Origin of the sequence: Megasphaera sp. An286, assembly GCF_002163455.1 — a bacterium.
GTDB classification, from domain to species: Bacteria; Bacillota; Negativicutes; order Veillonellales; family Megasphaeraceae; genus Megasphaera; species Megasphaera stantonii.
In genome coordinates, this window is the sequence record NZ_NFIY01000001.1 from 1 (window position 1) to 57,671 (window position 57,671).

The window sequence follows — 57,671 nt, forward strand, 5'->3', positions numbered from 1 at the left end:
CATAGCTGGCAAAAGCAGGCGAAAATCCTGTCTGTACTTGACATGTTCAGCATGTGTTGTTATATATAAACCATGAGCTGAAAGTTCTCAAATTCGCTTTCAGCTTACCGAGTATCATAGAAGATCTATGTTTACAGAGATTTTTTCACAGGCTCGGTTGTTCTGATTAAAGACACAACAAAAAAGTAACCGCCCCTAGTCTAGCCCACTATTTGCGATTACTTTTTTGTAACTGATATGTAGGGGCTATAACCGTTTGTCGGTGTAATGCCTCATTTTTATTTCATCTTCATTATACTGAGTATCGAAATTGCCGTCAAGTGAAAGCGAAGGCTGTTGATATGTATGTGAAAAGGTTTAGCCCTACATGTCCTATTGACATATCATCAATACGTCGTGTATTATTTTGCCGTAGGCATTGCACACGCAACGGCAGGCGGTTATATCGCCCCTATCCATTTCGAATGAATGGGGGTGATGCCCATGAACGAGACAAACGTAACACTATTCTATTACTTTTGATTCCCTTAGTGGTACTTTTACAAAAGAAATAACCGCCCATAGCGTCCAAACTTTAGGCGATTAAATCTTGCTTAATGTAGGGGCTGTAACCGTTTGTCGGTGTAATGCCTCGTTTTTTATTTCACCTTCATTATACTGAGTATTGAAAGAGCCGTCAAGAAAAAAACGAAGGCTGTTGATACATGCGGAAATGTTTATGTATTCAATTACTTGACAAGTCCTATGGAATCGGGTACAATAATGTCTGTTAACGGGACGTGGCGCAGCTTGGTAGCGCGCTTCCTTGGGGTGGAAGAGGTCGCGAGTTCAAATCTCGCCGTTCCGACCAGCATAAAAGCCTTTGTTCAGAGCGTTGGACGAAGGCTTTTCTTGTTTTTGCAATACGCATCGTTTGGCGAAAGGGGAAACTGTCATGCAGGTAAAACGCGTATTAGCTGCCGTATGCTGCTGTTGTTGCCTGGCTGGCGGAGCAGTTCAGGCCAGCGAGGAATTTCATGATGTGAAGACTCCCGTCGTAGGAGCGGAATTTCCTGTCGAAGAGCCCGCAGTAAAACCGAATATTCAAGAACGGACGAAGGCTATATTAGATGAGTACAACGACCCGAAACGGCCGAAAACCCATCACGGCGTCGAACTGGGCCACGTGTATATTCCTAAGGGCACGCCGCTCATGCTGGCCCTGCAGGAGCCGATCAGCTCGAAGACCAGCAAGGAAGGCAAGGCCTTTAAGCTGAAGAGCCTGGAAGACGTAGTCATCAACGACGTCGTCGTCATTCCGGCCGGCACGACCTGCGTCGGCAAGGTGCTGAAGGGCCGGGGAAACCGCGGCTTCGGCAGAGGCGGCAAGCTGGAGCTGTCCATTGCGGCGATTAAAACGCTGAACGGCGTGACGGTTCCCTTGAACGGCTATATCAAGGGCCGGGGAAAGAAAAGCTCGACGTGGTTTGCTCCGTGGTGGATTTCGGCATTTTTGAAAGGGAAAGAGCTGAACTATAAGGAAGGGCAGCTGTTCCGCGTGACTGTGAGCCGCAATACGGACCTGAAGGTGACGGGCGACGAGCTGGGCGATGCCATGGGCTACCCTGCCGACGGCAAACCGTCTATCTACGTCAAACCGATGGAATAAATACAGGGGATAGAAAGGGGATTGTATGGATATAGTAATTCGGCCTGCGGCGCCGACAGATTTAAAGGCCGTGACGGCCATTGAAGCGGCATGCTTTCCTGCGGCAGAAGCTGCGACGGAAGAGAGCTTCCGCCAGCGGTTGGCAGCCTTTACCTATTCCTTTCTCATTGCGGAAAAGGATGGAAGGCCTATTGGATTTATCAACGGCTGCGTGACGAATAAGGACGAGCTGACCGACGATTTGTATGAATCGACGGCGCTGCACGACGACGACGCGCCGAACGTCATGGTGTTCGGTCTGGACGTGATTCCCCAGGAGCAGCATCAGGGCTTTGCCGCGGCGCTGATGAAGGCCTATATCGAAAAGGCGGAGTCGCGCCGTAAAAAGCAGATTATCCTGACCTGCAAGGAACGGCTTATCCCGTTTTACGAGCAGTTCGGCTATGAATGCCATGGGAAATCCCAGTCTACGCACGGCGGCGCCGTGTGGTACGATATGGTATTGCCCTTGCCCCGGTGAGCGGGACGTCCTATGAAACCTTAGCGATATTTCACCCTATCTCCTGTCGCATAGCGCAGATCCTATTTCTGCTGCTCATGCGGCAGGAGTTTTTTTGCGCTTGTGTTCCGTCCGGCTTATGCTGCTGGGGCAGGTATGCTATAATAAAAGATACGCAGCATTGCAGTATGTAACTTATCGATAAGGAGCGTTGTCATGAGGCCATTTGTCCATTTGCATGTCCATACGCAGTACAGCTTGTTCGACGGGCTGTGCCGCATTCCCGACATGGTTCAGAAGGCAAAAGAATTGAATATGCCCGCCGTGGCGATTACGGATCACGGCAATATGTACGGCGTCATCTATTTGTATAAAGAAGCGGTAAAGCAGGGCGTCAAGCCGATTTTAGGTTGCGAGGTCTATATGACCAAGGGCAGCCGCTTCGAGAAGAAGACGAAGGAACGGTTATGCCATCTGATCCTGCTGGCGAAGGATTTGAAGGGCTATCATAATCTGGTCAAAATCGTGTCGAAGGGCTTTGTTGACGGGGAAAACAATTACCACAAGCCCCGCGTCGACTACGACCTGCTGGAGCAGTACCATGAGGGGCTTATCGCCATGAGCGCCTGCATCGAGGGCCATATCCAGCAGAATATCCTCAACCGCGACGAAGAAGGAGCCCGGCAGACGCTGGAGCGGCTGGTGCGCATTTTCGGCAAGGACGATTTCTATCTGGAAGTGCAGAATCACGGGCTGGCGGAGGAAAAGATCGTCCGCGAGGTGTTTAAGCGCTGGTCGAAGGAATATGGATTGAAGGTCGTGGCGACGAACGATTTCCATTACATTGAAAAGTCAGATGCCGGGGCGCAGGAAGTCAAATTATGCATTTCGACGGGCAGTACCCTCGAAGACCCGGACCATTTCCGCTTTGCCAACGACGAGTTTTACATGAAGAGCGGTGACGAAATGGCCGAGCTGTTTCCCGATATGCCGGAAGCGCTGGATACGACGCTGGAAATCGCCGATAAGTGCAATGTGGAGATATCCTTTGACGAGCGCCATTTGCCGAAATTCCCCGTTCCCGAAGGGGAGACGGACGAGTCGTACCTGCGCAAGCTCTGCGAAGAGGCCCTGCCGACGCGGTACGACCCGGTGACGCCGGAAGTGCGGGAACGCATGAATTACGAGCTGGACGTCATCAACAAGATGGGCTTTCCGTCGTACTTCCTCATCGTATGGGACTATGTCAAGTTTGCCCGCGACCACGATATCCCCGTCGGCCCGGGCCGCGGCTCGGCGGCGGGCTCCGTCGTAGCGTATCTGCTGGGGATTACGGGGCTGGACCCGCTGAAATACGACCTCCTCTTTGAACGGTTCCTCAATCCGGAACGGGTGACGATGCCCGATATCGACATGGATTTCTGCTATGAAAACCGCGGCCGCATCATCGACTACGTAACGCGCAAGTACGGCAAGGAACACGTGGCGCTGATCATCACTTTCGGAACGCTGGCTGCCCGGGCAGTCATGCGCGACGTCAGCCGGGCCTTGGCGATTCCTCTCGGCGAAGTCAACCGCTTTATGAAGCTCGTGCCGATGGAATTGGGCCTGACTATCGACCGGGCTCTGCAGATCAGCAAGGAATTCCGCCAGGAATACGAGACGAACAGCACGATTCATCACATGGTCGAAGTGAGCCGCGCCCTTGAAGGAATGGTACGCCATTCGTCGACTCATGCGGCCGGCGTCGTAATTTCCGCTGCTCCGGTAGACGATTACGTGCCCATGCAGTATTCAAAGGAAGGATATTTGACGACCCAGTATGACAAGGATCTGGTTGAAGAGCTGGGCCTGCTCAAGATGGACTTTCTGGGCCTGCGGACGCTGACCGTCATCGGCGATGCCGTCAAGCTCATACGGCAACAGCACGGCGTCGACATCGATATCGACGCCATTCCCCTGGACGACCAGGAGACGTGCAAACTCCTGACGGAGGGCGATACGGCCGGCGTGTTCCAGATGGAATCGTCGGGCATTACGACGCTGGTTAAGGAACTGGCGCCAAAGCATTTCGAAGACATGATTCCCCTCGTCGCCCTGTACCGTCCGGGGCCTTTGGGCAGCGGCATGGTAGAGGATTTCATTAAGGGCAGTCACGGCGAAAAGGAAATCACCTATCTTCATCCCTTGCTGGAGCCGATTTTGAAGGACACGTACGGCGTTATCCTGTATCAGGAACAGGTCATGCAGATCGCTTCCGTCATGGGCGGCTTCTCGTTGGGACAGGCAGATTTGCTGCGTCGGGCCATGGGCAAGAAGAAGGAATCGATCCTGAAAGCCCAACGGGAGAGCTTTTTGGCCGGGACGCAGAAAAATGGCATTTCCGACGACATTGCCAACAAGGTCTTTGATCTCATGGTATACTTCGCCGGCTACGGCTTCAATAAATCCCACTCGGCGGCCTACGCCTACATCGCCTGGCAGACGGCGTATTTGAAGACGCACTACCGGGCGGAATTCATGGCGGCGACGATGACCAGCTTTATCAACGATATCCGCAAGATCAGCTATTACATTTCGGAATGCCGCCGTCACGGCGTCGAGGTGCTGGCACCGGACGTCAACGCCAGTGTATCCATGTTTTCCGTCGAAAACGGCGCCATACGCTTCGGCCTTTCGGCAGTCAAAAGCATCAGCGACGTCGTCATCGAGGCTATCGTCACGAGCCGGGAAAAAGACGGGCCCTTTACGTCGCTCAGCGATTTCTGCAGCCGCGTCGATTACCATATTCTAAACCGCAAGATGCTGGAAAGCCTTATCAAAGGCGGATCTATGGATTCCTTCGGCCGGCCGCGGTCGCAGCTCATCGCCGTACTGGAAGAGGCCATGAGCGTCGGGGCGCAGAAGCAAAAGGACGATGCATCGGGGCAGATGGGCTTGTTCGACGACGGAAACGACACTGCGGCGATGGAATTGGCCTATCCCAATGCTCCCGAATATCCCATGGACATGCTGCTGGCTATGGAAAAGGAATACGACGGCTTCTATTTCAGCGGGCATCCCCTGGAAAAATACGAAGACGTGCTGAAGTCCATGACGCCTCTTTCGGTCCTCTTCGGCGAGGATAACCGGCAGTATGACGGAAAAATGCTGTGCATCGGCGGCCTGGTGACGGGACGGCGGCAGGTGACGACGAAGCGGAACGAGCAGATGGTTATCCTGACGATTGAAGATTACACCGGCTCTATCCCCGTCGTCGTCTTTCCCAAGGCTTTCAGCCAGTATATGAATCTTTGCGTCGTCGATATGGCTGTTTCCGTTCAAGGCCGGGCCGATATTAACGACGACGATATCCAACTCATTGCCGAAACGTTAGCACCCTTAGGAGACCAGCCGGCAGAGGGGCACGCCGTGAGCATGGCCGCAGCCGCCCGCCGGGCCGGCGCACTCTGGCAGCCGGGAAAGGGGACGAAGCTGTTTATCAAGATACCGGCCCATCTGGAACGAAGCGACTTGAGCACGCGCCTGGGCGGCGTATTGGAAAAGCATCACGGCGAAGTCAAGGTATACTTTCACCTCATGGGCAGCCGCCGCACGATTTTGACCGACCCGCGGTATTGGGTAGAAACGGAGGATTCCCTGCGGCAGGAGCTGGAAGCCATGCTGGAGCCGGGCTCTGTCGTGTTGAAGTGAGGCTATGCAGAATTGATATAAATAATATAAAATATTTACAGATAATTATTTTAAATTAAGAAAAAATATGATATACTGTAACCATAGCCTTAGCTTATAAACATAAAAGGAGGGTCTCCCATGACAATAGAACGGTTGAAACAAGTAAAAAACGTGATTTCCGACGTGTACCAAGGCTTTGCCGGATGTTCGACCGGCGGTTGCTGCGGCGTCTCTCTCCCGAAAGAGGACCAGGATAAGCTGAAACAATGGAAGCAGGATATGCAGCAAAAATAAAATAGAGAAGGGCAAAGCCCGTATGACAGAGTATAGTATCTGTCATACGGGCTTTTTTTTGCGCAAGAGATAACATATGCCGGCAGGCGTATCATTCCTGCCGGCATGAAATTCAGATATCATTTTTCTGCGTTCAGCGTGCTGTTGATGCGGACGCCGTTTAAGAAGGGGATTACTGGTTTGGCCGTCGTGCTGACCGTTTCGCGGATGCCTTCGAAGGTCGTCGTCAGCATGAGTTTCAGGCGGTTTGTCTGATTGACCGAGCTGGCGCTGGGGTCGTAGTCGATGGCGACGATATTCGTGTCGGGGAAGGCCGCTTTCAGGGCTTTGATCATGCCCTTGCCCGTTACGTGGTTCGGCAGGCAGGCCCAGGGCTGGAGGCAGACGATGTTCTTCGCGCCCCGCTTGATGAGGTCGATCATATCGCCGGTCAGGAACCAGCCTTCGCCGGCGACGTGGCCGAGGGATAAGTATTCCTTCGCCTCGTCGGCAATGTCGTAAATCGACGTGACCGGGTCGAAATGGCGGCTCTTGGCGACGGCTTCGCAATAGGGCTTGCGGTACCATTCGAGGAGCTTCACCATCGATTTGCTGGCCAGGGCCGACATCCAGCTTCCCGACAGGTATTTCTGGCGGAACTGGGTGTCGAGGAGGCCGTACAGGAAGAAATCCGTCAGGCCGGAGACGATGATTTCCCCGCCTTCTTCTTCGATCATGCGCACGATGTGGTTGTTTGCGATGGGATGGAATTTGACGTAGATTTCGCCGACCAGGCCGATGCGCGGCTTCATCTCTTCGCTCATGTCGATGTTGTCGAATTCGTCGATCATGGCCCGGATGTTTTTCTTAAAGGTCTTGACGTCGGCTTTTATCAGGTCGACCTTGCATTTTTCCTGCCATTTTTTGAACAGGCTTTCGGCCGTGCCCTTTACCTTTTCATAGGGCCGCGTGCGGTATAATACCTGCTGCAGCGCGTCGCCGTATACCATGGCCATGACCAGGCGGTGCCAGAAGCCGATATGAGGCTTGAAGCCCGGCTGGGGATTCAGTCCTTTGGTGTTCAGGGAGATAATAGCTACGTCGCTCATATTGGCGTCGGCCAAGGCTTTGCGGATCATGCCGATGTAATTCGTCGCCCGGCAGCAGCCGCCTGTCTGGGAAATGATGACCGACGTGTGCTTCAGATCGTATTTTCCCGATTTCAGGGCCGTAATGATTTGTCCCAGGGACATGATGGCCGGATAGCAGGCGTCGTTGTGGATATAGGCCAGGCCCGTGTCGATGGCTTCCTGGCCCTGATGGGGCAGGAGCTCGATGTGGTAGCCTTCGTGGGCGAAGGCCGCTTCGAACATGGGAAAGTGAATCGGCGTCATAGACGGAGCCAAAATGACGTTCGTCTTCTTGTCGGCCTCCGTGAACAAGGCCTTGTGGTACGAATAGGGTTCCGTCGCTTCCGTGCTTGGTTTCCGGTGATTCATGACGAATAAGAGGGAGCGCAGGCGGATGCGGATGGCGCCGAGGTTGGACCCTTCGTCGATTTTCAGCAATGTATGGATTTTATGACCCTGAGCCAGGATTTCCTGTACCTGGTCGGCGACGATGGCGTCGAGGCCGCAGCCGAAGGAGTTGAGTTCGACTAATTCCAGATTGGGCTGCGTAACGATGTACTGCGCTGCCCGATACAGGCGGGAATGGTAGGACCACTGGTCGACGACGCGCAGTTCCTCCGGCAGGTGTCCTAGGGGAGCGACGCCGTCTTCTGTCAGGACGGCCAGGCCCAGGCTGTTGATGAGCTCGGGGATGCCGTGATTGATTTCCGGGTCGATGTGATAGGGACGGCCGCAGAGGACGATGGCCCTGTCGCCGTCTTTTGCCAGCCGTTCCAGCGTGGCCTTGGTCAGGTCGCGGTATTTCTGTTTATACGCTTCTTCCTCGTCCCAGGCGGCCAGGGCGGCTTCCTTGATTTCCTTCTTGCCGATATTCCATACGCGCAGCTCTTCCTGCAGGCGCGGTACGATGCGTTTTTTATCGTGAAGCGGCAGGAAGGGGCAGAGGTAGAGGGTGTTCGTGTCAGACAGGCGTTCCACCATATTGTGGCGGATGACTTCGGGATAGCTCATGACCATGGGGCAGTTGAAGCTGTTGTCCCGGCTGCCTTCCTGGGGGCCGTTTTGGATGCAGGGATAGAAAATGCGGTCTACGCCCTTTTCCAGCAGGTTTTCGATGTGGCCGTGGACGAGCTTGGCCGGATAGCAGGCCGAATCGGAGGGGACCGTGTCCATGGCCTTTTCAAACAGTTCCTTGGAGGATGGGTCGGACAAGACGACAGTGTAGCCCAGCTTGGTGAAGAAAGTAAACCAGAAGGGATAGTCTTCGTACATGTTCAGCACGCGGGGAATGCCGACGGTGCCGCGGGGGCCCTGCTCCAGCGGTTTGTACTGGTTGAACAGCAAATTGTACTTGACCTTGTACATGTTGGGCAGCGCTTCCTTGCGGGCTGTCGTCGAGCCGGCGGCGCCCCGTTCGCAGCGGTTGCCCGTAATGAAGGAACGGCCGTCGTTGAAGGTGTTGACCGTCAGCAGGCAGTTATTCGTGCACAGGCCGCAGTGGCGGATCGACGTGGCGACGGATAGGCCGGCCAGATCCTGCCGGCTGAGCAGCGTCGTCTTGGCGTGGTCGCTATGGTAGGACGAGCGGCAGATAAGCCCCATGCCGAAGGCTCCCATGAGGCCGGCGATGGCCGGCCGGATGACCTGGCGGCCCAGGAGCTTTTCAAAAGCCCGCAGCACGGCGTCGTTGTAGAAGGTGCCGCCCTGGACGACGATGTATTTGCCCAGCTTTTCCGGGTCTTTTACTTTTATTACTTTATATAAGGCGTTCTTGATGACCGAGTAGGACAGGCCGGCGGAAATATCCGCGAGGGTCGCTCCTTCCTTCTGGGCCTGCTTGACCTTGGAATTCATGAAAACGGTGCAGCGCGAGCCCAGGTCGATAGGGCTTTTGGCCATCAGGGCTGCCTTGGAAAACTCTTCGATAGACAGGTTCAGCGACTTGGCGAAGGTGTCGAGGAATGAGCCGCAGCCTGACGAGCAGGCTTCGTTGAGGAGGATGTCCTCGATGTGGCCGTCCTTTAAGCGGCTGCATTTCATGTCCTGCCCGCCGATGTCGAGGATGAAATCGACGTCAGGGCAGAAATGGGCTGCCGCCTGATAGTGGGCGATGGTTTCGACTTCGCCGATATCGAGGTGCAGCGCTTCTTTCAGCAGGGCTTCGCCGTAGCCCGTAATGCCGGTCTTGGCGATAAACGCGCCGTCGGGCAGGCGGCTGTACACTTCTTCGATGATCTTTTTGGCGGCCATGAGCGGGCTGCCTTCGTTATTCTGATAGTGCGTATAGAGGATTTTCAGGTCTTCGCTCAGCAGGACGGCCTTGATCGTCGTCGAGCCGGCGTCGAGGCCCAGGTAGCACGGCCCGCTGTAGGCGGCCAGGTCGCCGTAGGGGACGGTATGCTGCGAGTGGCGCTGCTGAAATTCGCGCAGCTCTTCTTCGCTGTCGAAGAGGGGATCGATGCGGTCCGATTTTGCCAGAGACGATTCGTCGACGTTTTTCAGCTGTCCCATGAGGTTCATGAAGGATACAGGCGTTTCGTCGAAGCTGCCCAGAGCCGCGCCGATGGCTACGTATACCTGGGCGTTTTCCGGCGCGACGACGTGGTCGTCGTCTAAATGAAGGGTCTTGGCGAACTGACGGCGCAGCTGCGGCAAATAGGTCAGCGGGCCGCCGAGGAAGCAGACCGTGCCCTTGATGGGACGGCCGCAGGCCAGGCCTGTAATCGTCTGGAAGACGATGGACTGGAAGACCGACGCGGCGACGTTTTCCTTGCTGGCCCCTTCGTTGAGGAGGGCCTGGATATCCGTTTTGGCGAATACGCCGCAGCGGGCGGCGATGGGATACAGGGTATCCGATTTTTCGGCCAGATCGTTTAAGCCGCTGGCGTCGGTGTGGAGCAGCGTGGCCATCTGGTCGATGAACGCGCCCGTGCCGCCGGCGCAGTTGCCGTTCATGCGGTGTTCGTTGCCGCCGGTCAGATAGGTAATCTTCGCGTCTTCGCCGCCCAGCTCGATAATGACGTCCGACTGGGGGTAATAGGTGCGGACGGCCTTCGTGCCGGCGATGACTTCCTGAACGAAGGCGATGCCCAGGTAGTCTGCCAGGGCGATGCCGCCGGAGCCTGTAATGGCAATGGTGATTTGTTGGTCACCGAAAATCTCATAGGCATTTTGCAGCAAATCCCACACCTTTTGGCGAATGTCCGTGTAGTGGCGGACATAGCACGCGTGCAGGCATTGCTTGGCGTCGTTGAGGACGGCGATCTTTACCGTCGTCGAACCAATGTCAATGCCTATATGTAATATGTTTTTCATGTGAGTCACCTTATCGGCTGCAAAGCCGATCTTTCTGATAATCTATAGATGCAGGCGCCGCGTTTAAAGGAATACGGCGCATATAAGTCTACTCTATATTGTACCATATGGAGTCAAAACTGTAAGGTGCCGGAATGAGAATTCATATGAAAATTTTACCTCCACCTATGAGCGATACGTATACAATTACTTCCTTTTGTTTACTCTTTTGTGTTACAATAACATATAGTTAAGAGACAATATAGGAGGTACTCATGAAAAAATTTGTGACAGAACATCAGTCTCCGTACTTGGACCTGAGCGCAGAAGTATCGGAAATTTTATATGAAGGCAAATCTGATTTTCAGGATATTATCGTAGCCGATTCGAAGGAATTCGGCCGTATGCTCGTGCTGGACGGCGTGTTCCAGACGTCTGACAAGGACGAGTTTATTTATCACGAATGCATTACCCATATCCCGCTGTTTTTGCATCCCAATCCGAAAAACGTCCTCATCATCGGCGGCGGCGACGGCGGCGCAGCTCGTGAAGCCGTGCGCCATCCCGAAGTAGAACACGTCACGATGGTCGACATCGACGGCAAGGTCATTGAGCTGTCGAAGCAGTTTTTCCCGGCGATTTCCAAAGCCATGCGGGAAAACAATCCGAAGCTGACCGTCAAGGTCGGCGACGGCATTGCCTTCATGCGCGAAGCGAAGGATTTCTACGACGTCATCATCGTCGACTGCTCCGATCCGGTCGGCCCCGGCGAAGGCTTGTTTACGTATGAATTCTATAAAGACACCTTTAAGGCATTGAAGGAAGACGGCTTGTTTGTACAGCAGACGGAATCTCCCTTTATGCACAGCAAGCTCGTGCGGGAAATCAAGGACTGCGTGTCCGATATCTTCCCCATTACGCGCCTGTACACGGCCTTCATTCCCCTGTATCCGACGGGCATGCACTGCTTTACTATGGGCTCGAAGAAGTACGATCCCCTGACATGGGAACCGAACCGCAAGCGCACCTTCCCGACGAAATACTACAACGAAGGCATCCAGCGCAGCGCTTTCGTACTGCCGAACTTCGTAAAAGACGTCCTGTATGGGGAAAAAGATCGCTAAGCGAAAAAAGTACATAAAAAATATAATTTTGCTATTGACATTGCATCTGTGAAATGATATTATAATCTACGTTGACGGCGCTTATAGCGCAGCTAAGGGCGCTGTCGCGCAGATTACAATATGGCGGGTATGGTGAAGCGGTCAACACGGCGGATTGTGGCTCCGTTACGCAAGGGTTCGAATCCCTTTACTCGCCCCATAGGGGTATAGCCAAGTGGTAAGGCACCGGACTTTGACTCCGCTATGCGCTGGTTCGAATCCAGCTACCCCTGCCAGCCATGATTCACTAGCTCAGTCGGTAGAGCACCTGACTTTTAATCAGGGTGTCCCGAGTTCGAATCTCGGGTGAATCACCAGTTGGAAAACCGTCTCTCAAGAGGCGGTTTTTTTGTTATTTTTGTTTGCGCGTACTGCAAATTCATTTATAAAGAAGAGCAAGGATATATCTTTATCAGGGGTATATCCTTGCTCTTTTTTGTGTAATTCCCATATGCATGTATGAAGAATAGGAATATCAATAAAAAATATTTTCAATGTAATAAATATATGTTATACTTAATAAAAATAATTATATATGGTAAAAATAGGTTTCCTGTAATTGAAAAGTTTTGAAGCGCGTAGAAAAAATGTTCAATTAAATTTTAAATTGTGTCAAATGTTTTTTTTGCATTTTATGTCATGGATTTTATTTTTTTTTGAAATTTAACGTTATTCTGAACATGCCTGAGCCTGCCGAGGTATAGACGCAGGCAGGAAAACGTCCATGTTCAAATTTAAAATTGGAGGGTGCAATGAATAGGTTATTCAAAGTCATATTTAATAGAAATAAATGCTGTTATGAAGTTGTTTCTGAACTGGCGCGCAGCTGCGGAAGATGTAAAAGCAGTGTAATAAAAGGGGCTGAAAAAGGCAGTCTTGCGGCTGCGGTGCTGCTGATGCTGTCTTATCCCCTAGGGCCAGTCAACGCAGCATATGAGACGCTGTTCGATTCGGACGGTGTTAGTGTCTCCTATGATGAAGGGACGAAGAAACTGCTTATACGCCATGACGGCAGAGATACGGAAGTGGACGGCCGTTTTATTATAAGCGGCGGCACATATGACAGCTATCTTATGACGATTACCTATAATCCAGATACACAGAACTTTACAGTTGTAAAAAAGGGAACAGCTGAACCGCGTCCGGCGCTAGCCTCCATGGCAGCTGCTGTTTCAAACATCGGCATTTCTGCTGCTCCGACGGCTGCTGATGATGCATCGGCAGCATCGAATGTTGTCTATGATAGTAATTCTAATAGTGTCGTCATTCTTAATTCAGATGGCAGTATCCCTTCAGACTCCGGTAATGGCCCAGTTAAAGACAGTATATTGCTGAATCCGAGCAGCACTACGCATACTGTGAATACATCTAATTCTCAAAAATCTATTTTAATCGGTACAGATGCCCGTGTAGGACATGACGATGCCTTTGATGAAGTAACGACTAGAGCCGGGTACAGCGCTAAAAATGAAAAAAATGGGGAAAGCAATATAGTAATCGGCAATGATGCCCGTGTTATTACCAATTACTATGAAGGCCCGAAATCCAGCCATGAATACAAAAAGAGCGTAATTGGGACGGCTAAGAATCGTGATAACAATACTGTAATTGGTAATGGAGCAATGTCATCTGGCCGGGAAACTGTTGTTCTTGGATTTGGCGCATCTACAGTCGTCGATCCCGATGATACCAACGCATATAATGACTACGCTGTAGCCATTGGCTCAAAGGCTCGTTCCCAAGGATATGGGTCTGTCGCTATTGGCTATGCTGCGCAGGTCACAGGATATGACTCTATTGTTATCGGGAGCAGTGTTCCAACAAACAAATCCATGTATACATTGGGATTAGCGCGAGACAGCGTTGTTATTGGCTCAAATTCAATTGGCTTTGAAAATACCAGCATATCTGTGGGACGGAGAAATTTGGTTGGGGTTCCTAATCCTGATTTAATTACGCAAGACGCTAAGGGGTATTGGATTTTAAAAGCCACGGCAATTCACGATATGAAGACTGCAGACAGCGTGGCTGTCGGCACCTCGCTTGTCGTACCCAGCCAGGGAAGCGTGGCTTTGGGGAAGATGAACTATGCGAAAGGAACGGCGAGTACTGCTGTCGGGAAAGGCGTGCAAGCTCTAAGCAATGGTGCGATTGCTATTGGTCAAGGGGCGCCGATTGATGGCGTACTGCCGGACGAATATTGGAAGCTTGACTTGGTAGATAAGACAAACATTGCGGGGGATGTCCTGGCAGGATCTAGGAGCAGACCTTTAAAAAAATACAGAGAGTATTTATCTGCAGATGACCCCGGAGGATTTCGCGTTATCGGTGAGAATGCCGTCGGTATAGGCTCATACGGACAGGTACGCGGCGATGGCGCAGTTATGATTGCTTCTGGAGCAGCTCCTTTTGATGCTTCCAATCAGAAAGCATATGAAGCAGAAAACATGGCAGTACAGCAGGCAAAATTAGATATTGCTGCCAAAGAGGGAGTATTAGAAGCCATAGAGAAGCAGAAAGATAAGAACAGCCCGATTACTGATAAGAATACAAAGGATCTTGCAATCTATCTTGAAAAGACGTATGGGATTGGTTATGACGCAGAGCATGATTTTGCTGGAACTATTGCGGACACTTTGAGTCGTAATATAGTTGAATCTAAACTGAGTGCAGCAAAACTAGCGTCTGATTTCCGCAAAAAATGGCTTGAAGGCAAATATTCTTTCGTCGAAGGCGAGGCTGCTGTCGGCTTAGGCCGTTTCGTACAGGTCCATGGTGACCGCGCACTGGCTATTGGGGATCATGCTATTGTAGGCGACGGAGCCGACAAGACTGCAGACGACGCCATTGCTATGGGCGGGTATGCAAAAGTTACTGGAAAGAACTCATTAGTCTTCGGTTTTGGCGGAATGGAAAGAATTCATATGGATGGGACGGCAGAGACGCTAACGGAGCCGCAGTTTAATCTTGTTTCCGGGGCACGTTCTATCTTATTGGGCAGCTACAGCAAGGTGCTTGGAGATAATGCCTTTGGAATCGGCAATAACCTCAGCGTAGACGTAGATTACGGTATTTCTTTGGGAGACTATTCGTCTGTTTCTGGAGCGTACGGCTTGAATTTTGGCTACAATGGAACGGTAGACGGCAAAAATGGGATCAATATAGGTTCAATGGGGAAGGCTGCAGCAGAAAACGCCTTGAATTTTGGGACAGAAGGGATGTCCAGCGGTACCGATTCTATCAATATCGGCACGGAAGGCAGGGCGACGATGAATAACGCCATATCCATTGGCTATCGGGGACAGGCGACGGGCGACAGTACGATTGCGCTTGGCGGCTTCAGTATTGCCGATCATGATAACTCTATTGCGATTGGCGCCAATGGAACGGTACATGCTGTAAATTCTGCATCTGTCGGAGTGGGATCTGCCGTGATGGCGCGGAATTCTTTGTCTCTTGGAAATTCGAATGCCATTGCGATTAACCGCAGCATTCCCTTGGGAGTTTTGGCTGATGATGATATTGCGCATGCCCTGACAACGGCCAAAGCTACACTGGATAATGGAGGCGTAATTGCTTCCAATATTGCGGAGGCTCAAAAGGAAAATGATGCTGCAAAACTGCAGGTGTGGACCGCTTACAAGCAGGAGGCTTTTGAGGCTATCGGAAAAGACGGAATAGCCGCGCAAATTGATAAGTATCAGAAGGCGTATGACGAGTCCAATGCCGTATCCGGAGCGCAGCGCGATGAAGATGCTATTGCTGCTGCCAAAAAGAATTTGGATTTATGGATGGCTTATCAACAAGAGGTTCAGCCCCTTTCCAATGTGACGGCAATCGGGACGGCGGCAGAATTTAAAGCTCTTCGAGATAAGTTGTTGGGCGACAATTTTATCGCCGATGAACGCCGGTTAACGCCAGAGGAATCGGCGCGATACCGAATCTTGGCGGCAAAGCGGTATGATGTTCCGCTCCATGACGTCGTGGCATTAGGGAATAACATTACGGAAACAACGCTGAATTCAGTTTTCCTGGGAAATAAGGCTGCGTATGTGTCCTTTAACCCTGAAAATGTTACGCCGGCTCAGCCACTTTTGAATGCTGACGGAAAGAACATCATACAGGCCGACGGCACGATTGCTTATACTCCTGTTGCTGATGAAGGGAATACGACTAGAGGAATAGATACTTCATATACTAATGAAGTGGTGTATACGTATCGGAGAAATAAAGACGGACAAATTGAAATCATTCGCGTGTCTCACGATTTTGCCGGAGCCAGGAATGTTGTCGGAGTAGTCAGTGTCGGCGGTGAAGTTGCCGGATACGATCAAAAAACGATTAAGGTGACGGATCCTGAGACGGGACAGATTGTCGATAAAACCGTGAAAATTCCGATTGTCGCTACGAGACGTATTCAGAATGTCGCGCCGGGACTACTGTCGCCTACATCGTCAGATGCCGTTAACGGCAGTCAGTTGTATGCGTTAGGTCATGTTGTCGGTAATTTGGCAACCAGCGTGGCCGATCAAATTGGATCCAATACGACGATTACAGAGGACGGAAAAGTTGTGTTTGACGATGGAGCATATGGAATCGGCGGCACAAAAGAGGCACCGACTCATGCATATAATCTCGTTGATTTTATTAATATGCGTCGCATAGAGCTCCGGGGCGATACCGATTGGCATCGGGGCAAAGACGGGCAATGGCAGATGATAAGCAATAGTCCGGGGATGGCTGAAATTCATGCGAAAACGACGGCAGACGGGCATACGGTATATGAAGTACATGTAGATCAGTTTATGGATACACAGGCCCGAAACGGCAATACCGTTGTCAAAGCCGAGGATAACTACTGGTATGAAACAGCTGAGTTAGAGGATAAAACGTATATTCCCGAAGAAAACAAGTGGTATGCAAAAGCCGATGCCGCTGTCAATGAAAGGCAAGCTGACGGGAAATGGTATGCGAAAGCTGATATTCAGGATAAGGCTTATGTCAATGGCAAATGGTACAACAACAGCGATTTGGGAAAGGATGGAAAAACCTTTTATGAAAGCGATCAGAACTGGTATAATACATCCGATATGGTCAACGGCAAGCCTGCTGCTAATGCACGCCCTGTAGCGGCTCCTGATGAAGCAGCTGTTTCTGAAGCGGCAGTTGATCCTGTTTCGAATCCGAATAAAGCTGTGTTAGAAAATGTGCTTATTGATCCGAATAACCATACTCCGACGCTGCTGAACGGCATAGAAAGCCTGTTTGAGACGACGGTGACGGGAAACGGCGTCAAGGAGAACACGGAATTGGGGGATATAGGCCTCGGTACCAATACGTTTATTGCGGCGCTGAATGACTCTCCTGCTGAAAAAAGCCATTATGCGGCGACAGTCGGCGACTTGAAAAAAATGTCAGACACGCCTCTGTTTTTCTCTGGCAATGCCGGAACTGCTGACGAATCAGAGAATGGAGCGAATACCTTCCCTAGAAAATTGAGTCAAAATATCAACATAGTAGGCGATATAGAGCTGTCGAAAACCGATGCAGCCGGGAAAGCGAAAGAATTAGCTGCTATGGTAACAAACGGCAATATCGGCGTTGTATCTGACGGCAAAGAAACGCTGACGATAAAAATGGCTTCTGATTTGAAGGGGCTTCATTCTATTACGACGACGGAAACGTCAGACGACGGTACGACACGGACAACTGTCGTAAATGGATCTGGCGTGGAAACGAATGGACATGTCGTCATGACAGGCGGCAGCACAGGGGACAATACCGCTCCTAAGGCGGATATGATTGTCGTGCAGGGGATGCCTGGCGCAGACTCTGCAAAGGATACAGGAACAGGATCTGGCAGTGAAAGCTCTCTATCGTATATGGATCGGATTCAATATACGGATAGTGCCAGCAAGGCGCATCAAGTGGCGACGCTTGATGATGGATGGTTCTTGCAGGCCAATGGAAATAGTCCGGTTTCTGTCAAGCTGAATGATACGGTTCAGCTGAAAGACGGAATCAATGCAAAGGTTTCTCCTATTGCGTCAAAGGGCGGAATTCATACGTTTCAAATTAATGTAACTGGTCTGCCGCTGGTATTTTCGGACAACGAGGGCAGCATACTGACGAAGATAGGCGATGTCTATTACCGGGAGGAAGATATCGAAAACGGCTCTCCGAAGCCGGGTGCTGACGCTATCTCACCGAATCAGATACGAGCTGCCATTTCCTTAGTCGGTGCTGACGGGAGCAGGACGAATCCGCTGCAGCTTGAAAATCTGGGCAGCGGACTTATGGCGAAAGACGGCAGTTCTGTATTGCTGTCTGAAGTGACAGACGATAACCCCGTTTGGAATAATGCCGTCAATGTAGGCGATTTGAAGAATGCTGTTGCTTCGCTGACGACAGGCAGCGCTGGCGGAGGATTCGGCTTGACCGGCAATGACTGGAGTAAGGCGGTAATGCAGGATTTGGGAAATACGATAGCTGTTCAGGGCGGTATGACGGACAGTGAAGCGCGTACAGATGTGAATACCTATGTCAGCGTTCAGGAACGTCAGGGAAAAAACATTTTGGTCGTGGAAATGGCTAAAAATCTGCAGGATTTAACATCTCTGTCGGCTAGCCAGGACGTATCTGGCAGTGACGGACAGTCTGTGCGTCAGACGACGATTCTTGACGGAAATGGCGTTGTAATCCGGACAGAAACGCAGGGAGACAATCCGACGACGACAGTCCATACGAAGTTGACTGAACAAGGATTGGAAACAACAGAATCCATAGCTATTGCCGGAGGCGGTAAAGACGGTCCGGCCGCTGTATTGAATAAAGACGAGGACGGCGCCGGGCATATTATTCTCCAAAGCAGCGGCAATGGTGGAGAAGTTCCCAAGGCCGATATTTTGGTTAGCCGCGGAGATGGTGCGCTGGATAACAATACTGGAATATATGAAGACAAGCCGTATATGGATCGCCTGCAATATACAGACAGTGCGCTGAAGGTTCACCGTGTAGCCACCCTTGATGATGGCTTTATATTGGATACGAACGGCAATAATAAGAAAAAGGTTTTCTTAAATCAAACCGTTAATGTCGTAGACGGCGTCAATACAGCTGTATCAGAGATTAACGATAATGAGGGAATATACTCGTTTCATGTCGACGTGACTGGCTTGCCTATGGAATATGTCGATGCAGACGGACAGGTACTCGTACGCATTGGCGATACCTTCTATACGAAAAACAGCATAAAGGATGGCTCTGCTTCCGGAGCAACAGAAGGTACCCCTGTCAATATTCGCCTGACAGAAGCAGCTGGCCGCGGAGAAGGTGATGTACCGACGCTGACTCAGGTAGGCAGCGGTCGCCGGAGCGGTGCGAGAACAGATAGTACCCCGTGGGAGGCTTTCTTTGACTCGGCTTCCGAAAAGACGGTTGCACCGATGCTGACTAATGGCGCCAACATCGGCGATGTAAAAGCAGCTATTGAATATATTGCAAAAGCTGGAACCGGAACTGGTGAAACAGGCGGGTTTGGTCTGAAGGGCAACAACGGTACTGTACGGCAGGATCTGGGGAGTGTCATTGCGGTGAGAGGCGGTATGGATGATACTGCCAAGCGCACGGATGAAAATACATATGTCAGCGTTCAGGGCGAGACCAAAGAACTCGTTGTAGAACTGGCTAAAGACCTGAAAGGGCTGACATCGGTAACGACGACTGGTGAAAATGGAACGAAGACCGTTCTCAGCGGTACAGGAGTAGAGGCGTTGCGGACGACTAAAGACGAGCAGGGCAGCGAAATTGTTGAGAAAACTGCTCTTACTGCAGGCGGAGTATCCCTTGAAGACGGAAAAGGAGGTTCGTACACGGCTTCTGCAGACGGAAGCATTATTCGGGATGCTGAAGGCAACCAGACCGAAACAAACAGCGGCGGCATTGTAATTACTGCTGCCGGTCGTGAGTCCGTATCGCTGACAGAAACTGGTTTGAATAATGGTGGAAACCAGATTCAGCATGTTGCCAGTGGTCTGACAGATGAGAACGGAAAAGCAATTGATGATTTATCGAAGGCCGTCGATACTAACGCTGTAAATGTCGGTGACTTAAAGAGCGTGTATAATGCATTGACGACCAATTTGTCCAACACCGTAAATACGCAGCCTTTAACCTTTAAAGGTGACAGCGGTGCGCCTATTACCCGCAAACTTGGAGATACGCTGGCCATTAAAGGCGGGGCCGGCGGTACGCTGACTTCGGGAAATATCGGCGTTGTGTCTGATGGCAGCGATACGCTGAATATCGAACTGGCTGACACGCTTACAGGGCTGAAAGGCATTACTTCTGATACAATTACTGCCAATAGTTCGCTGACTGTCGGCAAGGAAAAAGATCAGACTACAATACTCGGTTCGGAAATGATTTCCGATAAGAATGGCAGCAAAACGACTATAAGCGGCAACCAGATTCATACATCTGATGCATCGGGAAATCATACGATGCATATTGATGGTGACCGCATCATTGTACAAAATAACGAAAATGGGCCTGGTGGCGGCAGCAAGAGTATCTTTGGTTCGGATCAGATTTATCACGTTGACGGCAGCGGAAACGAGGTAGCTATTCAAGGCGATACGATTACGGCCCGCGGCAAAGACAATCAGGGCAATATGCATGAGACGGAAATAAATCAGAGCGGCGTTGCTTCTTCCGCAACGGATCAGGACGGCACTGTCGTTCGTGCCGCCGTCATTGATGACGGCGGCCTGACGGTTCGGGCTAATCCGCTGAAGCGTCAGGACGGCACTGTGTTACAGGACAGTGACGGCAATCCTGTTTATGGGACGGAGACGCATGTAGCTGAAACGGGTGTTGTCATTGTCGGTGCTTCGGAGTCTGGGCGAGTATCTGCTGTTTCCCTGACAGCAGACGGACTCAATAACGGTGGGAATCGCATTACAAACGTTGCCCCTGGCGTAGATGCGACCGATGCTGTCAACGTGTCGCAGCTTCATGGCATGGAATCCAATCTTCGCAATGAAATCGGCGATGTAGGTGCCGCATCGGCAGCATTAGCCGGCTTGAAGCCTATTCAGTATGATCCGCTGGAACCGACACAGCTCATGGCTGCTGCCGGTACCTATCGAGGCAAGCAGTCGGTGGCTCTGGGGATTGCTCATTACAAAAATGAAGATCTGATGTTCCATTTCGGCGCGACCATCGGTTCTGCTCATACGATGGCCAATATCGGCGTTACCTATAAATTCGGAAGTCATGATGAAAAGAAGGTGATTCCGGAACGGTACAAAGCAGGCCCTATTAGTTCGGCATATGTCATGCAGGATGAAATTACGGCTCTTAAGGCAGAGAATGCACGCATGCAGGCTGATGGAGAAAAGCTCAGTGCGGCATACAGCGAATTGAATGAAATGTATAAGCAGGTACAGAAGGACAATGAGGAAATGAAACGCCAGCTTGCCTATTTGATGGAGCGCGTAAAGGGATAAGAGAGAAACATATTCTATATAAAAAAGAGAATCTGTCCGCACGGACAGATTCTCTTTTTGCATGAGTACATCTGCATTTACCAGAAGAAAATGATCATATCGAGGATAAAGGTCGGAATAAGAATGGCACAGGACCAACCCATATATCCAAAGAAACTGGGCATTTTGATCTTGTTTTCTTCGGCGATGGATTTGACCATGAAGTTCGGCGCGTTGCCGATATAGGTGTTTGCCCCCATGAATACGGCGCCGGCCGAAATGGCTTCCAGCATGAGCTGGGACACCGTGCCGACGGAGGTTGCGATGCCCTGCGTCGCGCCGAGGGCTCCCGCCGTCTGGAGGAAGACGAGATATGTCGGCGTGTTGTCCAGGAAGGACGACAGGGCCCCCGTTGCCCAGAACATCTGCCACGGTTCGGACAAGCCCAGTTCCGCGCCGTGGGTCTTCAGGAAGATCAGGGCCGGAATCATGGTGATGAAGATGCCGATGAACAGCTTCGCCACTTCAGCGATGGGCGCGTAGGTAAATTCGTTGAGCTGACGCGTTTCCGTCTTCGTCGTCTTGAGGGATAAGTACGCTGCCAGCAGTATGAGGATGATTTCGACTACCGTCGCATAGGGAAAGACGATTTCATCGTATACGGGAATGCCCGCCCCGTTGGCGAAGAAGGCGAATTCCTTAGGAAGGACGCCGTTGGCGACGACGCCGACGATGATCAGGGCGATGAAGACGATGTTGTGCGCGCCTTCAACGCGGATCGGTTCTTTTTCAGCAGGCTGGTTATCCTGGGGCGAACGGCCGGCGGCCAGCTCCTTTTTGTACAAATGGGAATCGAGGAAGAAAAAGACGAGGAACAGGATGACCATATTAAACAATAAAATAGGCAGGAGATGGAAGGTCCAGGTAAAGGGGACGCCGCGCTGGAAGCCCATGAACAGGGGCGGGTCGCCGAGGGGCGTCAGGCAGCCGCCGATGTTGGCGACGAGGAAGATGAAGAATACGATGACGTGGACCTTTTTCTGCCGCCAGGCGTTGGCCTTGATGACCGGCCGGATCATGAGCATGGCTGCGCCGGTCGTGCCGACCCAGCTGGCCAGGACGGTGCCGATGAGCAGGAGGAGGGCGTTGATCTTGGGCGTACCTGCTAAGGTCCCCTTGACGGCGATGCCGCCGGCGACGACGAACAGGCCGAAGAGGAGGACGATAAAGGGAACGTAATCGATCAATACCGATTCCAGGAGCCGGAACAGGGCTTCGCCCATGCCGTACGCCGCGGCGAAGGGAACGAGGAAGACCAGCGACCAGCCGATAGCCACGGCAAGCATGTTTTTTTCCCACCAGTGGGGCTTGACGAGGGGGCAGATAGCGATGGACAAGAGCATGCCGACGAAGGGGATAATGCTCCAGGCCGGCAGGGTGGCGCTGACGATAGCGTGAGCGCCGCCTTCGCTGGCGAACGCTGCCGGAACAGACGTCAGGCAGAGCAGCAGCGCAAGGCATAAGGGACGGAATAAGGTTTTCATTTCGGTAACAACCGCCTTTCTTTTGGAAATACAAGCCGTTTCCATGTATTACTTACAATTATAACATAAGTTGGAGAATGAATGTACTAAATTTTAGAAAAGATGAGTATAACGTATAACATGCCGCAATGAGCAGGGATACTTGCCGATGTTATATGCCGAAATGACATGGCGCGACAGATTTTTTCGCAGAAATCTGTTTTTTCGTAAAGAAAAAGAAGGATTTTGGCGACGTATAGAGAAATTATCTATATAGAAAGGGTAAGACAGGAGGGATTCATATGAAACAATATAACAACATCATCGTTCCGACGGACGGCTCGGTTAACTCCAAGCGGGCGCTGGAACATGCCGTCGTCATCGCTTCGGCCTTGGGAGCTACGATTACGTTGGTATATGTGGCGAATATCGTATCGGTAATCTCTAACTTCGACCAAATTCCGAATGCCAGCGGATACGTGACGGAACAAGTCGCTCTGGATATGGAAGAGGAAGGCAAGAGCATTCTCGACGACTATGCGAAGGTCATTCCGCAGAATATCGAAGTCAAGAGCGTTTTTGAAGTCGGCTCTCCGGGACCGGCCGTATTGTCTGTCGCTAAAAAGTACAACGCCGACCTCATCGTCATGGGAAGCCGCGGCTTAGGGCCTTTGAAAGGTCTGTTCATGGGATCTGTCAGCAGCTACGTCGTCACGCATTCCGTTTGCCCCGTATTGATTGTCAAATAAGCGGGGAACTGGGCGGATACAAGGGTATTTTGCATTCCGTAATTTCATAAGATGAAAGACGATAAAAAAGAAGGAATTTCCCAACGTATATAGAAGTTATTTAATATAAAGACCTGCTAGACCTAATCGACAGGAGGGATTCATATGACAAAGTACAACTCGATCCTCGTTCCGATTGATGGTTCTGACAACGCCAAACGGGCATTGGAACAAGCCGTTGACCTCGCGACGACTTACGGCGCTTCTATTACGTTGGCCTATGTGGCTCATGATATCGCCCCGCTGGCAAATTTCGACCAAATTTCCACGGCGACGGAATACGTAAAAGAGCACCTGCCTCAGGATATGGAAAAAGAGGGCCAGGTATTTCTCGACGGTATTGCGAAGACCGTACCGGAGTCGATTCCCGTCAAAAGCGTATTTGCTGTCGGTTCTCCGGGACCGGCTATCGTAAAAGCGGCGAAGGACGGCGATTTCGATTTAATCGTCATGGGAAGCCGGGGCTTAGGACCGCTGAAAGGGCTGTTCCTCGGGTCTGTCAGCAGTTATGTCGTTACTCGTGCGGGATGCTCCGTGCTGATTGTAAAATAATGGTATAAGAGAAGGCTTTGTCCCTCGCAAGGCGGGACAAAGTCTTTTTTTCATGTATGGGATTTGCCTATTTTGTGATATACTGATGATGCGCAGGAATACGACTGCGCGATACTATGACTACTACATGCCTGGGAGGCAGCACATATGATATGGAAAAATAATACAGAGTGGCTGAATCGGCAAATCAGCGATTGGGCCGCTAAAGGCTGGATTTCTGCGGAGGCAGAACAGAACATACGGCAGTCCTGCCGGAGACAGGGCGTTACGGGCTGGCCGGCCCTGGTGTATACGGCCTTAGCCATCGTGACCTGTTCTATTCTCGGCGTCGCCTTGATCTGGGGCGCCGCTTACGTGTGGTATCACATTTCCGTCGCCCTGCGGATGGCTCTGGCTGTCGTCCTGCTGGTCCTTTCGCAAAGCGGCGTGGCTCTGGCCTTGTTTCAAAATCGTCAGGGGACGCTGCTGGGAGAAGGCGTCGCCTTAGCCCAGTGCATAGCCGTATTTGTGACGATGGCCATGGCGGGACAGACCTTTTATCTGGGTTGGGATACGCCGGCCTATATTTTCACCTGCGCTGTCCTGAGCCTGCCGGCGGCGTACCTGCTGCGAGCTGTGGGGGCCGTCGTGGTGTATTGCCTTGCCGTGCTGGTTTGGGCGGCTCTGGGCGGGTATATCAACGCGCCGGGAGGAGCGGCCTTTTTCTGGCTCTTCGTCGTCCTGCCGCTTCCGATGTACCGCCTGCTGGTGCAGCAGAAGGACGAGGTCCGATTATCTGTTTTCTCCTGGACGGTCACTGTCACAGTGTTCGCCGCCTTCGGACTGGCTACGCGCAATGCGGCGTACATTCCCTTTTTGCTGCTGTCGGCTTTGGCGGCGGTCATTATGCTGACGGGGTATTCCATCGATATCCGCAAGTCCTGGGGCGTTCCGTTCCGCTGGTTCGGGCGCTTTGCCGCGGCGGCGTCGCTGCTTATTTCCTGTATGCCCGTCTCCTGGTACGGCGTCGCCGATATTCAGGGCTTTCATTGGACGACGATGACCATCTTGTTCCTCCTGTTTCTGCTGATCATCGCCCTGCTGGCCCGGGGCGTCAAGACGCGCCTTTGGGGGCCGGTGATATATTCCTTTATCCCCTTCATCTTATTAGGGGAAACGCTGATCGTGCGCAGCGGGCTCTATTCGTCCGTACCGCTCATCATTTCGGCGGCCTACATGATCTTCCTGGGCTTTTATGAAATCATGCAGGGCGTCAAGGGCGGCCATGTCAATCATACGCGCTTCGGCACGGTGATGCTGGCCTGCCTCATGCTGGTCTTTGTCTTCGCCACGACCTTTTCGCCTGTCGTGCCCCTGGTCGTCATGGCGATTTTGGGATTGGTGTTCTTCCAGCGCCGCCGCACGGCGTCCAGCCGGAAAAACGCAGAACTGCGGGCCGCCCGCCGCTCCCGCGTAAAGCATACGGCGGCGACGGTGCGCCGGGAGACGGAAGCAGCGAAAACCGACGAAGGGGAATCAGCACCGGTATTCGAGTCCCCCCAGGAGGCGAAGGACGCGGCGGCCGACGCCGACACGCTGGCTGAATGGATGAAGGATATTCATCTTCCGCCGTTGGAAGACCTGACGCCGGAACCGGAAGATACGGGATATCGCCCGGCCGGAACGGTGACGCCGAAGGAAACGCCGCGGTCGCAGTTTGTGCCGCCCGTGTTCCGCAGTCCCGATGCAATCGCCCTGCCGACGATGAAGGAAGAAGGGCGCACGCGGAAGAAAGCAGACGAGCCGCGGCCGGCAGAGCGGATAACCTCTTCGCCGTGGCAGTCAATGGCCGGTCCGGCTAAGCGGGAAAAACATTTTTCGCGGTCGCCGTGGTCGCAGGAAGGAGACACGAAGAAATGAAAGGAATAGGAACCTTTTCTCCTGACGGAAAGCATAAATGGATGGTCTTCCTCCTCGTCGTCCTCGTCCAGCTGGGAGTATTGTCTTATATAGGATGGCGCTGGCATAACATCAGCGTAGACGGCATCCCGTACCAGTGGCGATGCCTGCCGAGGCTGGAAGAATCATCCTTCGGCACGGATTACGTGCGCGTCGTATTCCCGGAAGACACGACTACGTGGATGGACGAGTCGGCTCCGGAAGAAGGCGAAAAAATATACGTCCATATTTCCCATGACGCCAGCGGCCTGATGAAGGTAGAAGGAGCGTCGGCGGAAAAGCCGGGAATCGGCGGGGATTATATGGACGCTGTCGTCGTATCGTTTCAGGACGGCATCGTCCAGTTTAAGGTCGCCTTCGACCGATACCGCATTGCGCCGGAGCTGGCCGACGGGATCTACAATATCAGCGAAAAAGATAACGTCGTCGCCAGCGTCCGCATGAAGAAGGGCCAGGGCGTTATCGAGGGCGTGTTCGTCAACGGCATTCCCTTGGAAGAGTGCGGCAACGGCGCGGCTATGGCCGAAGCCCGGGCGAAGAAGGAAGACGAGCAGAAACAAAAGACGGCTTCCGTATTCAATAAGCCGAGCATCGTAGAGTCCGGCATGGTGCCGCCGACAGAAGAATAACCGCTTGGACAGAAGGAGAGGCTATTATGAAATCGTATGTGAAATTGGGCGCGACGCTGCTGCTGGCCCTTTCGTTCGTATTGCTGACGGGCTTCCGCGCCCAGACTATTATCCATGACGACGGCAGCGAGACGCAGGACGTTCTGAAGGTGTCGGAAACGGCGGAAGGGCAGAAGGCCCTGCGCAGCGACGCCGACGAATTCCAGAAGCGGAATTATACGATCATGGATTACAACAACAGCAACGGCGAGGGCTTCCGGGCCATGAAGACCGTAACGAAAGAAGGAGCGAATAAAAGCTCTGTCGACCGCATCATCCATAAGACCCACGACGGGCTGATTTGCTCGACGTACTACATTGATTACACCTTCGATGAAAACAGCCTGGAACACCTGCGGCTGGGCATGGCGATGGAAGAAAACGGCGCAGACCTGGAATACATCGTGTCCTTCCCGTCGGGCACGGAGGTAGAGGGCAACAGCACGACGGCTGACGAGCAGGGCAGCACGTATATGTGGAGCCTCAACGCGTCGGAGCCCTTTCAAATACAGCTGCAGGCGACGGTCTGGCATAAATTATTCATCTATATAGCGTTGTTCCTGATCGTCGTCATCGTCGGCGTCGTCCTCATTATCGAGCATCGCCGCCGCAACGTCATCAGCTGGAAGCAGGCAGCCCACCTGCGGCGTATCGAAATGATGCTGCTGTGCCTTCCCATCGCGATCCTGGCTTATATGGGGTACGAGTATTACGTCGGCACCCATGTGACGGCGGCGTCATTGGAACGCGTATCGGAACAGCAGCAGGAAGAACTGCTGGAAAGCCGCGAAGAAGACAAGAAGATTCACGACGCCGACGCGCAGAAACAGCGCAGCGGCGAATTGGCCGCCGCCCGCATCCGCACGAAGACTGCCGAAATTTCCAGTGCCCTCCGCGAGCTGAACCGCAACTATCATTCGGGCCGTATCAGCCAGCGCGAAGCACGGTCCCAGGCGTCGGCCCTGGCTGAACAGGCACAGGAAATGCTGTTCAGCAGCAAAGAGCTGTCTCAGGCCGATCAGGACGTGCTGCAGCAGCTTGTAGACCGCCTCGTATCGGAAGCGAACTCCATCGGCGACGAACCGGCCGTTTCCCAGACGGAACGCCGCGGCGTATCGGAGGAACAGCAGCGAGCCGACGCTATGGCTTCTAAAGACAAGGATTCGCCGTCCGACGAAAGGGCAAAGAACGAAGAAAGCGAACGGCAGGAAGAAGCGTCTTCTGACAGCGGCGCGCCGCAGGAACGAAAGGGCGGGTCCGATGCGGAGAAATCGGAATCGGAAAAGAAACCTAAATAATCAATATTTTTTCTTTAAAGATATTTTCTATTAGTGTAAAACGTGATATGATACATATGTAACAAGATTTTTATATCAGCGATTTACAAGTGTTTTACTATGTACATAAGGAGGTAGTCTGCTATGCATTGCGTAGAAGAAATTAAAAATGGCATTTATTGGATGGGGTGCAACGATTTCCGCACTGAAATTTTTGAACGGATTTTCCCGATTCCCGAAGGCGTTACGTACAACTCCTATTTCATCGACGACGAAATGACCTGCGTTGTCGACGCGATGGACAAGAGCTGCCGCGACGAATTCATTGAAGACGTAGAATATTTGCTCAAAGGCCGCAAATTGGATTATTTCATTTTGCAGCATATGGAACCGGACCATGCCAGCTCTGCCGTCGCGCTGCTGGAAAAACATCCGGAAGCAAAAATTGTCGCTCAGGCTCAGACCTTTAAGCTGTTCGAACAGTTCTTCCGCAAACCCATGCCGAGCCGCTATGTAGAAGTCAAGGAAGGAGACCAGCTCAAACTGGGCAAGCACGTCCTCACGTTTGTCAAAGCGCCGATGGTTCACTGGCCGGAAGTTATCATGTCCTACGATATTACGGATAAGGTATTGTTCAGCGCCGACGCTTTCGGTATGTTCGGCACTGTAGGCAATGTATACGCCGACCAGGTCGATTTTGAAGAAAATTACCTCGATTCGGCCCGCCGTTACTACGTCAACATCGTCGGCAAATTCGGCCCGCAGGTCGTAAAAGTCCTGCAGAAAGCCGCCGGCATTCCTATCGAAGTCATCTGCCCGCTTCACGGCGTCGTATTCCGCACTCCGGAAACGATTCAGTACATCATTGAAAAATATCTCCACTGGGCAAAATACGTACCGGAAAAGAAGGGCGTCGTCATCGCGTTCTCGTCCATTTACGGCAACACCGAACGGGCTGCCTGCGTATTGGCTCATAAGCTGAGCATGCTCGGCATCCGCGACGTCCGCCTGTACGACGTAGCCAAGATTCACCCGTCCTACGTTACGGCGAAGGCCTGGGAATACAGCCACTTGGTTCTGGCTGCTCCTACGTACAACCTGAACCTCTTCCTGCCGATGGAAAACTTCCTCCACGACTTGAAGACCCTCATGTTCCAGAACCGCAAGATCGCCGTTATCGGCAATCACAGCTGGGCATCCGCCGCGTACAACACGATGGTCGACTACGTACAGAACCGCTTCAAGAACTGCGAACTTCTCGAACCGACCCTCGACATGAAATCGTCTCTCCGCGACGACCAGGAAGGCATCATCGACGAAATTGCCAAAGCTGTCGCCGACGATATCAAAGCGTATCCGGAACCGAAATCCTTGCTTTAAGATAGATGCAAACGTTGCGTCTTTCGTTGTGGAGTAAGAACGCATAAGGTTAAAGGGCTAAATCATATACGGTTTAGCCCTTTTTTTCTAAAGACGCGCAGGAGGTGAATACGGTGATTATCCGAGACAACAGCGTCAAGAGCGGCGACCCTCATGAGCAGGAAAAGGCTAAAAACAAGGGCGAAGAGCTGCACATTGATTTAGGTCGTTCACTGACAGAAGAAGAGGAAAAGATTTTTGCCCAATTAAAAGAAGGGCTCCATTTATAATCGCCGCAAACCGGCGCGTTTCGCAACAGAGCGGACGCGCTGGTTTTATATTAGGAACATATGTTTGAAACGTCGCCTGTCTTGTGGTATGATATAACGTAAACAGGGAGGAATGCTTATGAAATGGGACGTTATGCAGAAAAAGCTGACGATTTTGAGCGACGCTGCAAAATACGACGTGTCGTGTTCATCCAGCGGCAGCCGGCGGGAAAATAAAGCCGGCGGAATCGGCAACGGCGCGTACGGCGGCATCTGCCATACCTGGTCGGCCGACGGGCGATGCGTGTCTCTGCTGAAAATTCTCATGACGAATTACTGCATCTACGACTGCGCCTACTGCGTAAACCGCTGCAGTCATGAAACGGAGCGGGCCATGCTGTCGCCTGAGGAAATTGCTGAGCTGGCTATCGAGTTTTATCGGCGCAATTATATTGAAGGATTATTTCTCAGCTCCGGCGTGTACCGCTCGCCTGACGAAACGACGGAGCTGCTGATTCGGACGGCGAAAATTCTGCGGGAAGAAAAGAACTTCAATGGATATATTCATATGAAAGGCATTCCGGGAACGGATCCGCGCCTCATCCGCGAATTGGGGAAATACGTAGACCGCATGAGCGTCAATATCGAGCTGCCTTCTTCGGCGGGCTTAAAATTGCTGGCGCCGCAGAAGACGAAGGAAAACATCCTCCTTCCCATGCGGGAAATCCGCAGCGGCATTGCCGAGCGGAAAGAAAATCGAAAAACGAGCAGAAAAGCGCCGGCTTTTGTACCGGCGGGACAGACGACGCAGCTCATCATCGGTGCGACGCCGGACAGTGACCGGACGATTCTGCGGCTCAGCGAAGCGCTGTACAAGCAGGTTGCATTAAAGCGGGTTTACTATTCCGCCTATGTGCCGGCTATGACCGGCCCGAACCTGCCGGCCCTGACCCAGCCTCCCCTGCTGCGGGAGCATCGCTTGTATCAGGCCGACTGGCTCCTGAGGTACTATCAGTTTTCTGCCGACGAAATCCTGACCGACGCCGAGCCGGATTTTGATCTCCATCTGGACCCGAAAGCCTGCTGGGCCCTGCGCCATCCCGAAGTATTTCCCGTAGAAATCAATAAGGCGTCGTATCACATGCTGCTCCGCGTGCCCGGTATCGGCGTAACGTCGGCCCGGCGCATCTGCGCGGCCCGCCGGTCGGCGTGGCTGTCCTACGATACGCTGCGCCGCTTAGGCATCGTCCTGAAACGGGCCAAATACTTCATTACCTGCCGGGGACGGTTTTACGGAGAGTCGGACCGGCCGGACTACATCCGCAGCCGCCTCTTAGGCGCAGGACAGGATGCCCGATATGAGCCGATGGATTTATTTGCAGGAGTCAACTCATGATCTATGGATACGACGGGTCTTTTTTCGGCTATCTGTCCGCCGTGTTCGACGCCTGGCACGACGGGCTGCAGCATACGGAGGACATACGCTGCGACGGGGCAGGCGATTTATTTGGCCGTCAGCAGTATGTGCCGGCAGACGCCGGGAAAGCGAAGCGCATCCTGGATGGATTGCAGGCCCAGTGCGGCGGAAAGACGTGCCATTTCCTGTACTACGCCTTTTTGGCGGAACAACCGCAGCGGGAAATGAAGCTGCTGCAGTATATCCGGCTGGCCTTCCGGCTGAAGGGGGAGTTTCTGCAGCATCTGAGCGAGCCCGCTGTGTGGGAAGTCCGCCAGTGGGCCCGCAGGACGGGAAACGAGCGGCATAAGCTGCTGGGATTGGCGCGGTTTCAGGAATTGAAGGGCGGCATGCTGTACTGCCCTCTGGCGCCGACGTGCTGCGTCGTGCCGGTCATGGCTCCTCACTTTGTGAAGCGCCTTGGCGGCGAAGAATGGGTTATCCACGACAGGCGGCGTCGCATAGGCGTGTATTATGACCGCCAGGAAGCGGTTTTAGTGGAAATTCCCAAGGTACTGCAGCGCGTCGGCGTGTCGGCGCAGGAAGAAGAGTTCGCCGCCTTGTGGAAGCAGTATTACCGCACTATCGCCATCGCCGAACGGCGGAACGACCCGCTGCGCCGGCAGTTCATGCCGAAAAAATACTGGCCCTATATCATCGAAGTCAGGGACGGGGAGAATTCGCGGTAAATCGCGAAATAAACTATTTCTTTTTCCCGACACTTGTTATATAATAGCAATATTGGATTATTGATAGTATGATAAGAAAGGTTGGAATGCATGAAGCCCGTCATCGTAAAGGTAAAGAGCGTTCAGCGCAACGAAGAGGGAGAAGAGCTGGCTATCGAGCTCGTTTCCGAAGGCAAGGCGTATAAAAAAGAACGCACGCAGTACATCGTGTACGAAGAAAGCGAGCTGACCGATATGGAAGGCGTGACGACGGTGATCAAAGTCCTGCCGGACGGCGCGGTCATGCTGCTGCGTCTCGGAAAGGTGCATCAGCGTCAGGAATACCGCAAGGGAAAGGTTTCGCATTCTAAGTATGAAACGCCTGTCGGCGCATTGAACGTCACATTCAGAACCTATGAGTGTGACGTTCAGCTATGCGAAGGCATCGGCACGATTCATCTCGGCTACGATGTCGATTTGGAAGGCGTCGGTTCAAACTATACGCAATTAACGATTACTGTGCAGGAGGATAACTGTAATGGAAATGAAGGAATTATTGAAACAGGGCATTGCTGAAGCTTTGGACAAAGCGATTGCGGCAGGGACTCTTCCTGCCGGCGACTATCCGGCTATCAGCCTGGAAGTTCCGCCGCAGAAGGAATTCGGCGATTTTGCTACCAATATTGCCATGCAGTCGGCCCGCATTGCCCGCCGCGCGCCGAAGATGATCGCCGGAGCCATCGTCGCGCAGATGGACTACCCCTGGCTGGACCGGGCGGAAATCGCCGGCGCCGGATTCATTAATTTCTTTTTAAAGCACGACGTCATTTACGATACGCTGAAAAATATACTGGCCGCCGGCGCCGATTACGGCAAAGCGCCGCTGCGCGAGGAAGACACGATACAGGTCGAATATGTCAGCGCCAATCCGACGGGTCCCCTTCACGTCGGCCACGGCCGCGGCGCGGCATACGGCAGCGCCCTCGTCAACTTGCTGCGCGCCGCCGGCTGCAACGTGCAGGCAGAATATTACATCAACGACGCAGGCAATCAGATGAACAACCTGGCCGCCTCGGTCAACGCCCGCTACTTGCAGCTGCTGGGGCGGGAAGCGGATATCCCGGAAAACGGCTATCACGGCCACGACATCATCGATACGGCCCAGGCGATTATCGACCAGGACGGCGACGCCTACTTGAATATGCCCGAAGAGGAACGGCTGGAATTGTTTAAAGACCGGGCCTATGTTGAAAAGCTGAAAGCCTTAAAGCGGGATTTGGCTGCCTTCAACGTCCATTTTGACAACTGGTTCAGCGAACGGACCCTTCACCCCGACGCGATTCATGGGGCCTGCGATGTGCTGAAACAGCGCGGCAAGCTGTATGAAAAAGACGGCGCCCTGTGGCTGAAATCGACGGATTACGGCGACGACAAGGACCGCGTCGTCATTCGCGACAACGGCGTACCGACCTATCTGGCCGCCGATATCGCCTATCACAAGAATAAATACGACCGGGGCTTTGGCAGCCTCATCAATATCTGGGGGGCAGACCACCACGGCTACGTGGCCCGCGTCAAGGCGGCGATGGCGGCCCTCGGCTACGACCCGGAAAAACTGGAAATACTGCTCCTGCAGATGGTCAGCTTATTCCGCGACGGCAAGCCGGTCAAGATGTCCAAGCGCACGGGCCAGGCAATTACCCTCAACGAGCTCATCGAAGAAGTCGGCGCCGACGCGGCCCGGTATTTCTTCATCATGCGTTCTCTCGACACGCAGCTCGACTTTGATTTGGACTTGGCGAAATCGCACAGCAACGAAAATCCCGTATATTACATCCAATACGCCCACGCCCGCATTTACAGCATCTACCGCCAGGTTCAGGAAGCCGGCGACGCGCTGGATATGAACTGGGCCGACGTGCAGTGGGATAAACTGAAGGACGAACAGGAACTGGAACTGATCAAAAAGATGGCGGCCTTCCCGGAAGAAATACAGCGGGCTGCCCGCGAACGGGCGCCGCACCGCATCGCTCACTTTGCCCACGAGCTGGCCGGCTTGTTCCATACGTTCTACAATCACTGCCGCATCATTCAGGAAGACAAGGAACTGGAAAAGGCGCGCCTGGCCCTGGTTACGGCCGTGCGGATTACAATTGCCAACAGTTTGGCTATTTTAGGGGTTTCTGCGCCTGAAAAAATGTAATATAATAAAAATAAACACTACGTACTTTTCAAGCATATAGTTATCAGTATTCATAGGAGCGCAAGCTCAGCAGGGAGGAATTATGGCTAAATACATATTTGTCACAGGCGGGGTTGTTTCTTCATTGGGGAAAGGCATTACGGCGGCGGCCTTGGGCCGGCTGCTGAAAAATCGCGGCTTCAAGGTTACGATTCAGAAATTTGACCCGTATATCAACGTCGACCCCGGTACGATGAGCCCATATCAGCATGGGGAAGTATTCGTCACAGACGACGGCACGGAAACAGATTTGGATTTAGGTCATTACGAACGCTTTATCGACATCAGCTTAGGCAAGAACTCCAACGTTACGACCGGCAAGATTTACTGGTCCGTCCTGCAGAAGGAACGGCGCGGCGATTATTTGGGCCATACCGTTCAGGTTATCCCTCATATTACCAATGAAATCAAGCAGCGTGTGTACCGCGTAGGCGACGACGACAACGCTGACGTCGTCATTACGGAAATCGGCGGCACCGTCGGCGATATCGAAAGCCTGCCCTTCCTGGAAGCTATCCGCCAGATTAAGAAGGAAGTCGGCCGCAACGACGTGCTGTACATTCACGTCACCCTCGTTCCGTATATCGGCGCTGCCGGCGAATTGAAGACCAAGCCGACCCAGCACAGCGTCAAGGAACTGCGCGGCATCGGCATTCAGCCGGACATTATCGTCTGCCGTACGGAACGCCCCTTGTCTGATGATATGAAGGAGAAGCTGGCCTTGTTCTGCGACATCGACAAGGAAGCGGTGATTGAAAACAAGACGCTGAACAGCATTTACGAAGTGCCGCTGCTCCTGGCGGAAGAAGGCATGGACCGCATCGTATTGGAAAAACTGGATTTGCCGGACAAACCGTGCGACATGGAAGACTGGAAGCAGATGGTATACGATATTTACCACACGGAAAACGAATTGGATATTGCCCTCGTCGGTAAGTACGTCGCTCTTCACGACGCCTATTTGAGCGTCGCCGAAGCCCTGAACCATGCCGGCATCGCCTACAAGTCCAAGATCAATATCCATTGGATTGATTCGGAATCGCTGGAAGACCCGGCCGTTTCGATGGAAGACGTATTCCAGGGCATCGACGGCATCGTCGTTCCCGGTGGGTTCGGCAACCGCGGTATTGAAGGCAAAATCCGCGCCGTCCAGTACGCCCGCGAGCACAAGATTCCCTTCCTGGGCTTATGCCTCGGTATGCAGTGCGCCGTCATGGAATTTGCCCGCCACGTCGGCGGCCTCCAGGGCGCTACGTCCTCGGAATTCAATGAAGACGCGGCCTTCCCCGTCATCGATCTCATGCCGGATCAGGTCGATATTTCCGACAAAGGCGGTACGATGCGCTTGGGCGTATATCCCTGCAAGCTGAAAGAGGACACAAAGGCCTTCGATGTATACGGCGAGCACCTCATTTACGAACGCCATCGCCACCGCTGGGAATTCAACAATAAATACAGAACGGAGCTCAGCGAAGCTGGCCTGGTGATTTCGGGCACGTCGCCGGACGACCGCCTTGTCGAAATCGTCGAAATCAAGGATCATCCCTGGTTCGTCGGCTGCCAGTTCCATCCGGAATTCAAATCCCGTCCGACGAAGGCTCATCCGCTGTTCAAAGGCCTGATCAAGACGGCGTTGGATTTAAAGAAACAATAATACGTTCCGACTTTTTAAAACAGAGGTTTTTGCAATAGAAAACCTCTGTTTTTTATATGGGTTCCTGAAAAACAAAAAGATATATATGTGACAGGAAGAACACATCGCAATGGGAATTGTTTTTAATAAGATAGAAAGATAAAAGAATAATAAATATGATGAATTGTCATGGATACGAAATGCGCAACTATACGTGCCGATAAGAAAAACACACCCCTTTGGTGGGAATTGTAAAAAACACGTAAATTTGCTGTTTTGAATAATTATTGCATTTTTTGCCCTGCTTTTGCCGCCAGACGCGGGAGACATATATGCGAAAAATTCGCCAGAATCGCCGTCTTTGCTATAATTTTCACATTGAATATTAGAATATATGATGATATAATATAGGCGATTGAAAGTATGTCTCGGAAATGAAGCGGACTTTCTTTCGATTTATTTTTTCTAGTCAGCCGGCTTATGCAGAAGGAAAACGATGGGATAAACCGGCTGCAACGCATGCTTGTATCAAATGCCTTTGCAGGGCGGGTACGAAAACGCGTGAAGGGAGCACCCTTGGACATGCGGCGTAGTGTCGTCGGAATCTGGCCGGCAGCACTGCGGCGGCAGCGGCCTGTACGGCGGCGCAGTCGGCAGGAACAGGCGCGCGCAGGCTGCAGCGCAGCTGGGGCGCCGCGTATCCGAAATAGTTGCTTCATGTTTTTATTATTTTTCATTATATATTAATGAGGTGATTTTTGATGTTGAATACCTTTAAAAGAGGTGGGGTTCATCCTGATGATGGCAAAATCTACGCTAAGGATAAAGCCATTGAAACCCCGGCAGTACCGGATCAAGTAGTCATCCCTATGAGCCAGCATTTTGGTGCTCCTTGTACTCCGACAGTCAAGGTTGGCGACCTGGTAAAAAAAGGCCAGGTTATTGGGACCAGCGATGCCTTCCTGCATGCTGACATCCACGCTTCTACGTCCGGTAAAGTCGTCAAGGTAGCTCCGATGCCGCATAATATGATGGTCAAATGCATGGCTGTCGTTATTGAGGCAGACGGCAAAGACGAATGGGTAGAAGGTCTTCCGGCAGAACACGACTGGAAGCAGCTCGATAGCAAGGAAATCGTCGAATTGATTAAAAAGGCCGGCGTAGTAGGCTGCGGCGGCGCTACGTTCCCTGCTCATGTAAAATTGACGCCGAATAAACCTGTCGACACCTTTATCGTAAACGGCGCCGAATGCGAACCGTATCTGACCTGCGACTACCGCGCCATGGTCGAAAAAGAAACGACGGAAAAACTCGTAACGGGCGTACAGATCTGCATGAAGGCTCTCGGCGTAAAACAGGGCTTCATCGGCATTGAAGACAACAAGCCGGAAGCGATTAAGAACATGACGGAAGCTTTCAAGGATATTCCCGAAGTTACAGTCGTAACCTGCAAGACGAAATACCCGCAGGGCGCTGAAAAAATGATGATCGAAGCCTGCACGGGCCGTCAGGTTGAACCGGGCGGATTGCCGATGAACGTCGGTTGCGTCGTAAGCAACGTCGGTACGGTCATTGCGATTGCCGACGCCGTATGCCACGGCATCCCCTTCATCGAACGCTTGACGACGATTACGGGCGACTGCATCAAAGAACCGAAGAACCTGTCCCTGCGTATCGGTACGACCTTCCAGGAAGCTATCGACTACTGCGGCGGCTTTTCTCAGCAGCCGGACCGCATTATTGCCGGCGGCCCGATGATGGGTCTCGCCCAGTACCAGCTTGATGTTCCTATTACAAAAGGCGCTTCCGGTATCCTCGCCTTGTCTCCGGAAAAATGCCAGGTCGGCGAAGAAGAATCGTGCATCCGCTGCGGCCGCTGCGTCACCGCCTGTCCGATGGGTTTGGTTCCGAGCCAGCTGAGCATCTTCGCTTCTTGCCAGGCATGGGATAAGTGCATGGAATACGGTGTTATGAACTGCGTCGAATGCGGCAGCTGCGTATACACTTGCCCGGCAAAACGCAACATCGTCCAGTATATCCGCAATGCAAAAGCTCAGTGCAAAGCCATTCAGGCAGCCGCTCAGGCTAAAGCACAGAAAGCTTAAGATCTAATGGAAGAAGGGATATCATGAGTCCAGAAGCTAAAGGACAAACTATAGGAAAGGATGCTAAAGACATGCAGGAATTAAAACTTACTGTATCATCTTCGCCGCATGTTCGCTGTAACGAAACGGTCCCTAAAATTATGTGGAGCGTCGTTGCCGCCCTCGTGCCTGCCGCTGCGTTTGGCGTTTACTACTTTGGCGTCAATGCCCTCGTCAATATCGTAGTAGCCATTGTTTCCGCAGTTGTTTTCGAATTTTTATGGGAAAAAGGTATGCACAGAAAGGTAACCATTAAAGATGGTTCCGCTGTTATCACCGGCCTCTTGCTGGCTATGTGCTGCCCGCCGAGCCTTCCCTGGTGGATGAGCATCATCGGCTCCTTCCTGGCTATCGTCGTCTGCAAGCAGTCCATGGGCGGCCTTGGTCATAACCTCTTCAACCCGGCTCACGTCGGCCGTGCAGGCTTGATGGTTTCCTGGCCTGTCGCTATGACGACGTGGACGCAGCTCAACGGCACGGTCGTTGACGGCGTTGCCGGCGCTACGCCGCTGAACGTATTCAAGCACGGCGGCACGGACGCCCTGTTCCAGCTGTTCGGCACGAACGACTGGGGCACGATTTACCAGAGCCTGTTCATCGGTACGCGCAATGGTTCTTTGGGCGAAACCTCTACGGTTCTCCTGATCCTCGGCGGCTTGTACCTCATTTATAAGGGCTATGTCAACTGGCAGGTTCCTGTCGTCATGATCGCTACTGTCGGCGTTCTCATGTGCGTTGCTTACGGCCCCAACGTTGCGTTGTTCCAGATGATGGCCGGCGGCCTTATCATCGGCGCGTTCTTCATGGCAACGGATATGGTAACGGCTCCGATTACCTTGAAAGGCCAAATCATCTTCGCTTTAGGCGCAGGTCTTATTACCGTATTGATTCGTCTCTTCGGCGGTTATCCTGAAGGCGTTTGCTATTCCATCCTCCTGATGAACGCATTGACGCCGCTTATCGACCGCCTTGTAAAACCGACCGTCTTTGGTGAAGTTAAAACAAAGGGGGCAAAATAACATGACAGACAATCATGGAAACAGCATCATTAAGGTTGCATTGAATCTTATTCTGACCTGTTTAGTTTCGGGTTGCATCATCGGCGTCGTCTTCTTCATCACCGGCCCGATTGCAGCCGACAAAGCAGAACAGATGAAACAGGATTCCATGAAAGCCTTGGTTGCGGACGCTGATAAATTCGTTCCCGTACAGGGCGAAGCTGATACGTTTATCGCTGAAAAAGGCGGCAAAACTGTAGCTTACATCATTCCGACGGCTCCGAAAGGATACGGCGGCCCGATTAAAATGCTGACGGCTGTATCTGCCGACGGCACCGTTATCGATTACACCGTTCTTGCTGCAAACGAAACGCCGGGCCTTGGCGACAAAGGCGCGAAATCTCCGTTTAAAGATCAGTTCAAAGGCAAGAAAATCGACGGCCTGGAAGTAACGAAAGAACCGAATCAGCCGAATAAAATTCAGGCTTTGACCGGTGCTACGATTTCTTCCCGCGCTTTCTCTGCAGGCGTAAAAGAAGCGATTGAAAAAGCAGCTGCTTTGAGCGGCCAGAGCGCTTCTTCCCAGCCCGCTGCCGGCGCAACGAAGGGAGGCAATAAATAATGAGTCTTTGGAAAGTATTTAGCAGAGGCATTATTGAAGAAAACCCGTATTTCGTATTAGCCTTGAGCTTGTGCCCGGGCCTTGCCGTTACGACGAGCGTAGTAAACGGTTTGACCATGGGTTTGACAGTATGGTTTGTTATTACGTCCAACAACGTAGTCGTATCTATTATTCGTAAGACCATTAACAAAAAGGTCCGCGTACCTGTATACATTACCTGTATCGCTACGATCGTAACGTGCGTACAGCTGTTCCTTCAGGCGTTTGCTCCGGACTTGTACCAGGCCCTCGGCGTATACCTCGACTTGGTCGTCGTATTTGCTATCATCCTGGCACGCGCTGAATCGATTGCTTCGAAGAACGGCATCGTCGTTTCCTTCCTCGACGGCATGGGCATGGGCGTCGGCTTTACCATCGCTATGATCTGCATTTCCGTCGTTCGTGAACTCTTCGGCAACGGTACGTTGCTCGGCACTCCGATGTTCGGGCCGGAATACCAGCCTGCTCTGATTTTGGCTCTGCCGCCTGGAGCATTCATGCTCATCGGCTTCATGATGGCCGGCATTAAGATCTGGAATGAATCCCGCGAAAGAGCAAGACAACTGAAAGGGAGTGAAGGATAATGGGCGAATACTTTACGCTGTTTGTCGGCGCTGTATTGATCAATAACTTCGTATTGACGAAGTTCCTCGGCCTATGTATCTTCTTCGGCGTATCCAAAAACCTCAACGCTTCTGTAGGCATGGGCTTTGCCGTAACATCCGTCTTGACGATGAGTACGGTTCTCGCTTGGCTTTTGTACAACTATGTATTAGTTCCGTTTGATCTGACGTTCCTTCGTACGATTTCTTTCGTTATCTTGATCGCAAGCTTCGTACAGCTGTTGGAAATCGTCATTAAAAAGATGTCCCCGACGCTGTATAACATGTGGGGCATTTACCTCATGCTGATCGCTACGAACTGTATCGTATTGTCCGTACCGGTTATCAGCATTACCAGCAACTACGACTTCCTCGAAAACCTCGTATTTGCTATTGGTTCCGGCTTAGGCTTTGCGCTCGCCCTCGTCCTCATGGCCAGCGCCCGTGAAAAACTGGATTTCGCCGACGTACCCCATTCGCTCAAAGGCACTCCGATTGCCTTCATCGTTGCCGGTATGCTTTCGTTGGCCTTCCTTGGTTTCTCCGGTATGATTTAATTACGCAAAGGAGTTGGAATATTTATTATGAATTACACTGAGATTGCAATCATGGCAGTCGTTATTCTGACTTGCATCGGCGTAGTGTTCGGCTTTGTCCTTGCATTTGCAGATAAGAAGTTCGCCATGGAAGAAAATCCGCTTATCGGCGAAGTTGAAGAAGCATTGCCGAAAGGCCAGTGCGGCGCCTGCGGATTCCCTGGCTGCGCTAAATACGCAGAAGCTGTCGTTCTTGATCCCGATGTTCCGCCTAACCTTTGCGTTCCCGGTAAAGCTGAAGTTGCAGCTATCGTCGCCCAGCTGACCGGTAAGGTTGCCGAAGCTACGGAACCGAAATACGCTCACATCCGCTGCCGCGGCGGCAACGGCATCGCGAAATTGGCCTATGAATACAAAGGCGTTCATGACTGCGCTGCCGCTAAAATCGTACAGCAGGGTCCGAAATTCTGCAAATACGGCTGTCTCGGTTTCGGCAACTGCGTAAAGGCCTGCCCCTTCGGCGCTATGACCATGGGCGAAGACGGTCTTCCGAAGGTTAATAAGCAGCTGTGCACCGGCTGCGGTAAATGCGCCAGCATTTGTCCGAACCACGTCATTGAATTGCTGCCGATCAGCGCGAAGGTTTCCGTCAGCTGCTCGTCCAAGGAAATGGGCGCTGTAGCTCGTAAGGACTGCTCGGCTGCTTGTATCGGCTGCGGTCTGTGCGTGAAGAACTGCGCTCATGAAGGCGGCGTTAAGGTTGTCGACCATTTGGCTGTCGTCAATCCGGAAATCTGCCATAACTGCGAAGAAGCTACGTGCGTAGCAAAATGCCCGACGAAGGCGATTGCTTCCTTGCTGGCTGACGTAAAAGCAGAAGAAAAGATAGGTTAATATGATGAACTGGAAACGCAGGGCAAGATATATTCTTACCGCCGCTTTCCTGGTCGTGATGAGTTGCTCCGGATGCTCTCTGCATCCGGAGTCTTCTTATGATAGGAGCGGTATCGCCATGGATACGACCGTTTCTCTGCGGGCGACTGGGAAAGAAGCACAGGAAGCCGTAGATGAAAGCTTTGCCCGCATCGCGCGGCTGGACGCCCTGGCGAGCTCGCAAAATCCCGACAGCGACGTGAGCAAGATCAACGCTGCTGCCGGCTCCCATTACGTGCAGGTAGACCCGGCGGTATACGAGATGATTTCCTTTGCCAAGGGCTTTTCAGAACGGAGCAGCGGCGAGTGGGATATTACCGTCGGCATTATTACCAATCTCTGGCAGATCGGGACGGAACATCAGCACGTTCCGGAAGCAGGAGAGCTGGCCGAAGCGATGCAGCGCGTCAACTATAAGGATATCCTCCTTCGTCCGGAAGACCACAGCGTCATGCTGGCCAAGGCCGGCATGTCCATCGACCTGGGCGGCGTCGCCAAAGGCTATGCCGTCGATGAGGTCCGCAAGATTTACGAAGCCCATCATATTGAAAGCGGACTGATCAATATGGGCGCCAGCTCTATGTACGCCGTCGGCAAGACGAGCAAGGGCAAAGCCTGGAACATCGGCATGAAGCACCCCCGTTCGGATAAAGATGGCGAATACCTGGGCATCGTAAGCATAGAAAACCAGGCCTTGTCGACGTCTGGCGATTATGAACGGTACTTCATTCAGGATGGAAAGCGGTATCACCATATTTTTGATCCCGTCACGGGATATCCCGCCGATTCGGGCGTCATGAGCGACTCTATCGTCATCGACGGAGACGTGGAGCATGCAGGAATGCTCAGCGATATCTTGACGACAGTTGTCTTTGTGTTAGGCCCGCAGAAGGGATTGGCTTTTATCGACGGCATGGACGGCGTAGAATGCGAAATTACGGGAACCGATGGAACGATTTACATGACCGACGGGTTCCGCAGCCGTTTTTCCGACATGAATGCCGACTTTCGTATAGCTGAATAACTATCCCCTACATGTAAAATTTTAAGCGGAACGGAAGTATTTTCTTGAATAATATTTACTTTTTCTTCAAAATGTAAGATAATATAACTATAAATATTTGTAGAGGATGGTAACGACATATGGATCACATTGATGACAAAATTTTGACAATTTTGAAGCGAAACGGAAAAGCTTCTGCTACGGAAATCAGCAAAGTTGTCGGTTTGTCCATACCGGCTGTAGCAGAACGAATCAGAAAAATGGAACACGCCGGTATCATTGAAGGATATGGCGCAAAAATCAGCCGCCGTAAGACGGGATACAACGTCACGGCTTTTATTATGGTTAATATGGAACGGTCCGGCGACGTCGAAGAATTCCGGGAAAAGGTCGTCCAGTTCCCTCAGGTCTTGGAGTGCCATCACGTAGTGGGGGCCTTTGATTACCTCTTGAAAGTATTGGTAAAAACTCCTGACGATTTAGAAAAATTCCTTATGGAAGAGTTGAATGAAATCCCGACGGTTTCGTCGTCTCAGACTTTCATGTGCTTATCTACGCTGAAAGAAGAATGGAACGTATAAGGCGGTACGAAGTTTCTCTCCATAAAAAAGAAGCTTATCCTATGAAAGGTAAGCTTCTTTTTTTACAATATAAAGGGCGGGGAATTGCTTTAAGCCAGAACATCAGTCTTCCTTGATGCGGCCGTCGATCGTAAGGGTCTTGACCTGCCAGGGAATGAACTTGCCGCTCTGCTGAAGGGCTTTCTTTGCAGCCATTTCCAAGCCGCCGCAGCAGGGGACTTCCATGCGGACGATGACGACGTCCTTGATATCGTTCTGCCTGATGATTTCCGTCAATTTTTCAGAATAGTCGACGCTGTCCAATTTAGGGCAGCCGATAAGGGTGATTTTATTGCAGATGAAATCCTCGTGGAACCGGGCGTAGGCATAAGCTGTGCAGTCTGCGGCGATGAGCAGATGGGCTCCGTCGAAATAGTCCGCTTTGACCGGCGCGAGCTTGATTTGCACGGGCCATTGGCGCAGCTGTGATTGGTTCGATGCCGGCGTGCTGGAAACTGCTGTAGAGGCCTGCAGGGATTTAGCCGCCTGGCCGGGGCAGCTGTGAGAAAGGGTGCGGGCCTGGCTGCCAGGACATCTGCCCTTATATTCTAAGCCTTTTGTTTTCATATTGGCCTTTACGGCAGCTTCGTCATAGGGGGCGGCTTCGCGCTCTACGAAGGTGATGGCGTTTGTCGGGCAGTGGGGCAGGCAGTCGCCTAATCCGTCGCAGTAATCGTCGCGCATGAGACGGGCTTTTCCGTCTACCATGGCGATGGCTCCTTCGTGGCAGGCCGCCGCGCAGGCGCCGCAGCCGTTGCATTTTTCCGCGTCTATCTGAATAATTCTTCGAATCATATAGTATTCCTCCCATTAGGTATCGTATTGGCAGGCAGCGCCGTGTTAGGCGGCGCTGCGTTATGATGAAAGTATACTATGGCGCGAGGGAAAAATCTGTTGTTTTTACAACGAGGTGGATGAATTTGAATTCTTTTTTACCTGTCATACAGCATTCCGAGCTGTTCGCCGGCATCCCGGCGGAAGAAATCAGCAAGATATTAGACGGCATGAAGGCATATAAACGGACCTACGCCAAGGGAAATTTTATCTGGTATGCCGGCGATCCTATCGGGCAAATCGGCATCGTCTTGTCCGGCATGGTCCACATCCTGCAGGAAGACTATTGGGGAAACCGGAATATCTTGTCGCAGATGCGCCCAGGCAGCTTATTCGGCGAAGCCTTTGCCTGTATTCCCGACGCGTCGTCGACAGTAGATGTCGTCGCAGTAGAGCCGACGGAAGTCTTATTTATCAACGTGAACAGCATCATCCACGCCGGACAAGTTTTGACGAAGTCTCAGGAACGGGTAGCTTTAAATCTTCTGGCGATCATGGCCCGGCGCAATATGGAGCTCACCCAGAAAATCCGCTATATGTCGCAGCGGTCGACGCGGCAGAAGCTCATGTTTTATTTGTCGGAAGAAGCGCTGCGGCAGGGAGCGCCGTCGTTTACGCTGCCCTTTAACCGGCAGCAGCTGGCCGATTTCCTCTCTGTCGACCGGAGCGCCATGTCAGCAGAGCTGAGCCGGATGAAAAAAGAGGGCCTTATCGAATATCATAAGGATCAATTCATATTGAAGGAACAACGGGCGTAACGAAAAGGAGCCGCGTCGGCGAAATCCGATGCGGCTCCCTTTATCGGCGCGTATCAGCGCAAATGGGGGAGAATGTGTCCCATCTTATGTTTTTTCGTTTCCAAGTAGAATTCGTCGAACTCCTGGGGCTTCATTTCAATCGGCACGCGTTCTACGATTTCTACGCCGAAGCCTTCGAGGCCGTAGATTTTTTCCGGGTTGTTCGTCAGCAGGCGCAGTTCTTTGGCTCCCAAATCCTGCAGAATCTGAGCGCCTATCCAATATTCGCGCAGGTCCGGCGCAAAGCCCAGTTTTTCATTGGCTTCTACGGTGTCGTAGCCCTGTTCCTGGAGGACGTAGGCCTTCAGCTTGTTGATGAGGCCGATGCCCCGGCCTTCCTGGCGCATGTAGAGGAGAATGCCCCGGCCTTCGGCGTTGATCTGGGTCATGGCGGCGGCCAGCTGTTCGCCGCAGTCGCAGCGGCACGAACCGAATACGTCGCCCGTCAGGCATTCGGAGTGGACGCGGCAGAGCAGGTTTTTGCCGTCGCCGATGTCGCCTTTGACGAGGGCGACGTGGTGTTCGCCCGTCAAGTCGTTGACGTAGCCGTAAATCTTGAATTCGCCGAATTTCGTCGGCATTTTAGCGACGGCTTCGCGGACGACGTGCTTGTCGTGGCGGCGGCAGTAGTTCTGCAGGTCGTGAATGGTGATGAATTTTAAATTGTACTTGTCGGCCAATTCCCACAGCTGCGGTGTCTGCATCATCGTGCCGTCGTCGGCCATGATTTCGCAGCACAGGCCGACTTGCTTCAGTCCGGCAAGGCGCATGAGGTCGACCGTCGCTTCCGTATGGCCGTTGCGGGCCAGGACGCCGCCGCGCTTGGCGATCAAGGGGAAGTTATGGCCGGGACGGCGGAAGTCTTCGGGACGGGCCGTTTCTTCCGTGCATTTGCGGGCCGTCAGCGCCCGTTCTACGGCGGAAATACCCGTCGTCGTATCGACGTGGTCGATGGAGACGGTGAAGGCCGTTTCGTGATTGTCCGTATTGTCGCTTACCATCGGCGGCAGGCCGAGCTTACGGGCGTATTCGATGCTCATGGGCATGCAGATGAGGCCCTTGCCGTGGGTCGCCATGAAGTTCATGTTTTCTGTCGTGCAGTACTGGGCGGCGCAGATAAAGTCGCCTTCATTTTCTCTATCCGGGTCGTCGGTGACGATGATGATGTGCCCGGCTTGCAATTCTTCGATTGCTTCTTCTACGGTATTGAATTTTCTGTTTTCCTTTGCCACAATAAAACCTCCTGAATATGATAAAGCCCTGACGGTCTGTTCAGCAGCGTCAGGGCTTTTTGGTCAACACAACACAAGCTGCGCGGCGGCAGCTTCATCGTATCTTCTTCCATCCAGACTATACTGTCGGTTTTGGAATTGCACCAAATCACGAGCACATGGCTCCTACGCCGTAGCGTTCGCGGACTATACCGCCGATCGGGAATTTCACCCTGCCCTGAAGATATATGACTACATGAATCATTATACACAGAATGGCTATCCTTGGCAAGAGCCGCCGCGGCCGGCCGGGCTGGGACAGGCCTATTCTATGTCGAATATTTTGCCCGGATTGAGGATATTGTTGGGGTCCAGGGCTTTTTTGATAGCTTTCATCATGGCCAGCTCGTCGGGATTGGTAAATTCTTCCATCAAATGCTTCCGCTTAAAGCCGATGCCGTGCTCGCCCGATAAGCGGCCGCCGTGGGCGTAGATGAAGGCGTACAGCTCCTGCTGGTTTTGTTCGACCCGGCGGGCCCAGTCTTCGTAGGGCGTATCGTCGGGCTTTAAGATGTTGAGATGGATGTTGCCGTCGCCGGCGTGGCTGGCAATGCGGGTGATCAGGCCGTATTTGCCGGCCAGGCGGAGAATTTCCGCCAGCAGGAGCGGTTCCTGGTCGACGGGGACGACGACGTCTTCTTTGCTGACGATGAGACTTTCGGCGCGGACTGCCTCGGCAAAGGCCTTGCGGGCCTGCCAGATTTTATTGTGGTCGGCGACGAGGACCGACGACGCGCCGTGCTGCGTGCAGAGCTCGTCTAAGGCGACGGCCTTGTCGTCCAGGTCGTCGTCATTGATGCCTTCGACTTCGACGATGAGGTAATTGCCCGAATCGCTGCCCTGCAGCTTTTCATGGAGATATTTTTCTACCGATCGGATCGTAATATTGTCCATGTATTCGACGCAGGTCGGGACGATGCCTTGCTTTAAAATGGCTCCGACGGCGCCGATGGCTTGTTCCGGCGAATCGAAAACGGCCAGCAGATCGAGGGCGTATTTAGGCTTCGGCAGGAGCTTGACCGTCGCCTTGGTGATGATGCCCAGCGTGCCTTCCGAGCCGATGACCAGCTGCTCGAGGCAGTAGCCTGTCGATTGCTTCTGCAGGCGTGCGCCGAGCTGGACGATGCGGCCCGTCGGATTGACGATTTCCACGTCGTATACCTGATGGCGCGTCGTACCGTATTTGACAGCCCGGTTGCCGCCGGCGTTGGTGGCGATATTGCCGCCGATAAAGCAGGAGTCGCCGCTGCAGGGGTCGCCGGCGTAGAACAGACCCTTGGCTTCGGCTGCGTCCTGCAGGTCCGACGTGCGGACGCCCGGTTCTACGACGGCGTATAAGGCGTCTTCGTTAATTTCCAGAATGCGGTTCATTTTTTCCAGGGACAGGACGACGCCGCCGTAAATGGGCACGGCGCCGCAGGCCAGCCCTGTACCGGCCCCGCGGGGCACGACGGGAAAATGATAGTCGTTGGCCAGCTGGACGACAGCGGCGACCTGCTCGGCCGTTTCGGCAAAGACGACGGCTTCGGGCATGTGGTGGTACGCTGGGTCGGTCACTTCGTCGTGGGAGTAGGGCTGCATTTTATCCGGATCTGTCGTGACGTTTTTAGGGCCGACGGCAGTCTGCAGTTTTTTTAAAATTTCAGGAGTAATCGGTTCATATCTCATGAGCAAAGACCTCTGTTTCTTCATAGTTTACGTTCTATTATATAATATCAGCGGCGTTTGCGAAAGTGGGCCGTATTAAATCGAGAAAAAACTTTATCTTACGTGAAAATGAAGGTATACTTATAGCATGCATGTTGCAGTGCCTACATTAAAGGAGCGGAATCATGACGGAAAAACGGGATGGGCGGCTCCGACGTACCGGGACGGTGCGCCGGCGGCGTACGAAAAAAAAGAAGGGGATGACGCTGTACAAGGGCATCGTCCTTCTCATACTGCTGGTCGGAGGAGTCTTCTTGTGCCTGCGCATGTATCAGATGTGGCAGATCCACGAGGACATGAAGCGGACGCTGCAGCAGGAGCAGGCCTTGACGGAAGAAAACCAGCGGCTGAAGGACAGGAAAGAACAGCTTATTTCCCCTGATGCCGTAGAAAAACAGGCGCGGGAACAGTTCGGACTGGCCGAGCCGGGAGAAATCCCCTACAGGCGCTGACGAGGCGTTCCGCCTTAGGAATTTACATTATTTTGCGATTGAATTTTTCGCCGTTTATGAGTATAATAGCGTTATACGTGTTATCAGCAAAGCTGAAGCATACAAGGAGGAATATAAGGTAACATGACAATCGAAGTAGGCAGTGTATTGGAAGGCACCGTGACAGGGATTACAAAATTTGGCGCTTTTGTAGAGCTTCCTGACAAGAAGGTGGGCTTGGTCCACATTTCTGAAGTTGCTAATGAGTATGTAAAAGATGTGCACGATTTCTTGAAAGTTCAGGACAAAGTAAACGTCAAAGTTTTGTCTGTCGACGATAAGGGAAAAATCGGCCTGTCTATTAAACAGACCCAGCCGGCTCCGGAAAAGAAAGAGTTCCGTCCAAGACATGAATTCCGCCAGCACAACAATTTTGACTCGAATCGCCGCTCTTCTACATCGTTGTCTTTCGAGGACCGGCTTAGTAAATTCCTGAAGGAAAGTGACGAACGCCAGATGGATTTGAAACGCAATACCGAATCAAAACGCGGCGGCCGCGGCGCTCGCCGTGCCGATTGATTTCGTATATCGGTAATCATAAGGACGAATAAAGAGTATTCCTGTCTTGGAATGCTCTTTTTGTTTTACCGACTGGAAAAGGCTGTCCGAGTTCGGAACGAGGTACATGACAGATGAAGGATAAGGAATTTGCCGTTGTCGATATCGGCTCCAATTCCCTGCGCCTGATGACGGGGCGCTGGGAAGATGATCGCTGGAAGTTTTCGGCGAAAGAATTGGAAACGACGCGCCTCGGCTATCAGATAGAAGAGACAAGGCATTTATCGCCGGAAGGGATTGAGGCCTCCCTTGCGGCCATGGCCCGATGGCAGGCCCGGTTAGGATCCGTTCCCGTCTGTGCCGTCGCGACCAGCGCAGTGCGCGAAGCCGCAGACGGCCAAGCCTTTTTGGCGGAAATACGGGCCCGTTTTGGCTGGCACTGCCGCTGCATTTCCGGCCTGGAGGAAGCGGCTCTCAGCTTCTGCGGGGCGGCAGCCGGCGTTGAAGCCGGCAAGGAGGCCGTCGTCCTGGATATCGGCGGCGGCAGCAGCGAAGTGGCCGTCGGCCGGGACGGCGTCGTCGCCTGGTCTCACAGCTATCCCTTGGGCGCCGTGCGCCTGACGAAAAAAAATCAGATGGAAGAAGGGGAACTGGCTGCTTTGGAAGCCTATTGCAGCCGGCAATGGCTGCCTGCGCCCATAGAACCTTCGGCGGCCCTTATCGGCGTAGGCGGAACGCTGACGACACTGGCCGCGATGGAGCTGGAAATGACGGAGTACGATCCGTCCCGCACCGAAGGCTGCGTCGTATCGCTGGAACGCCTGTCCTATCATCTGGACAGACTGCGGCGCATGGGTCCCGAAGGCCGCCGCCATGTAGCGGGACTGCAGCCTAAGCGCAGCGACATCATTGTCGCCGGTCTGGCCGTCGCCCGTTCCTTTTTGCAGCGCTATGGCTTTGACAGCATTCGCATCAGCGAAAGCGATTTGATGGAAGGCGTCTTTTACCGCCATTCCTTCCACGATGCCGCTTGGCGCGGAGGCGGCGGGAGCGGCCTATGAACGTCGTTGAAACTGTAGAAGCATACTGCCGGCAGCATTCGCTGTTTCAGCCGGGAGAGACGATTCTGATCGCCTGTTCCGGCGGGCCCGACTCGCTGGCATTGCTGGATATATTAGCCAGGCTGCGGCCGGCCTATGATTTGCGCCTCGCCGTATGCTACGTCCATCACGGCATTCGGGAGGCCGCCGACGAGGAGGTCCCGTTTGTACGGCAGGAAGCGGAGAAGCGGGCCTGTCCCTTTATCTGCCGCCGGACAGACGTGCCGGCGCTGGCGGCGCAGGAGCACGCGTCGCTGGAAGCTGTCGGCAGGAGAGAGCGGTACCGCCTGCTTCGCGAAGAAAAGGACCGTCTGGGGGCCGCGGCGATTGCCGTAGCCCATCATCAGGACGACCAGGCGGAAACGGTGCTGCTGCACTTGCTGCGCGGCAGCGGACTGACCGGATTGGGCGCGATGCGGCCGCAAACCGGCGACGTCATCCGTCCGCTCCTGAGTATAACGCGCGGAGAGATCGACGCCTATGTCAAAGAGCGGAATCTGACGCCCCGTCACGATGAAACGAACGACTCCGTCCAGTTTACGCGCAACCGCATCCGCCTGGAGCTGCTGCCGGCGCTGCGGCAGTACAATCCGTCCGTCGTCGGCGATTTAAACCGGCTGGCCCAGATTGCCCAGACCGAAGACGACTGCATGGCTCAGTGGGCGAGCCGTCTGTACGAGGCTCACGTCAGGCCGTGCCCAGGCGGAGCCGGCGTAGAAAAGAAATGGTTTCTCAGCCAGCCCGCGGCGCTGCAGCGCCGCCTCGTGCGTCTGCTGTGCCGGAACGCGACGGGGACGGAGCGGGATATACCCTTTCATTACGTAGAAACGATACGGGAGCTGGCCTGCAAGGGCGCGGGAAAGCAGTTCCAGACGGGCAGCGTCACAGCTTATACGACGAAGGCCGGCCTATGCGTCGTAGTATCGCAGGGCGTAAAGGGCCGGCGCAGAAAGAAAAAATAAAAACACGAAAGAACCGCAGGGAAGCCTGCGTCGCTATATATACTTTGTCATTCCGGGGAGGATATACTATGCATCAGGACGTAAAAGAAATATTATTTACAGAAGAACAAATACAGAAACGAGTGCGGGAAATGGGCGCGCAGATCACGGCTGATTACGCCGGCAAGACGATCTTGCTGTGCGGCATTTTGAAAGGCGCCGTCGTATTTTATACGGATTTGGCCCGTCAGATTCAGGGTCCCGTAAAATTTGACTTCATGAGCTGCTCCAGCTACGGCTCGTCGGCCACGTCGTCCGGCGCGGTTACGATTCGCAAGGACATGGACAACGACGTCGCCGGCAAGGACATCCTCATCGTCGAGGATATTATCGATACGGGCATTACGCTGAGCTACCTCGTGCCCTATTTGAAAGAGCGCGGCGCCAATTCGGTTAAGCTGGCTACCTTGCTGAGCAAGCCGTCGCGCCGGAAGGTCGATATCCACGTCGACTACAACGGCTTTGAAATTCCCGACGCCTTCGTCGTCGGCTACGGCCTCGATTACGACAGCTCCTATCGGAACCTGCCCTATATCGGTATCTTGAAGGAAGAAATCTATACGAAATAAACATATACTATTACCGTCTTGGTTTGCGGGAAAAGCTGTTGTTGCATTGTCCGAAGTATGGTAATATAGATATTGTATTGGTTGCATGACATTACTTAACGATAGATTACTTTGAAAGGAGTAGTATCTTGAGCAAATTTGTGCGTAATGTAAGTTTATACTTACTGATTATCATCGTTGCCGTTTCTATCATCGATGCGTTTACGACAAATAAAGCTGATAAATCGGAAATTTCCTATACGAATTTCATGAATCAGGTTCAGCAGAAAAAAGTAGACGCAGTCCAGATTACGGACGACCACGCCATCGTCGGTCAGCTGAAGGACGGCACGTCTTTTACATCGTACGCCCCGACGGACGCGGCTATGATGCCGGCCCTGCGCGACGCGGAGGTCAACGTCATCGCCAAGCCGCCTGAACAGCCCTCGTGGTGGATGAGCCTGCTGAGCTCTATCCTGCCGATTTTGATTCTCATCGGTGTGTGGTTTTTCATCATGCAGCAGACCCAGGGCGGCGGCGGCCGGGTGATGAATTTCGGCAAGAGCCATGCGAAGATGCACGGCGAAGGAAAAATCAAGGTATCCTTTAAAGACGTTGCCGGCGAAGACGAAGCGAAGGAAGAATTGGCGGAAATCGTCGAATTTCTCCGCAATCCCGGCAAATACAACAACATCGGCGCCAAGATTCCCAAAGGCGTGCTGCTCTTCGGGCCTCCGGGCACCGGGAAAACCCTGCTGGCCCGGGCCGTTGCCGGCGAAGCAGGCGTTCCCTTTTTCAGCATCAGCGGCTCCGACTTCGTAGAAATGTTCGTCGGCGTCGGCGCGTCCCGCGTGCGCGATCTGTTCTCCCAGGCTAAGAAAAACGCGCCGTGCATCGTCTTCATCGACGAAATCGACGCCGTAGGCCGCCAGCGCGGCGCAGGCCTTGGCGGCGGTCACGACGAACGCGAACAGACGCTGAACCAGCTGCTCGTAGAAATGGACGGCTTTGGCGCCAACGAAGGCATCATTACGATTGCCGCGACGAACCGTCCCGATATCCTCGACCCGGCGCTGCTGCGTCCCGGCCGTTTTGACCGGCAGATCACCGTCGACCGTCCGGATCTTCGGGGCCGCCGGGCTATCCTGGAAGTGCACGCAAAAGGCAAGCCTCTCGGCAAGGACGTCGATTTGGATATTATCGCCAAGAAGACGCCGGGCTTTACCGGCGCCGATTTGGGCAACCTGCTGAACGAAGCGGCGCTGCTAGCGGCTCGCGCTGATAAAAAAGTCATCAACATGGCCGAACTGGAAGAAGCCAGCGAAAAGGTATGCTTCGGTCCGGAACGGCGCAGCCATGTCATCAGCGACAAGGAAAAGCGGCTGACGGCCGTTCACGAATCGGGCCACGCCCTGATTGCCTATTTGCTGCAGCCGAACTCCGACCCGGTCCATAAGGTCACGATTATTCCCCGCGGCCGCGCCGGCGGCTATACGATGATGCTGCCGAATGAAGAACGGTCCTATGAGACGAAATCGTATTATCTGGCGCAGATCCGCGTCGCCTTGGGCGGCCGGGCTGCTGAAGAAATCGTCTTCAATGAAATCAGCAGCGGCGCGTCGGGTGACTTGCAGAGCGTTACCCGCATCGTCCGCCAGATGATTACCCGCCTGGGCATGAGCTCCAAGCTGGGGCCGATGGTCTTCGGCGAACAGCAGGACCAGGTGTTCCTGGGCAAGAGCCTGGGCCACGACCGCAATTACGGCGAAGGCGTAGCCGAACTGATCGACAAGGAAATGCACGATATCGTTACCGAGGCCTATGCGGACGTACTGCGCATGCTGAAGGAAAACATCAAGGCTCTTCACAGCATGGCAGAAGCGCTGCTGGAAATCGAAACGATTAATCACGAACAGGTAGAAAATCTGATTAAATATGGTTCGCTGGAAGCACCTAAGCCGGAAGGCGACAGCGAAAGCGCCGAAGGCGCCGAACCGGCGGAAGGGCAGAAGCCTCATGTAGAAGTCAGCCCGTGGGGCAATACCGTATCAGAAGACAAAAACTAAATGAAAAAGCTGCGGCACTGTCGCAGCTTTTTTATGTGACGGAGAAAGTTTCTGGCAGATACATAAAATATGTAATGATTTATATTACTTTTTCTTGATATTGACAGGGATTTCTTTTATGCTACAATTTCTGTATGCCCAAAGATATAGGTATGTCAGCTATATCTATGTCGGCATCGTATCGTTAGTATTAGGAGTGAAAAAGAATGAGACAGGATATCCTGGATTATTTGATGGAGAATCAGGGGACTTTCGTATCCGGACAAAAAATTTCCGAATTATTTGGGATTTCCCGTACAGCCGTTTGGAAACATATCCGCGTCTTAAAACAGCGGGGATACGTCATTGAATCGTATACGAAAAAAGGCTATTGTTTGAAAGAAGCGCCGGAGCTGCTGCGGCCGGAGCAGATTGCCAACGGGCTGAAAACCGGCCTGTTTGGAAAAAAGATTGTGTATTTTGAAAAGGTGGATTCGACGAATACGGTGGCCAAACGACTGGCCGACCAGGGCGCTGATGAAGGGACGATCGTCGTCGCCGAAGAACAGACCGGCGGGAGAGGACGGCTGGATCGTTCTTTCATTTCGCCCTTCGCTCAGGGGATTTGGTTTTCCCTTATTTTGCGGCCTACCTTTCCGCCTATGGAGGTTTCTAAGCTGACGCTGGTTGCCGCCGTGGCTCTGACCAAGGTGCTGCGCCGGGCCGGCCTCATCCACTGCGGCATCAAGTGGCCCAACGATATCCTGGTCGGCGACAAGAAGCTGGTCGGGATCTTGACGGAGCTGAACGCGTCCGTTGAAAAGATCAACTACGTCGTCATGGGCATCGGCATCAACACGGCCCTCGGCAAAAAAGCGATGCCGCGGGAGCTGAAAAAGACCGTGACGAGCTTCGCCATAGAAAACGTGCCCGTACAGCGGGTAGAGCTGCTGCAGGACATATTGCGCGAATTGGAACGGTATTACGACGTGGCCAGCGAGCAGGGCTTCGCGCCGATTCTGGAAGAATGGAAGGTCTTGTCCTGCATGCTGGGACGGGACGTAGAAGTCTCAGCGTCGGACCGGTCGTTTACGGGAAAGGCCGTGACGCTGGACGAAAACGGCAACCTGATGGTCGAGACGGCAAACGGCATGGAACGGGTGCTGGCCGGCGACGTGCGGGTTCGCCCCGTCTGACAGGACAGCGGCAATCGAATAGGGTAAAGGCGGCATACGCAGTGCAGGACGAGCTGCGGCATGCCGCTTTTTCTTTGGAAAATAGACGGCAAGACCTATCCAAGGAAGAAAAACTTTGTTATTATAGTAACCGTATATTATTTCATTTAGGGCAGGGAGAGTACAACGTATGTTATTAGTCATTGATGTAGGAAATACAAATATTGTTCTCGGCGTATTCAAGGGAAAGGAATTGCTGGACCATTGGCGCATTTCGACGAACAAGCTGCGCACGACGGACGAATACGGCGTGCTGATTCGCGACCTCTTTTACTTGAACGATGTGAATTCGGAAGATATCGACTCGATCATTATTTCGTCTGTCGTACCGCCGGTTATGCCGACGCTGGAACGCATGTGCCAGCGCTACTTCGGCTTGGTGCCGCTCATCATCGGGCCGGGCGTGAAGACGGGCATGGATATTAAATACGACAATCCCCGCGAGGTAGGCGCCGACCGCATCGTCAATGCCGTGGCGGCTTACGCGAAATACGGCGGCCCGGTCATCATCATCGACTTCGGTACGGCTACGACCTTCTGCGCCGTCGATAAGAAGGGCAACTACCTCGGCGGCTCTATCTGCCCGGGCATCGGTATTTCGACGGACGCCCTGGTGCAGCGCACGGCCAAGCTGCCGCGTATTGAAATCCGCCGGACGGAAAAAGTCATTTGCCGCAATACGGTGGAAAGCATGCAGGCCGGCGTGTACTACGGCTACATCGGCCAGATCGAAGGCATTGTCAATCACATGCGCAGGGAATTGGGCGGCAACGCCAAGGTCGTCGCGACAGGCGGCTTTGCCGTCGTCCTTGCGCCGGAAACGAAGGCCATCGACGTCGTAGAACCGATGCTGACGTTGGAAGGACTGAGAATTATTTATGAACGAAATTGCTAAGCCCTTTGCCATCGGCCCGGTCCGGCTCGAACGGCCGGTCATCCTGGCGCCTATGGCCGGCGTATGCGATTTGCCGTACCGCGTCATTGCCCGCCGCTATGGCGCGGCTTTGGTCTGCACGGAAATGGTCAGCTCTCAGGGGATACGCTATAAAAACAAGCATACAGAAGAACTGCTGTATATCGACGAGCGGGAGCATCCCCTGTCGATGCAGATATTCGGGGCCGATCCCGTCGTCATGGCCCAGGCGGCGATAGCCGTCGAACAGGCTGGCGCAGATATTGTCGATATCAACATGGGCTGTCCCGTCAAAAAGATCGTCAAAAACGGCGAAGGTTCTGCCTTGATGAAGGATTTGCCCAAGGCGGAACAGGTCATCGCCGCCGTCGTAAAGGCTGTGTCGATTCCCGTCACCGTAAAAATGCGTACCGGATGGGACGACGATTCCTTTACAGCCGTTGAATTGGCTCAGCGGGCGGAAGCTGCCGGCGCGGCGGCTATTACCGTTCACGGCCGGACGCGGGAGCAGTTTTACAGCGGCCGCGCCGATTTGGACAAGATACGGCAGGTCGTAGAAGCCGTCTCTATCCCGGTCATCGGTAACGGCGACATCGTAGACGGCCCGTCGGCGGTGCACATGTTTGAGGCGACGGGCTGCGCCGCCGTCATGGTCGGCCGGGGCGCCCAGGGGAATCCGTGGATTTTCCCGCAGATATACCGCTATATGGATACGGGTGAAATCCTGCCGCCGCCGTCGCCGATGGAACGGTACGAGCAAATTCTGGAGCACTTTGAAGCCCTGCTGGCCTACAAGGGCGAATATATCGGCGTGCGGGAAATGCGGGCCCACGCCTCGTGGTACACGAAGGGCATGTACGGCTCGGCGGCCCTGCGCGAACGCATCAATCGGGCCGACACGGCTCAGGCCTTCAGGGACTGCATCCATACGATGATGGAAGAAGCGGCGCAGTCTTAGTACAACGAGTAAACAGCTTCGCATGGTGCTTGTGGCGGACAATGCGCAGCTGTTGTCGTAAAATAAGTGCAAAAAAATGTATTAGATTGAGCGAGGCTGACATATGAGAAATGAGGACTATCATGTTGACAGACAGACAGACAGCTTATATCTATTTTAGTTCCTTGTTATAATGAAGAAGCTGCGCTGCCTGTATTTTATGACCGAACGTCGAAGGTTATAAACTCGATTAACCGATACGAGTTTCAATTTGTATTTGTAAATGACGGCAGTACTGATGACACGCTGCGTATTCTTAAGGAATTGCGAGAACGGGATACACGAGTATGCTATATTGACTTGTCCCGCAATTTCGGCAAAGAAATCGCCATGATTGCCGGTATCGATTATTTATCCGGCGACGCGGCTATTATCATGGATGCCGATTTGCAGGATCCACCGGAGTTAATTCCCGAAATGATTTCCTATTGGGAACAAGGATACGACGATGTATGCGCCAAACGAACCAGCCGTGAAGGAGAAACGTTCTTCAAAAAATGGTCGTCCCATATGTTTTACCGCATACTGCAAGGCGTATCGAATATTCCGATTCAGAAGGATGTCGGCGATTTCAGGCTGTTGGATAAGCAATGTCTGGAAGCGTTACGATTAATGCGCGAATCGCAGCGTTATACGAAAGGCTTATTTAGTTGGATTGGATTTAATAAAAAAGAAATCCTTTTTGAACGGCCGGCGCGGATTGCTGGAAAAACGAAGTGGAATTATTGGAAGTTGTTAAATTTAGCCATTGAAGGATTAACTAGTTTTACGATAGCGCCGCTGCGGCTGGCAGCCTTTGTCGGCTGCGTACTGGCGTTTTTGGCCATGATGTACATGGCTGTCATCATTATCAAGACAATTATATATGGAGGCGATGTAGCAGGGTATCCATCCTTGATCACCGTGATACTGTTTATTGGCGGAGTCCAATTATTCTTCCTGGGGATTATGGGAGAGTATTTAGGGCGCGTGTTCAATGAAAGTAAATTCAGGCCATTGTATTTAGTTAAAACGTATAATGGTCAGAGAATAGTACGACAAAAATTTTATGGGGGTCGAGGATAATGCAAAAGATTAAAAATTTTTTTAGTTCTGTTTATTATTGGGGAACATTTAATACAAAAGAAAGAGATATTTTTAAGTGGCTGGTTGGTTTATTTTGTGTATATGTTTTTCCAATTGTTTTAGCAAATG

General features: G+C 52.7%; 43 protein-coding genes, 4 tRNA genes and 1 riboswitch (1 of these 48 running past the window's edge). Of the genes, 42 read left to right on the forward strand and 5 right to left on the reverse strand.

The annotated features are described in order from the left end of the window. Nucleotides 1–773: 773 nt before the first annotated feature. The 5 genes from B5F80_RS00005 (at nt 774) to B5F80_RS11310 (ending at nt 6,116) form a co-directional block, all read left to right on the forward strand. Nucleotides 774–850: transfer RNA gene (locus B5F80_RS00005), tRNA-Pro, on the forward strand. Between the two features lie 84 nt (nt 851–934). Further along, the gene (locus B5F80_RS00010) at nt 935–1,648 is read left to right on the forward strand and encodes a hypothetical protein (RefSeq protein ID WP_087476765.1); all 714 of its coding nucleotides are present in this window, start codon (nt 935–937) and stop codon (nt 1,646–1,648) included. Between the two features lie 25 nt (nt 1,649–1,673). Then, on the forward strand, nt 1,674–2,168 hold the full coding sequence (locus B5F80_RS00015) for a GNAT family N-acetyltransferase (RefSeq protein ID WP_087476766.1): 495 nt from the start codon (nt 1,674–1,676) through the stop codon (nt 2,166–2,168). Between the two features lie 195 nt (nt 2,169–2,363). Then, nucleotides 2,364–5,840 (forward strand): DNA polymerase III subunit alpha, encoded by a 3,477-nt coding sequence (locus B5F80_RS00020; RefSeq protein WP_087476767.1) that lies wholly within the window; start codon nt 2,364–2,366, stop codon nt 5,838–5,840. 120 nt (nt 5,841–5,960) lie between these two features. Next, complete coding sequence (locus tag B5F80_RS11310; protein ID WP_162860304.1) at nt 5,961–6,116, forward strand: hypothetical protein; 156 nt, start codon at nt 5,961–5,963, stop codon at nt 6,114–6,116. 119 nt (nt 6,117–6,235) lie between these two features. Here B5F80_RS11310 and B5F80_RS00025 read toward each other — a convergent pair whose 3' ends face one another. Continuing rightward, nucleotides 6,236–10,540: a 2-hydroxyacyl-CoA dehydratase gene (locus B5F80_RS00025; protein WP_087476768.1), complete on the reverse strand. Its 4,305-nt coding sequence runs from the start codon at nt 10,538–10,540 to the stop codon at nt 6,236–6,238. A gap of 254 nt (nt 10,541–10,794) precedes the next feature. On the opposite strand from B5F80_RS00025, the gene speE reads away from it, so the two are divergent. From speE to B5F80_RS00050, 5 genes are all read left to right on the forward strand, one after another. Next, nucleotides 10,795–11,643 (forward strand): polyamine aminopropyltransferase, encoded by an 849-nt coding sequence (gene speE, locus B5F80_RS00030; RefSeq protein WP_087476769.1) that lies wholly within the window; start codon nt 10,795–10,797, stop codon nt 11,641–11,643. 123 nt (nt 11,644–11,766) lie between these two features. Next, nucleotides 11,767–11,842, forward strand: a tRNA-His gene (locus B5F80_RS00035). A gap of 1 nt (nt 11,843) precedes the next feature. Further along, nucleotides 11,844–11,918: transfer RNA gene (locus tag B5F80_RS00040), tRNA-Gln, on the forward strand. A gap of 5 nt (nt 11,919–11,923) precedes the next feature. Beyond that, a tRNA-Lys gene (locus tag B5F80_RS00045) sits at nt 11,924–11,999 on the forward strand. Between the two features lie 435 nt (nt 12,000–12,434). Further along, nucleotides 12,435–21,191 carry an ESPR-type extended signal peptide-containing protein gene (locus B5F80_RS00050; protein WP_087476770.1) on the forward strand — a complete coding sequence of 2,919 codons (8,757 nt, stop codon included), beginning with the start codon at nt 12,435–12,437 and terminating at the stop codon, nt 21,189–21,191. 77 nt (nt 21,192–21,268) lie between these two features. Here B5F80_RS00050 and B5F80_RS00055 read toward each other — a convergent pair whose 3' ends face one another. Beyond that, complete coding sequence (locus tag B5F80_RS00055) at nt 21,269–22,714, reverse strand: sodium:proton antiporter (RefSeq protein WP_087476771.1); 1,446 nt, start codon at nt 22,712–22,714, stop codon at nt 21,269–21,271. A 281-nt stretch (nt 22,715–22,995) separates the two neighbouring features. Here B5F80_RS00055 and B5F80_RS00060 point away from each other — a divergent pair, with 281 nt between their 5' ends. The 20 genes from B5F80_RS00060 to B5F80_RS00150 all read left to right on the forward strand — a co-directional run bounded on the left by B5F80_RS00060 (nt 22,996) and on the right by B5F80_RS00150 (nt 43,001). Next, nucleotides 22,996–23,442, forward strand: a complete 447-nt coding sequence (locus B5F80_RS00060) for a universal stress protein (protein ID WP_087476772.1) — start codon at nt 22,996–22,998, stop codon at nt 23,440–23,442. Between the two features lie 144 nt (nt 23,443–23,586). Next, nucleotides 23,587–24,033 carry a universal stress protein gene (locus B5F80_RS00065; protein ID WP_087476773.1) on the forward strand — a complete coding sequence of 149 codons (447 nt, stop codon included), beginning with the start codon at nt 23,587–23,589 and terminating at the stop codon, nt 24,031–24,033. A gap of 147 nt (nt 24,034–24,180) precedes the next feature. Beyond that, nucleotides 24,181–25,932, forward strand: a complete 1,752-nt coding sequence (locus B5F80_RS00070; RefSeq protein ID WP_239386271.1) for a DUF2157 domain-containing protein — start codon at nt 24,181–24,183, stop codon at nt 25,930–25,932. Then, nucleotides 25,929–26,600: a hypothetical protein gene (locus B5F80_RS00075; RefSeq protein ID WP_087476774.1), complete on the forward strand. Its 672-nt coding sequence runs from the start codon at nt 25,929–25,931 to the stop codon at nt 26,598–26,600. Before B5F80_RS00070 ends, B5F80_RS00075 begins: the two co-directional genes overlap by 4 nt. 26 nt (nt 26,601–26,626) lie before the next feature. Beyond that, nucleotides 26,627–27,937 (forward strand): hypothetical protein, encoded by a 1,311-nt coding sequence (locus B5F80_RS00080; protein WP_204246297.1) that lies wholly within the window; start codon nt 26,627–26,629, stop codon nt 27,935–27,937. A gap of 123 nt (nt 27,938–28,060) precedes the next feature. After that, nucleotides 28,061–29,296 (forward strand): FprA family A-type flavoprotein, encoded by a 1,236-nt coding sequence (locus B5F80_RS00085; protein ID WP_087476775.1) that lies wholly within the window; start codon nt 28,061–28,063, stop codon nt 29,294–29,296. Between the two features lie 113 nt (nt 29,297–29,409). Beyond that, nucleotides 29,410–29,565, forward strand: a complete 156-nt coding sequence (locus B5F80_RS11315) for a hypothetical protein (protein WP_162860305.1) — start codon at nt 29,410–29,412, stop codon at nt 29,563–29,565. Nucleotides 29,566–29,683: 118 nt separating this feature from the next. Continuing rightward, nucleotides 29,684–30,940, forward strand: coding sequence for a putative DNA modification/repair radical SAM protein (locus tag B5F80_RS00090; protein ID WP_239386272.1), 1,257 nt, complete (start codon nt 29,684–29,686; stop codon nt 30,938–30,940). Then, complete coding sequence (locus B5F80_RS00095; RefSeq protein WP_087476776.1) at nt 30,937–31,689, forward strand: TIGR03915 family putative DNA repair protein; 753 nt, start codon at nt 30,937–30,939, stop codon at nt 31,687–31,689. Before B5F80_RS00090 ends, B5F80_RS00095 begins: the two co-directional genes overlap by 4 nt. Nucleotides 31,690–31,779: 90 nt before the next feature. Next, nucleotides 31,780–32,244, forward strand: coding sequence for a DUF1934 domain-containing protein (locus B5F80_RS00100; protein ID WP_087476777.1), 465 nt, complete (start codon nt 31,780–31,782; stop codon nt 32,242–32,244). Beyond that, nucleotides 32,207–33,871: an arginine--tRNA ligase gene (gene argS / locus B5F80_RS00105; RefSeq protein ID WP_087476778.1), complete on the forward strand. Its 1,665-nt coding sequence runs from the start codon at nt 32,207–32,209 to the stop codon at nt 33,869–33,871. The genes B5F80_RS00100 and argS overlap by 38 nt, the downstream gene beginning before the upstream one ends. A gap of 82 nt (nt 33,872–33,953) precedes the next feature. Then, nucleotides 33,954–35,564: a CTP synthase gene (locus B5F80_RS00110; protein ID WP_087476779.1), complete on the forward strand. Its 1,611-nt coding sequence runs from the start codon at nt 33,954–33,956 to the stop codon at nt 35,562–35,564. A 740-nt stretch (nt 35,565–36,304) separates the two neighbouring features. Continuing rightward, the gene (gene rsxC, locus B5F80_RS00115; RefSeq protein ID WP_087476780.1) at nt 36,305–37,648 is read left to right on the forward strand and encodes an electron transport complex subunit RsxC; all 1,344 of its coding nucleotides are present in this window, start codon (nt 36,305–36,307) and stop codon (nt 37,646–37,648) included. A gap of 23 nt (nt 37,649–37,671) precedes the next feature. Then, entirely contained in the window at nt 37,672–38,706 is a 1,035-nt protein-coding gene (locus tag B5F80_RS00120; protein WP_087476781.1) for an RnfABCDGE type electron transport complex subunit D, read from the forward strand. A gap of 1 nt (nt 38,707) precedes the next feature. Further along, entirely contained in the window at nt 38,708–39,307 is a 600-nt protein-coding gene (locus tag B5F80_RS00125; RefSeq protein WP_087476782.1) for an RnfABCDGE type electron transport complex subunit G, read from the forward strand. After that, the gene (rsxE, locus tag B5F80_RS00130) at nt 39,307–39,930 is read left to right on the forward strand and encodes an electron transport complex subunit RsxE (protein ID WP_087476783.1); all 624 of its coding nucleotides are present in this window, start codon (nt 39,307–39,309) and stop codon (nt 39,928–39,930) included. Before B5F80_RS00125 ends, rsxE begins: the two co-directional genes overlap by 1 nt. Further along, entirely contained in the window at nt 39,930–40,505 is a 576-nt protein-coding gene (locus tag B5F80_RS00135) for an RnfABCDGE type electron transport complex subunit A (RefSeq protein WP_087476784.1), read from the forward strand. The genes rsxE and B5F80_RS00135 overlap by 1 nt, the downstream gene beginning before the upstream one ends. A 27-nt stretch (nt 40,506–40,532) precedes the next feature. Continuing rightward, nucleotides 40,533–41,378 carry an RnfABCDGE type electron transport complex subunit B gene (gene rnfB, locus B5F80_RS00140; RefSeq protein ID WP_087476785.1) on the forward strand — a complete coding sequence of 282 codons (846 nt, stop codon included), beginning with the start codon at nt 40,533–40,535 and terminating at the stop codon, nt 41,376–41,378. Nucleotides 41,379–41,496: 118 nt separating this feature from the next. Continuing rightward, a complete protein-coding gene (locus B5F80_RS00145) occupies nt 41,497–42,441 on the forward strand; it encodes an FAD:protein FMN transferase (RefSeq protein WP_087476786.1) in 945 nt (314 codons plus the stop codon). A 119-nt stretch (nt 42,442–42,560) separates the two neighbouring features. Next, entirely contained in the window at nt 42,561–43,001 is a 441-nt protein-coding gene (locus B5F80_RS00150; RefSeq protein WP_087476787.1) for an Lrp/AsnC family transcriptional regulator, read from the forward strand. A 102-nt stretch (nt 43,002–43,103) separates the two neighbouring features. Here B5F80_RS00150 and B5F80_RS00155 read toward each other — a convergent pair whose 3' ends face one another. Then, the gene (locus B5F80_RS00155) at nt 43,104–43,835 is read right to left on the reverse strand and encodes a 4Fe-4S binding protein (RefSeq protein WP_087476788.1); all 732 of its coding nucleotides are present in this window, start codon (nt 43,833–43,835) and stop codon (nt 43,104–43,106) included. Nucleotides 43,836–43,960: 125 nt separating this feature from the next. On the opposite strand from B5F80_RS00155, the gene B5F80_RS00160 reads away from it, so the two are divergent. After that, the gene (locus B5F80_RS00160) at nt 43,961–44,632 is read left to right on the forward strand and encodes a Crp/Fnr family transcriptional regulator (RefSeq protein ID WP_087476983.1); all 672 of its coding nucleotides are present in this window, start codon (nt 43,961–43,963) and stop codon (nt 44,630–44,632) included. A 53-nt stretch (nt 44,633–44,685) separates the two neighbouring features. On the opposite strand, the gene B5F80_RS00165 is transcribed toward B5F80_RS00160, so the two are convergent. Continuing rightward, nucleotides 44,686–45,903: a bifunctional 3,4-dihydroxy-2-butanone-4-phosphate synthase/GTP cyclohydrolase II gene (locus B5F80_RS00165; RefSeq protein ID WP_087476789.1), complete on the reverse strand. Its 1,218-nt coding sequence runs from the start codon at nt 45,901–45,903 to the stop codon at nt 44,686–44,688. Nucleotides 45,904–46,000: 97 nt separating this feature from the next. Beyond that, nucleotides 46,001–46,132: riboswitch (FMN riboswitch) on the reverse strand. Between the two features lie 74 nt (nt 46,133–46,206). Beyond that, a complete protein-coding gene (locus B5F80_RS00170; protein ID WP_087476790.1) occupies nt 46,207–47,610 on the reverse strand; it encodes an FAD-binding oxidoreductase in 1,404 nt (467 codons plus the stop codon). A gap of 164 nt (nt 47,611–47,774) precedes the next feature. Between B5F80_RS00170 and B5F80_RS00175 the strand changes: the two genes are divergently transcribed. The 11 genes from B5F80_RS00175 to B5F80_RS00225 form a co-directional block, all read left to right on the forward strand. Beyond that, the gene (locus tag B5F80_RS00175) at nt 47,775–48,101 is read left to right on the forward strand and encodes a septum formation initiator family protein (protein ID WP_087476791.1); all 327 of its coding nucleotides are present in this window, start codon (nt 47,775–47,777) and stop codon (nt 48,099–48,101) included. 123 nt (nt 48,102–48,224) lie between these two features. After that, nucleotides 48,225–48,659: a S1 domain-containing RNA-binding protein gene (locus tag B5F80_RS00180; RefSeq protein ID WP_087476792.1), complete on the forward strand. Its 435-nt coding sequence runs from the start codon at nt 48,225–48,227 to the stop codon at nt 48,657–48,659. A gap of 113 nt (nt 48,660–48,772) precedes the next feature. Beyond that, nucleotides 48,773–49,699: a phosphatase gene (locus B5F80_RS00185; protein ID WP_087476793.1), complete on the forward strand. Its 927-nt coding sequence runs from the start codon at nt 48,773–48,775 to the stop codon at nt 49,697–49,699. Beyond that, entirely contained in the window at nt 49,696–50,700 is a 1,005-nt protein-coding gene (tilS, locus tag B5F80_RS00190; protein ID WP_087476794.1) for a tRNA lysidine(34) synthetase TilS, read from the forward strand. Before B5F80_RS00185 ends, tilS begins: the two co-directional genes overlap by 4 nt. Before the next feature lie 68 nt (nt 50,701–50,768). Further along, nucleotides 50,769–51,308 (forward strand): hypoxanthine phosphoribosyltransferase, encoded by a 540-nt coding sequence (hpt, locus tag B5F80_RS00195; RefSeq protein WP_087476795.1) that lies wholly within the window; start codon nt 50,769–50,771, stop codon nt 51,306–51,308. A gap of 128 nt (nt 51,309–51,436) precedes the next feature. Beyond that, nucleotides 51,437–53,353, forward strand: a complete 1,917-nt coding sequence (ftsH, locus tag B5F80_RS00200; protein WP_204246298.1) for an ATP-dependent zinc metalloprotease FtsH — start codon at nt 51,437–51,439, stop codon at nt 53,351–53,353. 206 nt (nt 53,354–53,559) lie between these two features. Beyond that, nucleotides 53,560–54,528 (forward strand): biotin--[acetyl-CoA-carboxylase] ligase, encoded by a 969-nt coding sequence (locus B5F80_RS00205; RefSeq protein WP_087476797.1) that lies wholly within the window; start codon nt 53,560–53,562, stop codon nt 54,526–54,528. A 169-nt stretch (nt 54,529–54,697) separates the two neighbouring features. Further along, nucleotides 54,698–55,462 (forward strand): type III pantothenate kinase, encoded by a 765-nt coding sequence (locus B5F80_RS00210; protein ID WP_087476798.1) that lies wholly within the window; start codon nt 54,698–54,700, stop codon nt 55,460–55,462. Beyond that, nucleotides 55,446–56,438 carry a tRNA dihydrouridine synthase DusB gene (dusB, locus tag B5F80_RS00215; RefSeq protein ID WP_087476799.1) on the forward strand — a complete coding sequence of 331 codons (993 nt, stop codon included), beginning with the start codon at nt 55,446–55,448 and terminating at the stop codon, nt 56,436–56,438. Before B5F80_RS00210 ends, dusB begins: the two co-directional genes overlap by 17 nt. Before the next feature lie 153 nt (nt 56,439–56,591). Further along, the gene (locus B5F80_RS00220) at nt 56,592–57,542 is read left to right on the forward strand and encodes a glycosyltransferase family 2 protein (protein WP_255376387.1); all 951 of its coding nucleotides are present in this window, start codon (nt 56,592–56,594) and stop codon (nt 57,540–57,542) included. Beyond that, a protein-coding gene (locus tag B5F80_RS00225; protein WP_087476801.1) for a glucosyltransferase domain-containing protein crosses the window boundary here: on the forward strand, nt 57,542–57,671 show its 5' end (the start). It continues 1,391 nt past the right edge of the window; the window shows 130 of its 1,521 coding nt (coding positions 1–130); its start codon is at nt 57,542–57,544; its stop codon lies beyond the right edge, outside the window. Before B5F80_RS00220 ends, B5F80_RS00225 begins: the two co-directional genes overlap by 1 nt.

Excerpts from the sequence above, each read along its gene's own strand:
- B5F80_RS00010 (WP_087476765.1), top strand. The coding sequence starts at position 935 with ATGCAGGTAAAACGCGTATTAGCTGCCGTATGCTGCTGTTGTTGCCTG.
- B5F80_RS00015 (WP_087476766.1), top strand. The coding sequence starts at position 1,674 with ATGGATATAGTAATTCGGCCTGCGGCGCCGACAGATTTAAAGGCCGTG.
- B5F80_RS00020 (WP_087476767.1), top strand. The coding sequence starts at position 2,364 with ATGAGGCCATTTGTCCATTTGCATGTCCATACGCAGTACAGCTTGTTC.
- B5F80_RS11310 (WP_162860304.1), top strand. The coding sequence starts at position 5,961 with ATGACAATAGAACGGTTGAAACAAGTAAAAAACGTGATTTCCGACGTG.
- B5F80_RS00025 (WP_087476768.1), bottom strand. The coding sequence starts at position 10,540 with ATGAAAAACATATTACATATAGGCATTGACATTGGTTCGACGACGGTA.
- speE (WP_087476769.1), top strand. The coding sequence starts at position 10,795 with ATGAAAAAATTTGTGACAGAACATCAGTCTCCGTACTTGGACCTGAGC.
- B5F80_RS00050 (WP_087476770.1), top strand. The coding sequence starts at position 12,435 with ATGAATAGGTTATTCAAAGTCATATTTAATAGAAATAAATGCTGTTAT.
- B5F80_RS00055 (WP_087476771.1), bottom strand. The coding sequence starts at position 22,714 with ATGAAAACCTTATTCCGTCCCTTATGCCTTGCGCTGCTGCTCTGCCTG.
- B5F80_RS00060 (WP_087476772.1), top strand. The coding sequence starts at position 22,996 with ATGAAACAATATAACAACATCATCGTTCCGACGGACGGCTCGGTTAAC.
- B5F80_RS00065 (WP_087476773.1), top strand. The coding sequence starts at position 23,587 with ATGACAAAGTACAACTCGATCCTCGTTCCGATTGATGGTTCTGACAAC.
- B5F80_RS00070 (WP_239386271.1), top strand. The coding sequence starts at position 24,181 with ATGATATGGAAAAATAATACAGAGTGGCTGAATCGGCAAATCAGCGAT.
- B5F80_RS00075 (WP_087476774.1), top strand. The coding sequence starts at position 25,929 with ATGAAAGGAATAGGAACCTTTTCTCCTGACGGAAAGCATAAATGGATG.
- B5F80_RS00080 (WP_204246297.1), top strand. The coding sequence starts at position 26,627 with ATGAAATCGTATGTGAAATTGGGCGCGACGCTGCTGCTGGCCCTTTCG.
- B5F80_RS00085 (WP_087476775.1), top strand. The coding sequence starts at position 28,061 with ATGCATTGCGTAGAAGAAATTAAAAATGGCATTTATTGGATGGGGTGC.
- B5F80_RS00090 (WP_239386272.1), top strand. The coding sequence starts at position 29,684 with ATGAAATGGGACGTTATGCAGAAAAAGCTGACGATTTTGAGCGACGCT.
- B5F80_RS00095 (WP_087476776.1), top strand. The coding sequence starts at position 30,937 with ATGATCTATGGATACGACGGGTCTTTTTTCGGCTATCTGTCCGCCGTG.
- B5F80_RS00100 (WP_087476777.1), top strand. The coding sequence starts at position 31,780 with ATGAAGCCCGTCATCGTAAAGGTAAAGAGCGTTCAGCGCAACGAAGAG.
- argS (WP_087476778.1), top strand. The coding sequence starts at position 32,207 with ATGGAAATGAAGGAATTATTGAAACAGGGCATTGCTGAAGCTTTGGAC.
- B5F80_RS00110 (WP_087476779.1), top strand. The coding sequence starts at position 33,954 with ATGGCTAAATACATATTTGTCACAGGCGGGGTTGTTTCTTCATTGGGG.
- rsxC (WP_087476780.1), top strand. The coding sequence starts at position 36,305 with ATGTTGAATACCTTTAAAAGAGGTGGGGTTCATCCTGATGATGGCAAA.
- B5F80_RS00120 (WP_087476781.1), top strand. The coding sequence starts at position 37,672 with ATGAGTCCAGAAGCTAAAGGACAAACTATAGGAAAGGATGCTAAAGAC.
- B5F80_RS00125 (WP_087476782.1), top strand. The coding sequence starts at position 38,708 with ATGACAGACAATCATGGAAACAGCATCATTAAGGTTGCATTGAATCTT.
- rsxE (WP_087476783.1), top strand. The coding sequence starts at position 39,307 with ATGAGTCTTTGGAAAGTATTTAGCAGAGGCATTATTGAAGAAAACCCG.
- B5F80_RS00135 (WP_087476784.1), top strand. The coding sequence starts at position 39,930 with ATGGGCGAATACTTTACGCTGTTTGTCGGCGCTGTATTGATCAATAAC.
- rnfB (WP_087476785.1), top strand. The coding sequence starts at position 40,533 with ATGAATTACACTGAGATTGCAATCATGGCAGTCGTTATTCTGACTTGC.
- B5F80_RS00145 (WP_087476786.1), top strand. The coding sequence starts at position 41,497 with ATGGATACGACCGTTTCTCTGCGGGCGACTGGGAAAGAAGCACAGGAA.
- B5F80_RS00150 (WP_087476787.1), top strand. The coding sequence starts at position 42,561 with ATGGATCACATTGATGACAAAATTTTGACAATTTTGAAGCGAAACGGA.
- B5F80_RS00155 (WP_087476788.1), bottom strand. The coding sequence starts at position 43,835 with ATGATTCGAAGAATTATTCAGATAGACGCGGAAAAATGCAACGGCTGC.
- B5F80_RS00170 (WP_087476790.1), bottom strand. The coding sequence starts at position 47,610 with ATGAGATATGAACCGATTACTCCTGAAATTTTAAAAAAACTGCAGACT.
- B5F80_RS00175 (WP_087476791.1), top strand. The coding sequence starts at position 47,775 with ATGACGGAAAAACGGGATGGGCGGCTCCGACGTACCGGGACGGTGCGC.
- B5F80_RS00180 (WP_087476792.1), top strand. The coding sequence starts at position 48,225 with ATGACAATCGAAGTAGGCAGTGTATTGGAAGGCACCGTGACAGGGATT.
- B5F80_RS00185 (WP_087476793.1), top strand. The coding sequence starts at position 48,773 with ATGAAGGATAAGGAATTTGCCGTTGTCGATATCGGCTCCAATTCCCTG.
- tilS (WP_087476794.1), top strand. The coding sequence starts at position 49,696 with ATGAACGTCGTTGAAACTGTAGAAGCATACTGCCGGCAGCATTCGCTG.
- hpt (WP_087476795.1), top strand. The coding sequence starts at position 50,769 with ATGCATCAGGACGTAAAAGAAATATTATTTACAGAAGAACAAATACAG.
- B5F80_RS00205 (WP_087476797.1), top strand. The coding sequence starts at position 53,560 with ATGAGACAGGATATCCTGGATTATTTGATGGAGAATCAGGGGACTTTC.
- B5F80_RS00210 (WP_087476798.1), top strand. The coding sequence starts at position 54,698 with ATGTTATTAGTCATTGATGTAGGAAATACAAATATTGTTCTCGGCGTA.
- dusB (WP_087476799.1), top strand. The coding sequence starts at position 55,446 with ATGAACGAAATTGCTAAGCCCTTTGCCATCGGCCCGGTCCGGCTCGAA.